40 protein-coding genes (2 of these 40 cut by a window edge) are annotated in these 57671 nt (G+C 45.7%); 9 read left to right on the forward strand and 31 right to left on the reverse strand.

Translation table 11 applies throughout. The features are described 5' to 3' along the window. On the reverse strand, nucleotides 1-891 hold the 5' portion of the coding sequence (gene prmB, locus H5336_RS20110; protein ID WP_185236247.1) for a 50S ribosomal protein L3 N(5)-glutamine methyltransferase. The gene continues 33 nt to the left of window position 1, outside the view; 891 of the gene's 924 nt are visible here — the first part of the coding sequence; the start codon lies at nucleotides 889-891; its stop codon lies off the left edge, out of view. Nucleotides 892-995: 104 nt separating this feature from the next. On the opposite strand from prmB, the gene folE reads away from it, so the two are divergent. Then, nucleotides 996-1571 (forward strand): GTP cyclohydrolase I FolE, encoded by a 576-nt coding sequence (gene folE / locus H5336_RS20115; protein WP_185236248.1) that lies wholly within the window; start codon nucleotides 996-998, stop codon nucleotides 1569-1571. A gap of 93 nt (nucleotides 1572-1664) precedes the next feature. Here the strand turns inward: folE and H5336_RS20120 are convergent, their stop codons facing one another. From H5336_RS20120 to H5336_RS20150, 7 genes are all read right to left on the reverse strand, one after another. Further along, entirely contained in the window at nucleotides 1665-2549 is an 885-nt protein-coding gene (locus tag H5336_RS20120) for a DUF4892 domain-containing protein (protein ID WP_185236249.1), read from the reverse strand. 12 nt (nucleotides 2550-2561) lie between these two features. Next, on the reverse strand, nucleotides 2562-3407 hold the full coding sequence (locus H5336_RS20125; protein WP_185236250.1) for an alpha/beta fold hydrolase: 846 nt from the start codon (nucleotides 3405-3407) through the stop codon (nucleotides 2562-2564). Beyond that, complete coding sequence (locus H5336_RS20130) at nucleotides 3404-3895, reverse strand: SixA phosphatase family protein (RefSeq protein ID WP_185236251.1); 492 nt, start codon at nucleotides 3893-3895, stop codon at nucleotides 3404-3406. Before H5336_RS20130 ends, H5336_RS20125 begins: the two co-directional genes overlap by 4 nt. A gap of 11 nt (nucleotides 3896-3906) precedes the next feature. Next, entirely contained in the window at nucleotides 3907-4362 is a 456-nt protein-coding gene (locus tag H5336_RS20135) for a DUF4389 domain-containing protein (protein WP_185236252.1), read from the reverse strand. Beyond that, complete coding sequence (locus tag H5336_RS20140; RefSeq protein WP_185236253.1) at nucleotides 4347-5381, reverse strand: NAD(P)H-dependent glycerol-3-phosphate dehydrogenase; 1035 nt, start codon at nucleotides 5379-5381, stop codon at nucleotides 4347-4349. Before H5336_RS20140 ends, H5336_RS20135 begins: the two co-directional genes overlap by 16 nt. 135 nt (nucleotides 5382-5516) lie before the next feature. Further along, a complete protein-coding gene (gene htpG / locus H5336_RS20145) occupies nucleotides 5517-7412 on the reverse strand; it encodes a molecular chaperone HtpG (protein WP_376766560.1) in 1896 nt (631 codons plus the stop codon). Between the two features lie 147 nt (nucleotides 7413-7559). Further along, entirely contained in the window at nucleotides 7560-7880 is a 321-nt protein-coding gene (locus tag H5336_RS20150; RefSeq protein ID WP_185236255.1) for a DUF4156 domain-containing protein, read from the reverse strand. A gap of 139 nt (nucleotides 7881-8019) precedes the next feature. On the opposite strand from H5336_RS20150, the gene H5336_RS20155 reads away from it, so the two are divergent. Together H5336_RS20155 and H5336_RS20160 are read left to right on the forward strand one after the other, a co-directional pair. After that, complete coding sequence (locus H5336_RS20155; protein WP_185236256.1) at nucleotides 8020-8820, forward strand: phosphatase; 801 nt, start codon at nucleotides 8020-8022, stop codon at nucleotides 8818-8820. A 464-nt stretch (nucleotides 8821-9284) separates the two neighbouring features. After that, a complete protein-coding gene (locus H5336_RS20160; RefSeq protein ID WP_185236257.1) occupies nucleotides 9285-9791 on the forward strand; it encodes a hypothetical protein in 507 nt (168 codons plus the stop codon). Between the two features lie 353 nt (nucleotides 9792-10144). Here H5336_RS20160 and H5336_RS20165 read toward each other — a convergent pair whose 3' ends face one another. The 3 genes from H5336_RS20165 to H5336_RS20175 are packed head-to-tail and all read right to left on the reverse strand — an operon-like array spanning nucleotide 10145 to nucleotide 12434. Further along, nucleotides 10145-11080 (reverse strand): sensor histidine kinase, encoded by a 936-nt coding sequence (locus H5336_RS20165; protein WP_185236258.1) that lies wholly within the window; start codon nucleotides 11078-11080, stop codon nucleotides 10145-10147. A 42-nt stretch (nucleotides 11081-11122) separates the two neighbouring features. Next, on the reverse strand, nucleotides 11123-12007 hold the full coding sequence (locus H5336_RS20170; protein WP_185236259.1) for a CHASE domain-containing protein: 885 nt from the start codon (nucleotides 12005-12007) through the stop codon (nucleotides 11123-11125). Next, nucleotides 12000-12434 (reverse strand): MASE1 domain-containing protein, encoded by a 435-nt coding sequence (locus H5336_RS20175; protein WP_185236260.1) that lies wholly within the window; start codon nucleotides 12432-12434, stop codon nucleotides 12000-12002. The genes H5336_RS20170 and H5336_RS20175 overlap by 8 nt, the downstream gene beginning before the upstream one ends. A 509-nt stretch (nucleotides 12435-12943) precedes the next feature. On the opposite strand from H5336_RS20175, the gene H5336_RS20180 reads away from it, so the two are divergent. The 5 genes from H5336_RS20180 (at nucleotide 12944) to H5336_RS20200 (ending at nucleotide 18010) form a co-directional block, all read left to right on the forward strand. Next, nucleotides 12944-14281: a tetratricopeptide repeat protein gene (locus H5336_RS20180; RefSeq protein WP_185236261.1), complete on the forward strand. Its 1338-nt coding sequence runs from the start codon at nucleotides 12944-12946 to the stop codon at nucleotides 14279-14281. A gap of 140 nt (nucleotides 14282-14421) precedes the next feature. Next, nucleotides 14422-14997 carry a YqhG/Tai3 family protein gene (locus H5336_RS20185; RefSeq protein ID WP_185236262.1) on the forward strand — a complete coding sequence of 192 codons (576 nt, stop codon included), beginning with the start codon at nucleotides 14422-14424 and terminating at the stop codon, nucleotides 14995-14997. Then, nucleotides 14994-15602 carry a penicillin-binding protein activator LpoB gene (locus tag H5336_RS20190; RefSeq protein WP_185236263.1) on the forward strand — a complete coding sequence of 203 codons (609 nt, stop codon included), beginning with the start codon at nucleotides 14994-14996 and terminating at the stop codon, nucleotides 15600-15602. Before H5336_RS20185 ends, H5336_RS20190 begins: the two co-directional genes overlap by 4 nt. A gap of 84 nt (nucleotides 15603-15686) precedes the next feature. Next, on the forward strand, nucleotides 15687-16979 hold the full coding sequence (locus H5336_RS20195; RefSeq protein ID WP_185236264.1) for a COG3014 family protein: 1293 nt from the start codon (nucleotides 15687-15689) through the stop codon (nucleotides 16977-16979). Between the two features lie 11 nt (nucleotides 16980-16990). After that, the gene (locus H5336_RS20200) at nucleotides 16991-18010 is read left to right on the forward strand and encodes an LPP20 family lipoprotein (RefSeq protein WP_185236265.1); all 1020 of its coding nucleotides are present in this window, start codon (nucleotides 16991-16993) and stop codon (nucleotides 18008-18010) included. 286 nt (nucleotides 18011-18296) lie between these two features. Here the strand turns inward: H5336_RS20200 and H5336_RS20205 are convergent, their stop codons facing one another. From H5336_RS20205 to H5336_RS20260, 12 genes are all read right to left on the reverse strand, one after another. Continuing rightward, nucleotides 18297-20627: a hypothetical protein gene (locus H5336_RS20205; RefSeq protein WP_185236266.1), complete on the reverse strand. Its 2331-nt coding sequence runs from the start codon at nucleotides 20625-20627 to the stop codon at nucleotides 18297-18299. Nucleotides 20628-20639: 12 nt separating this feature from the next. Further along, nucleotides 20640-22250, reverse strand: coding sequence for a vWA domain-containing protein (locus tag H5336_RS20210; protein ID WP_185236267.1), 1611 nt, complete (start codon nucleotides 22248-22250; stop codon nucleotides 20640-20642). 95 nt (nucleotides 22251-22345) lie between these two features. Beyond that, nucleotides 22346-23227, reverse strand: coding sequence for a thrombospondin type 3 repeat-containing protein (locus tag H5336_RS20215; RefSeq protein WP_185236268.1), 882 nt, complete (start codon nucleotides 23225-23227; stop codon nucleotides 22346-22348). A gap of 104 nt (nucleotides 23228-23331) precedes the next feature. Beyond that, nucleotides 23332-24729 carry a hypothetical protein gene (locus H5336_RS20220; protein ID WP_185236269.1) on the reverse strand — a complete coding sequence of 466 codons (1398 nt, stop codon included), beginning with the start codon at nucleotides 24727-24729 and terminating at the stop codon, nucleotides 23332-23334. Beyond that, nucleotides 24716-28195 (reverse strand): tetratricopeptide repeat protein, encoded by a 3480-nt coding sequence (locus H5336_RS20225; RefSeq protein WP_185236270.1) that lies wholly within the window; start codon nucleotides 28193-28195, stop codon nucleotides 24716-24718. Before H5336_RS20225 ends, H5336_RS20220 begins: the two co-directional genes overlap by 14 nt. Continuing rightward, nucleotides 28192-29727: a hypothetical protein gene (locus H5336_RS20230; protein WP_185236271.1), complete on the reverse strand. Its 1536-nt coding sequence runs from the start codon at nucleotides 29725-29727 to the stop codon at nucleotides 28192-28194. The genes H5336_RS20225 and H5336_RS20230 overlap by 4 nt, the downstream gene beginning before the upstream one ends. A 6-nt stretch (nucleotides 29728-29733) precedes the next feature. Further along, complete coding sequence (locus H5336_RS20235) at nucleotides 29734-30441, reverse strand: outer membrane beta-barrel domain-containing protein (RefSeq protein WP_185236272.1); 708 nt, start codon at nucleotides 30439-30441, stop codon at nucleotides 29734-29736. An 11-nt stretch (nucleotides 30442-30452) separates the two neighbouring features. Beyond that, nucleotides 30453-32921, reverse strand: a complete 2469-nt coding sequence (locus H5336_RS20240; protein ID WP_185236273.1) for an AgmX/PglI C-terminal domain-containing protein — start codon at nucleotides 32919-32921, stop codon at nucleotides 30453-30455. A gap of 22 nt (nucleotides 32922-32943) precedes the next feature. Beyond that, nucleotides 32944-33261 carry a hypothetical protein gene (locus tag H5336_RS20245; protein ID WP_185236274.1) on the reverse strand — a complete coding sequence of 106 codons (318 nt, stop codon included), beginning with the start codon at nucleotides 33259-33261 and terminating at the stop codon, nucleotides 32944-32946. Nucleotides 33262-33306: 45 nt separating this feature from the next. Further along, nucleotides 33307-33777, reverse strand: coding sequence for a biopolymer transporter ExbD (locus tag H5336_RS20250; RefSeq protein WP_185236275.1), 471 nt, complete (start codon nucleotides 33775-33777; stop codon nucleotides 33307-33309). Nucleotides 33778-33881: 104 nt separating this feature from the next. After that, nucleotides 33882-34403, reverse strand: a complete 522-nt coding sequence (locus H5336_RS20255) for an ExbD/TolR family protein (RefSeq protein WP_185236276.1) — start codon at nucleotides 34401-34403, stop codon at nucleotides 33882-33884. 5 nt (nucleotides 34404-34408) lie between these two features. Further along, entirely contained in the window at nucleotides 34409-35032 is a 624-nt protein-coding gene (locus tag H5336_RS20260; RefSeq protein ID WP_185236277.1) for a MotA/TolQ/ExbB proton channel family protein, read from the reverse strand. Between the two features lie 1430 nt (nucleotides 35033-36462). Between H5336_RS20260 and H5336_RS20265 the strand changes: the two genes are divergently transcribed. Continuing rightward, nucleotides 36463-37143, forward strand: a complete 681-nt coding sequence (locus tag H5336_RS20265) for a hypothetical protein (protein ID WP_185236278.1) — start codon at nucleotides 36463-36465, stop codon at nucleotides 37141-37143. Between the two features lie 190 nt (nucleotides 37144-37333). Here the strand turns inward: H5336_RS20265 and H5336_RS20270 are convergent, their stop codons facing one another. The 8 genes from H5336_RS20270 to H5336_RS20305 form a co-directional block, all read right to left on the reverse strand. Then, nucleotides 37334-38323, reverse strand: coding sequence for a transposase (locus H5336_RS20270; RefSeq protein WP_185236672.1), 990 nt, complete (start codon nucleotides 38321-38323; stop codon nucleotides 37334-37336). 402 nt (nucleotides 38324-38725) lie between these two features. Then, complete coding sequence (locus H5336_RS20275) at nucleotides 38726-39262, reverse strand: hypothetical protein (protein WP_185236279.1); 537 nt, start codon at nucleotides 39260-39262, stop codon at nucleotides 38726-38728. Between the two features lie 11 nt (nucleotides 39263-39273). Continuing rightward, the gene (locus tag H5336_RS20280) at nucleotides 39274-49173 is read right to left on the reverse strand and encodes a chitinase N-terminal domain-containing protein (protein ID WP_185236280.1); all 9900 of its coding nucleotides are present in this window, start codon (nucleotides 49171-49173) and stop codon (nucleotides 39274-39276) included. Nucleotides 49174-50167: 994 nt separating this feature from the next. Further along, nucleotides 50168-51040: a succinate--CoA ligase subunit alpha gene (sucD, locus tag H5336_RS20285; RefSeq protein ID WP_185236281.1), complete on the reverse strand. Its 873-nt coding sequence runs from the start codon at nucleotides 51038-51040 to the stop codon at nucleotides 50168-50170. Continuing rightward, complete coding sequence (gene sucC / locus H5336_RS20290; RefSeq protein WP_185236282.1) at nucleotides 51040-52206, reverse strand: ADP-forming succinate--CoA ligase subunit beta; 1167 nt, start codon at nucleotides 52204-52206, stop codon at nucleotides 51040-51042. Before sucC ends, sucD begins: the two co-directional genes overlap by 1 nt. Nucleotides 52207-52341: 135 nt before the next feature. Continuing rightward, nucleotides 52342-53796, reverse strand: a complete 1455-nt coding sequence (lpdA, locus tag H5336_RS20295; RefSeq protein ID WP_185236283.1) for a dihydrolipoyl dehydrogenase — start codon at nucleotides 53794-53796, stop codon at nucleotides 52342-52344. Between the two features lie 89 nt (nucleotides 53797-53885). Next, nucleotides 53886-55103 (reverse strand): 2-oxoglutarate dehydrogenase complex dihydrolipoyllysine-residue succinyltransferase, encoded by a 1218-nt coding sequence (gene odhB, locus H5336_RS20300; protein ID WP_185236284.1) that lies wholly within the window; start codon nucleotides 55101-55103, stop codon nucleotides 53886-53888. 60 nt (nucleotides 55104-55163) lie between these two features. Further along, nucleotides 55164-57671: the 3' portion of a 2-oxoglutarate dehydrogenase E1 component gene (locus tag H5336_RS20305; RefSeq protein ID WP_185236285.1), read on the reverse strand. Its footprint extends 330 nt past the window's final position; only the last 2508 of its 2838 coding nucleotides appear in the window; its start codon lies beyond the right edge, outside the window — the gene reads right to left on this strand; it ends in the stop codon at nucleotides 55164-55166.

Consider the following 57671-nt stretch of genomic DNA (forward strand, 5'->3'; position numbering starts at 1 on the left):
TTTCAATTGTTGTTCACTAAGCACAAAAACACCGTGCCCGCCGTTTTCAAATTCAGGCCAAAGAAACTCCACCTGAGGGAAAGCCTGTTCCAACGATTCCCAGCTATTCCCCACTTCCACCACCAACAGACCACCTGGGTTTAAGTGGTCTACCGCTTCGCGCAGCAAGCGTCGCGTAAAATCCAGCCCATCAATACCAGACGCTAGGCCTAGCTCCGGTTCTGCATGGTATTCAGCCGGCATACTGGCGAAATCCTCTGCATCCACATAAGGCGGGTTAGAAACAATCAAATCGTAACGTTGCTGCTCAAAGTGGCTAGCGCAAAACAAGTCCGACTCTATCGCTTGCACGCGATCTTCGAGTTTATGAGCCAGTATATTGTGCTGAGCCACCTTAAGCGCAAGGGCTGAAATATCACTTAAATCGACTGTAGTGTCATCAAACACTTTTGCACACAACAAACCGATGCAACCACTGCCGGTGCACAGATCCAGTATTGTCTGCGGCGATTCCTGTAGCCAAGGCTGAAAGCTGGCCAACGCCAACTCGGCAATAGGTGAGCGCGGAACCAGTACATCGGGTGTAACCTTGAATTTCAACCCGCCAAACCAGCCCTCACCGGTAAGATAAGCAGCAGGTTGCCGCGTTGCAATTCGGCGCTGAAAAAGCTCAACAATACTGGAGCGCTCCTTTAAATCCAGCCTCGCATCCCATAATTGCTCCAACCTTTCCCAAGGCTGGGATGTTGCCCACAACACCAAAACAATGGCCTCATCCCAAGCATTGTCGGTTCCGTGACCAAAAAATATACCTGCGCGCTGAAATTCACTGGCGCCCCAACGAACCCAGTCTTTAACGGTCACTAATTCAATTATGGGATTAGAACTCATATACTTTGGCAAATCGGCAAAAGGCCGTTATTCTAGCGCTTTTTTGCCCCACCGCCTAACGCCATTCGTGCTCGCGTTAGCCATAACAAATGTACGGTAATACCATGAGTGAATCTAACGACAAAGCAAGGCTTGATCAATCTGCTGACTACTTTTCCAAAATTATAGAGTCGACTGGCGAAGACCTAGAGCGACCAGGCTTGGTCGATACGCCTTATCGCGCTGCTGGCGCTTTCGAATTCTTAACAAGTGGTTATAGACAAACGCTCGATGAAGTTGTGAACGATGCGCTATTCCCTTCCGACTCCAATGACATGGTGATCGTTAAAGACATAGAGCTCTTCTCTCTTTGTGAGCACCACATGCTGCCATTCATTGGTAAGGCGCACGTTGGATACATCCCTACAGGGAAAGTACTTGGCTTATCCAAGGTGGCGAGAATAATTGACATGTACGCAAGGCGTCTTCAGATCCAAGAGCAACTCACCACGCAAATCGCCGATACAATACTAAATGTGACCGGCGCTGCAGGTGTAGGTGTAATAATAGAAGCAAAACATTTGTGCATGATGATGCGAGGTGTAGAGAAACAGAATTCAACGATGAAAACCTCGTCGATGCTCGGCACATTTCGCAGTAATCAAAGCACGCGCGGCGAATTTTTGTCGCTGTTAAAATAACACCACAAAGGCGGCTTGGCGTTTATTTGGGGTAAATAAACCCAAAACGATCAACCGCCTAATCTACTTTGCTGCAGTATTAATAGAGCTGCCCTAAAGCTTCACCAATACAACACGTAATGGTTTGCTACTGGCCTCAGGCACCAGTGACCCTACACCCTTTACGAGCATTCTGGATTCCGACACGCCACCGGCTTGTAACGCATCACTTACGCCATTAGCAATTGCCAATGAGGTTGCAATATTACCGTCCAGCGAAGCTTCAACGGCCGCATGCCCTACTACCGCAAACTTCAGCAAAGGCATTCGGTTTAGAGCGGTTACTATCGCCTCAATGTGGGGGTTACCTTCAGGCATACTTATATTACCCGGCACCACGTAATAACCGTTGCTCTGAATAGCAGACAATATTGATTTCGGGGACGCGGCTAAACCGTTTTCAGAAACACGGGTGGGAACAACGAATTCTACCTGCATATAACTACGCCGATTACCACGCTGGGTTAAATAAACGACCGCATAGCGTATTTCGTTCGCCCTCATTAGCTCCCAAACACTGTAATCTTGATTTTGGTCCAAGCCATAGAGCTGCTTAACCTTAAAAACTTCATTTGCCCAAACGTTACTGCTACCGCAATCAAGACCTTCACACGAATACAATTGTCTCGCGCTGAGCGAAAAGAGAGCCTGTTGGGTTCGCTTGCGTATATCCGTAAAACGGTGATCGGCTGAAAATTCAAAAGTTTGGCTTTGCACTTTGGCGCTAACGACCTCAGTCCTATCAAAGGTCCAAACACTGTTTATTTTTTTCGGTACTGACAGATACAAGGCATAGTCTTTCTGCTCTATTTTACTCTCGGAGACAGCTTGCCCCCCGCTCGATAATGCAGAAAAAACATCGTCCTCCGGCGCAGCAAAACTGGACACCGAAAAAACGAGTACAAAAACCCAACCACCACAGACTTTCAAAACAGACATAGAGCCCTTATTTCACAAAAAATCGTTCATTACATTAGCCACTGCTTCTGCATTTTCAGCCATATGCAGGTAGTGATCACCGGGTATTTCAATAACATTTAAACTGTCTACACGCGCCACACAAGCCTCAAAACCCGCAAAGCTTTTTACCATACCGCGAGTTCCTATAATCAACTGTATCGGCGCACTAATACAAGAAAGAAAAGCATAGACCTGCTCTACCGTAAACTTTACCTCAGAGGGCGCCATCACCTTGTAATCGTTGCCCCAGAAATAGCCATTTTTATCCTGCCTTACACCTCTTACCGCCAGCGCCAGCGCATTGTCTGAACTCATGGGTACAATGCCGTTACTACGAGAGTCGACGGCCGCGGAAAAGCTCGGGTAGTAACGCCGGGGCCGGTTGTTTACCACCATCAGGTTAACAATTGAAGATGCTAGCTGTGCAGGCGCCTCACTGGCTTCGATGGGCACAGGCACGAGAGCCTCGATCAACACCGTTTTAGCTATTTTTTCGGGAAAGGTTGCCGTCATTAAGGTCGCTATCATCGCACCTCGGGAATGACCCAGTAGTGAAAATTTTTTCCAACCCAACTTCTCGGCTACACACAGAATTTCGGCTATATCTTGCCAAATATTGTAAGCCCCTAAATGCCTTCGATGAAAACTTAACCCATGGCCAGCCAAATCCAAGGTAACCAAGTCTAGGCCCTTAAGTAACGGCGCCAAAAAACTGAAACTGGCGCAATTATCTAACCAGCCATGAAGCGCTATAACCGGTATCCCTCCTTCTTGCCCCCAGCGTCTGGCGGAGATAACTTCGCCATTTACGCTAAACGTTATATCGGTACTTTTCATTCGGTTACGCAGCACCTATCGGGGTGGAACTGCCACTTAAGCTCGCCACAACCGCGAGCGACAACCTCCATTTCAATACAGGCCACACTGCCCGTGCCCATCACCATGGAGCCACGCGTAAGACCGCATAAAGATTCGATAAAACCTGTAACAAAGGGCAGATGTGTAACCAGAGTAATACTAGCGCAATTTTTAATTAGGAACTCCGCATAGAGAGACTCAATAGCCTCGCTTACCGCGGAAGAAGGTGTAAGCCAGTCAACACTGGTTACTTCGCTGTACTGCAGCCGTGCGTTTATGAGAGCGGCAGTTTGCCGCGCACGGAGGTAAGGGCTATGTAATAGCACGCGGGAACCTGCGATATCGGCCACATTGGCCTCTATCGAGGTGTGAACTTGTTGTTGGCCACGGGCGGTTAACGCTCGAGCTTTGTCATCGCTATAATTTAGCGAGGCTTCACCGTGGCGAAAAACGATGAGTTTTAGCAATAAACTGCACTCTATTTTTCTGCAGGCTCAGTGCCAGCTTGGGCAGGCTTGCTCTCAGGCTCTTGTTTTTTTCGCTGCTCCTCGGTTTCGCCCTCTATAACGGAATCAACTTCAGCGACCTGCGGCTCGTTATTGTCTACCACAACGTGAGGCACAGCCTCATCACCGACTACCGGCTCAACTTCAACCACGGCGGCTTCAGGCCAATCAGAAAACGGAAACGGCTTTTCTTCACTATTGTAGGTAAGAAAACGAATAGCTTGAAAAATATACTGCGAAAGAGAATCACAAAAGGCTCTGAGATTCTTGTTATCGTTCCCAGTAATCAGTGCAAACAAAAATTGCACCGTTACCAGCACCCACATAACGCCTAATGCCAGCTGTAAAAGTAGCGCAAATAGCACCATGTATATTAGTCGTATCCAGTGTTTACTGGAGGTAAGATTTGACTTCAGTTGTTCGTCCATTTAACGCCCCCTTGCATATCAACATCACTGCTCATTTCACCGGTCATCATACCGTCAATTACTTTGGCGATATCCCGATCATTAAATAACACGTCATAAAGCCCTGTTACCAAGGGCATGTAAACACCTAATTTATCAGCTTTTTCTTTAACAATTTTGAGCGTATTAACACCCTCTGCAACTTGGCCAATTTCCGCCAAAATAGCCTCTAACTTTTTGCCTTGCCCCAGCGAGTAGCCCACTCGGTAATTTCGGCTTAAATCGGAGGTACAGGTTAAAATCAAATCGCCTACGCCGGCAAGCCCCAGAAATGTCATTGCGTTAGCGCCTAGCTCAATTGCTAACCTACTCATTTCTGCCAAACTTCGAGTCAACAGCATCGCCATTGTATTACTGCCACAGCCTATTGCCGCAGCCAAACCTGTGACAATGGCATAGATATTCTTTAGCGCACCACCCAGCTCTACACCGTACCTATCGTAATTACTGTAAATCCGAAACGTTTTTGAGGAAAATGTCTGCTGAACACAGCGAATAACATCATCATCATCACTGGCTATAACACTGCCTGTGTATTGGCCCTGTATAATTTCTTTGGCAAAGTTGGGGCCACTTAAAACACCGATTCGAACATCGGTGAGCTCCTGCTCCAAAATTTGGCTCATTAACAAAAAACTGTCGCCTTCAATGCCCTTTGTTGTACTAAGCACCATAGTACGGGGCTTGATGTGGGGGGCCACAAGCCTAGCCACCTCACGAAACGACTTGCTGGGCACAGAGATGGTCACCACGTCACACTGCTCTACGCAATGTAGCAGGTCGGAAGTTACCGTTAAGTTGGGGTCAAGCTTGTATCCCGGTAGGTATTCCGGGTTCTCCCGCTCTTGCTGGCACCTACGAGCCCTTTCTGCATCGCGCATCCATAGATAGGTATTATTCCCATTACCGGCAATGATATTAGCAATAGCAGTTCCAAAACTACCGCCACCTAAGACTGCAACCGTATTTACCTCGGCCATGGGCATTCCTGATTTTTATATTAGCTACCGGCAGAATTCATCTGCGGCAAAAGTTGATTAAGTATACGTGAAGGCAAGACCCCCTTCCCGGTATTTAAACGCAAAGAAAAAATGGCGCCGAAGCGCCATTTTTAATTAGGATAAATCCATCAATAGCTTATTCAACCGCTGTACATAAGCTGCTGGGTCTTGCAGGCTGCCACCTTCAGCAAGGTTTGCTTGGTCAAATAGCACGTGAGCAAAATCGGCGAACCGGTCTTCATCCGTTTCTTTGTCCATTTTTTGCACAAGAGGATGTTCCGGATTAATTTCAATACTCGGCTTACTTTCCGGTACGTCCTGCCCCGCAGACTCCAACAATCGACGCATTTGCGCACCCATGTCGTCTGCACCAACAACCAAACAGGCAGGGGAATCGGTCAAGCGATGGGTTACCCGCACTTCAGCTACATCACCTTCCAACACCTTAGTAACACGCTTCACAAAGTCTTTAAAATCGTTCTCGACTTTTTCCTGCGCTTGCTTATCTTCTTCAGTATCCAGCTTGCCAAGGTCTAGTGCGCCCTTGCCCACATCCTGGAGCTGCAATTCTTTATACTCGGCGAGATGCCCCATCAGCCAATCATCTACGCGATCGCAGAGCAGCAGTACCTCGATACCCTTCTTGCGAAACACTTCCAAATGCGGGCTGTTTTTTGCGGTATTAAAGTTTTCAGCTACTACGTAGTATATTTTGTCTTGGCCCTCGGGCATTCTTTCGATGTAGGCATCAAGCGATTGATCTTGAGTGTCCGTGTCTGTATGCGTCGTGGCAAACTGCATCAGGCTGGCGATTTTTTCTTTATTGGCAAAATCTTCTGCAGGACCTTCTTTTAGTACCTGACCAAACTCTTTCCAAAATTCTGCATATTGCTCCGCGTCGTTTTTACGCAACTTTTCCAGCATATCGAGCACACGTTTTGTCAGTGCTGAACGCATGGTATCAATACTTAGGTCTTTCTGCAGAATCTCGCGAGAAACATTTAATGACAGGTCGTTGGAATCGACAACACCTTTAATAAAGCGCAGATATAGCGGTAAAAACTGCTCCGCATCATCCATAATAAAGGTGCGCTGAACGTAGAGCTTTAACCCACGTGCCGCATCGCGATTATACATATCCATCGGTGCCTTGCCTGGAAGAAACAGCAAGCTGGTATAGTCTAACTTGCCTTCAACACGGTTGTGGCTCCACTTAACGGGGTCGGAAAAGTCGTGTGAAATATGCTTATAAAACTCTTTGTACTCTTCTTCTGTTACTTCACTGCGTGAACGCGTCCACAGTGCCGTTGCGGTATTAACCGTTTCGTCTTCAGGCTCTTGTTTATCCTTATCCTCTCCATAGTGCTCTTTCTGCATAATGATGGGGATTGAAATATGATCTGAATATTTTTTTATGATAGAGCGCAAGCGCCAGCCATCGGCAAACTCTTGCTGATCTTTCTTCAAGTGCAGTGTAATGGTGGTGCCGCGTGAAGGCTTTTCAATCGTTTCGACACTGTACTCGGCTTCGCCAGCACTTTCCCAGCGAACCCCCTCCTCCTTCGCCAAACCTGCGCGACGGGTTTCAACGGTAACCCGGTCGGCAACGATAAACGCCGAGTAGAAACCAACCCCGAACTGACCAATAAGATGAGAATCTTTTTGTTCATCCCCTGTCATGTTGGATAAAAACTGAGCAGTGCCCGATTTGGCGATGGTGCCAAGGTGGTCAACCACATCTTCCCGGCTCATGCCTATACCATTGTCGCTGATAGTGACGGTATTGGCTTCTTTATCAAAGCTAATGTTGATTTTCAGGTCGGAGTCATCTTCGTAGAACTCCCCATGATTAAGTGCTTCAAAGCGCAGCTTATCAGCAGCATCCGACGCGTTTGATACCAGTTCGCGAAGAAAAATCTCTTTATTGGAATACAGCGAGTGGATCATTAGGTGCAGAAGCTGTTTTGCTTCCGTTTCAAACCCACGAGTTTCTTTGGTGGCCTCTGTCATCAATTTTTCTCCTAAAAAACAGTTCTTGCTTCGGCAACTGCCGATTGAGTAAGTTGCTCGCTTATATGGAGTTTTAGACAGAGGATTTCAAGGGGTGGGGTAAGCGGCTGGAGTGCCAGCCGCGACAGAAACTGTATAGGCCGCTGACTAACGGCACTTGTAAAGCGAAAAAGCCTGCTTGCCCTCCTCTGAAACTGTGCCTTCCGCAACAAGGGTGTCTGCTTGCATACTCAGCGCTTCATTGCGTGCCAGGGTAAGCAGCTCTTCCCACACTTTAGTGTCTTTACGGTTGATAAAACCAACCTTGTTTTTTACGCCAACAGTGCTTTTACCCAGCCGTTTACAGTCCTGTACTACTTCGGGCTTAACTAATGCCACGGCCTCCGTACCGGCTTCCGGCTTTACCCATGTGCAGGCTGAAAATAAAAATACGCTCACAAGCACAGGCCCGAGAATGTTGTTGACCATATTATCCCCCTTGGTTTAGTCATAATGTCGTTACAATTAAGCTAATGCTACCAGAACTGCCTGCCTTCATGTGGTCATAGTTCTGAGTTAGGATCACACCCTAGGCAGCAGCCCTACATTTTTAGGTTTTAGACATATTATGCGAACACTTTGTGACACCCACGCCCACACCATAGCTAGCACCCATGCATTCAGTACAGTACACGATTATTTTGCTGCAGCAGAAGCAAAAGGCATTCAACTCTTCGCCATTACCGACCACGCGCCCGCAATGCCCGACTCACCGCACTATTGGCATTTCGGCAACATGAAGATAATCCCCCGTGTTCACAAGGGTATCGCTATGTTGAGGGGCATCGAAGCCAATATATTACCCCAAGGCAAACACTCAGTGGGCGGACACCACAAGATGGAAGGGCTGGATATACCGCCAAATCTAGTACCCTTTTTAGATATCGTTATCGCGAGCTTTCACGAACCAGTGTTTCCTATAGCCGATGAACGCGAACACACCAAAGCCGCCATTCGAGCGTTTGAAACCGGCCTTTGCCAAATTTTTGGTCACCCCGGCAACCCCAACTACCCTGTATTACAAGAAGATATTGTACGCGCAGCGAAAGACAATAATGTTGCCATCGAAATCAACAACAGTTCGTTTACCTATTCACGCAAAGGCAGTGAACGCTACTGCCTAAAACTTATGGAGATGGTGGACAAGCACGACTGGAAAGTGGTTTTTGCCAGCGATGCGCATATTGCATGGCACCTAGGAGATCATCAGCACTGTATTGCCAAAGCTGAAGCCATTGGCTTTCCCGAGCATAGAGTACTGTCCACGTCACCGACGAAACTGCTTTCGTTCTTGAGCGAGCATGAAAAACGCGTAGTTCAAGAGCTTGAGCCCTGGCTAAGCGTAAATTCAGCTCACACCGCCACATAATTTGACCCTATGGTTACCGACCACTCAAAAACTAGGGGTTTTGCTTGCAGACTACACACGTTGCTTTGTAGTAAATGGCGACAGCATTTATGTAAGGGTATCCCCTCTAATGGTTTTTTACCTCTGGCTTTGTGTGCGGTTCATGCGCAAGGCAAAATTTACAGGCTTGCAGCTTTGCCCTAGACAAAAATTTTCACGCTGTGTGTGAATTACACACAAAATGGCTCTGCACACCGGCTAGTTGCCTACAGGGATGCAGGTACGTATCCTGAAAGGCTTATCATCTAGAGCCTAGCGTTCACTTCTGACGCATATGGCTTCTGCGCGGGCAGCCTTGCAGCGCATAGAGGCCCTTAAATTTGACATTAGGCTCGCTAGGCTTATTATTTCTTCCAATAAAAGAAATCCAGATTTTAACAGTGCTACCGCACACCAATTTGAACAACATTATCGAGGACACCATAATGAAAAAAAATATCATCGTCATTGCATTTAGCCTGCTTGCCGTAAGCGCTTACGCGAACAAGCAATATGTTTTCCCAGCAAAAGATCAAACCCCAGACCAACAAACCTTAGATGAAAAAGCATGCGACGGTTGGGCTAAAGACCAAGTTGGCACCTCTCCAGCTGAGATTGATACACAAATAAACGCGGCCAAATCTGCCCCTCAAGCCCCCGCTGACGCCCAAGCATCCGCCGGAGCGGGTGGCTCAGGTGCCGTAAGGGGAGCAATAGTAGGCTCAGCCATTGCTGGAGGAACCGACAACAACCGAACAGAAGCAGCAGCGGTTGGCGCTGTTCTTGGTGCGGCTAGAGCCAATAGAAGAAGTGGCCAAGCTAACGCCCAAGCTCAAACACAAGCTCAAACGGCTACTACTCAAGCCCAAGTCGACACTCTAGAAGCAAAGAAAGGCGAATTTTACAAAGCTCGAGGAATCTGTTTAACAGGGAAAGGTTACACCGTAAACTAAACGGCACAGCCATTAAAAATCGTGCGGCAAAGGCTTTTTTCACTAAAAACAGCCTTTGCTTACTTCCTGTATTTTTCACAATCCGCTTTATTGGCAACAACATTGGCAATAATAGCTTTTCTTAACGCCATGTTGAAAAACGCTAAAAACATCGAGCAAATAAAATCAAGCAGATAAAAAAGAAAGCATACGCTTTCCCTTATCACAAGAACTCCACTGCTAGTCCAAACTTTCGGTTAGCGTAAAGTTTTTCGGTAACCACTCAGCCTCGATAAAAACCATTAGAACAAGCCAGCAACATAGAACAACAATAAGCCATCAATATTCGCACAAGCATAATAATTAACACGCATTCACAAGGGTAACCAGCAGGTAAACCGGGAGCCCTTGCCATACTCACTACGAACCGAAAGCTCTCCATCGTGCAAGCTCACCAGCTCCTCGGCCAAGGCAAGGCCAAGCCCTGTTCCCACTTCTCCAGCATGGAACGGGTCATCCAGTCTCTCGTAACGATGGAACACCCGCGGAAGGTCATCCGGCTTTATACCCACACCGGTATCCGACACTACAATGGCTAAACCACGAATTTTGTGCCGGCTTTCGAGTAACGTGTAAACGCATACCTGCCCTTGAGAAGTATATTTTATTGCGTTTGATACTAGATTAATCATGACTTGTAGCAAGCGCTGTTTATCAACCTCAATGGTTTCAACACAAGTACCGCCCGTAATCAACTGCAGATTTTTGCTTTCAGCTAATGGCCCCATAATGCCATTCACTTCTTCCATTAATGCCAACACATTAACCGACTCCCGCGTAATACTCATTTTACCCGCTTCTACCTTGGATAAATCGAGGATGTCATTTATAAGATTGAGTAAATGCTTGCCATTGCGCTCGATAACACCCAAAGCGTTTATCAATTTTGCGTCGCCATCGCCAGCATACGTTTTATTTAAGCGAACACTAAACCCAATAATAGAATTTAGTGGTGTACGTAGTTCATGTGACATGCTCGCCAAAAAAGAAGATTTAACCGAATTAGCCTGCTCAGCAGCTATAAGCGCGCTATTAAGCTCCTTGGTTTTTGCTTTCACTTCATTCTCGACCAGTTCACTACGACTAAGGCTAAATAAAATAAACAAGCCAAACATTGTTACTACGGCAAAACCGCCAATTAGCACCACCCACACGTCGAGAGTCTGGTGGCGGCGCACGTATTCAACTGAAGGCGAAAATTCCACTTTCCAGATGCGGTGCGCAAAAGGCACTATAAGGTTGCGAGTCAATCCGGTTGGCTTCACATGCTGCTGATAAAATATCTCAGGTTCTTAGGGGTTAGTGATATCACTTAACGTTACCGCAACAAATTTACTTGTAGACTGACCCAGTGTGGCCGCCAGCAAATCGTGCACGCGATACACCGAGGAAACAAGACTAGTAACTTCACCGCGCCCATCCAAAACGGGAGCCAAAATCAAAAAGGCCGACTGCTCTTCTTTTTCCTGTACCAATGTTATAGGTGCTGTTTCTCCGGTACTCTTTTTAGATAACACCAGCTCAATCGTCTTCAGTCGATCAACCTGTGAACCCAAGTCAAACCCCAATGCAGCCTCGTTTCCTAGCATAGGTTCAATATAGGTAACGGGGAAATAGCGCGACCGACTTTCGGCCGTCACCAACCGACCTGAAGCATCGCGCTCGGAAATAGAGAATTCGCGCGCCAACTGCAGAGAAGTATGCTGTTCAAACTGCTTGCGTTCACCTTTAGAAATAATGGGCACCCAAGAAAGAGCATGAGTACCCGTAGTAAACAGTGAAACATTACGGGCATAGTTTTCGAAATGTCGATAATCAACTTCACCAAAAACAGAGAATACCGAACTCAATGCGCCAGAAGTATGAATAATATTTTGCAGCTGTTTAACCAAGCTGGTGTGCATTCCTGCAACTTTTTCAGAAAACAGCTGCTCTATTTTTTGCTCTTGAGAGTTTCGCGCTGAAACAAAAATAGTCGTCGCTATAAGAATTGAGCACAGATAAACTACAAAAAATGTTAACAACGTAGTTTTCTTCGCCCACTCCAAACTCAAACATAACGCTAATATGATAGGGCAAAAAATAAGCACCCCTATAGAATCACCAACCCACCAGTGCAGCCAGTTTATGCCAGCATCAACCGGCGCAATTACCCCAGAATAAACCAGACTAAACACGCCCACACCCGATGACACCCGATGACACCAGGCAAGCCAGGGGCCCACCGAAAAGACCCAGTAGAACCGCATCATTTGGGCGCTGAACGATATTTGGAAAACGTGTAAAACGGCGGACAAACCACCATGCAGTAAGGCTCTGACAACTAGCCCCAACCGCTATAATCATCGCAGGCACCCACTCGGAAGACGGCTCAAATACTGACCCGCCGCCAAACCCGACATTCAACACGAACGAGCCTAAACCCACGCCCAGTACAGTACGCCGGCCCACCATGAGCACCATAAGGAACGCAAAACCCGCCGCAGGCCAGATGGGGCTCGCGAACCCTGGCGGAATCGCAAAAAAACCGGCCAATGCACCCATTGCCCAGTAACCAAGGGCGGTAATTAATGGATACTGAATGTGAGTAAACAAACGATTCATCGTATATTACACGAACTATAAATGGCGCTATGTGTAGCATAGCTGTATATGGCTAATACTGACTGGCAGAATTCGAACCGCATTTGGCCCACTTTTCTCAGCCAAACATGCCTAATGAAAGGATCGACACTAGCGGTATAGTGGATTCTTAGCGGGTAATAATTAGGGCACCTTTATTAATTGCTTTCGACCTCTAGCTTTGTATGCGGATCGAGCGCAAAGCAAAATTTACAGCCATACTGGTGCCCTAGCAAAAATTTTTACCGCCGTGTATGAATCGCACACAAAACCCCCAAAACGCGCGGTCTGGCAAGCAGCGCTGGCCTGATTGGAAAGGCAGCCAACCTTCCGCTACGCGGTACGCTTTACATTACGGATCACCAAGTCGCGAAAAGGCTAAAATCAATAAATAGAGGTGTCTTTTACCCTATAAAACCAACTGATCATTCTGCTGTCAATATCTCAAATGTTCTTTATAATTGATGAGCCATTCACAAACCTTGAATCATATGAAAAAAATCATTCTCTTGCTGCTTATAACGTCGTTAACCGCATGCAGTAGCTTGGTAGATAAGGGCGATAAACTGTATGAGTCGGGTTTATATAACGAAGCCGCTGACTTTTACCAGCGAGCGATTGAGCGAGACCCGGACAATATCGAGGCTAGACTGGGGCTGAATCAAACCCGCTATAAAATCATTGATAGAGGCCTTATAGAAGTGCGCATGATGCGGCTATCATCCAATCATACGGCCGCAGCCGAAAAACTCGAACAAATTTTACGCGATGAATCCAATTGGAATATTGTATTGGATGGCCCCATAACATCAACACAGGCAGAGGAAACCCGATACGCCAGTTATTGGCTATTAAGGCAAGCAGAGGTACTCGCCAATTCGAGCAACCCAGACACATTCCGATGGTTTTTGTACACCTACCGCCAATTGATCGCCAATGGCCAACTAGTCGGCAAACTCACAACTTACCACGACGCCGTTTGGGCAAAAGGGAAACAGCAGTGCCAAGCATTAGTAAAAGATGTTAAAGGACAACGCTTCTTTCTAAAAGAATTCACCGAAAAATATTGCGGTGCCTGGAACCAAAGCACTAACCTAAAAGTTGACCCACAAGACAACAGTCGATTCAAACAACTGTTACCGGACATACAGTTAACGCAAAATTTAAACCGCAATCAAAATCAATTCCACACAATAAATGCTGGCGCTGACTCATTAAATGAACAATTTCGCAATAGCTTGTGGTACTCCCCTATGGGTTCATCGGCATTAAAATTAAGCATTGACGGCAATGTAAACTACCGACACCGCCAATCACGCGAAACGCGCCAGGCCAATTACACTACCGACAGTAAAATCGTTAGAAAAGGCGAAGATGGCAAAGACATATCCGAGACCGTATCGGTTAACCACACCCACCCTTACATTGCCTTTGTACACAGAGAGACGCTAGCATTAAACTTAAAATACACTAGCTTCATTAATAGAAACGCCATCTCACGAAGCATAAATAAGCCCACAAAAAAAACATCCGTGGCTCACAACGAAGAACTCCCAGCGGCCAACTTACACCCCAAAAAAGCGAAATTAATGAACATTACGACCGTCGTAGCTGAGCAAATAAACCAGTTAAATACTGGCTACCTTGGCGCATTGGAGCAGTTTTGGATAAGAACCTATTGTGATCAAACCAATCACACGAGCCCCTCGGGAGAGCAGATAATGCGTTGTGGCGCCGCCAAACCCGATGACACCTATATCAACAACTGGTTCGTTCAGAAATGGGGGATCGATTACCAGCAAATGACAGAGCTTTATGGCCTAGAATAGGCCGTAAACCAAGAAGCCTCTGAATAAGCGAATATTCAGGATCTATTCAGAATAGAACCTGTACGCTCTGCACCATTAAAGCTAAACTTGCCAAGAGGCATTCACCCCTCCCTTACAACCGAACAACTAAAGGAAACTCCATGGACAAGCTACCCAGTCGCACATTTAAGCTGGCTCTTACCAGTATGTTTAGCCTACTCCTGTTTGCCTGCTCATCAAACACCGTTGTAGAAAGTGACCTAGGCATTAAGGGCGCTCCAGACTGGGTAAATGAAGGCAAGCAGGCCTTCAAAGACGGCAAAAATCGCTTTTTTAGAGGAATAGGTTCTGCGCCATCGATGAATGACGCATCACTACAGAAAAACACCGCAGACAATCGCGCCCGAGCAGAACTCGCACAAATTTTTAGCTCCTATATGGACGTAGTCGCCAGTGACTACAGTGCTGCCGTAGCCAGCAGTGATGATATTGTTAATGAACAAGCTGTTTCACGTAATATAAAAAACATTACCAAACTCAACCTCACTGGCGCAGAGATTATCGCTCACTGGCAAGATAAAAAATCGGGTGTTATATACAGCCTCGCAGAAATCGATATGAATAAGTTCAAAACGGTCGCTACCGCTGCAGAAAATATGGACCCAAAGCTTAAACAATTCATTGAAAACAAAGCAGACAATATATTTGATGCGATGAATGAAGGGACGCAACAATGAAGCGGACTTTTTCCTTTATATGCTTAGCTTTTCTTACAGTTTTATTAGGCGCCTGTGGCAATCAAGCCGTAAAAGTCGAACGCATAGGCGTGGACGAAGTAAACGACTTGAGCGGCAAATGGAACGACACCGACTCAAAGTTGGTCTCCAATGAAATGGTAGACGACATGCTCTCCAGACCTTGGCTCGAAACGCATGTTCTTCAAACAAACAAAATGCCTAACATAATTGTTGGCGGCATTCGCAACCTTAGCCATGAACATGTAAATGTAACTACGTTTGTTAACGACATCGAACGGGAAATCATTAATTCGGGAAGCGCAAGCTTTGTCGCTAATAGCGGCGAACGCGGCCAAATTAGAGATGAGCGCTTCGACCAAGATTTGAATGCCTCTGAAGAATCGCGAAAAGCTATGGGTCAAGAGTTGGGCGCTGACTATATGATGATAGGCAGCATCAATACCATTATTGACGCTGCAGGAAAAACTCAAATCACTTACTATCAAATTGACTTAAAGCTTGTGAGCCTTACTGACAACCGTACAGTATGGATAGGCCAGAAAAAAATTAAGAAATTAATTACCGGCCGTTCTGTTCGTTACTAACAATCGCTCTTAAATGCTGCTTGTTGGCGAACAAGCAGCAACACCTCTCCACCTAATACTCTTACAAAAATGAACTATGAGGCCATGTCGAAAAACGCAATGCCGCTACGCATTAGACTTTTTCCGGTAGCCATTCTATGCTTTGCCGTATTCATTAGCGCCTGCGCTCAAACACAACATCAAACGCATCAACTAGTGGAATCACAACTTCGCGCCAACAACACAGAGGCCGCACTACAAATTTTAGATGGCCAAAGTAATTCCACAAAAACAACCGCCTTGCATTCTTTAAACAAAGCCATGGTACTACGACAAATGGAACGTTACGAAGAAAGTATTGCCGAATTTGAAAAAGCAAAGAATCAAGTTGGACGGTTAAGCCCAACAAGTATCTCTGAAAGCTTAATGGCCTATACGCTAACGGAGCAATTCAGTATCTACAAGCCCACCATCTACGAACACTTATTCGTGAATAGCTTTCAAATAATGAATTTTTTGGCGCTAGACCAACTAGACTCCGCCCGCGTGGAAGCGCTGCAAATTGATCTAGCCTTAACTCGATTAACGAAGGAAGGGCATTTTAAAGAAGCAGCATTTGCCAGGTACATAACCGGATTAGTTTTCGAGGCTAATTTAGAGCTAGACAATGCACTAATTGCTTACCAAAGCGCGTACAGAAACTACGAAAGTGCACTACTCCCAATCCCCGATGATCTACAGCAGCGAATCCAATATCTTATACCATCCCCAGGGCTTGAGCTGGATACCCCTCGCGCCGACAAAGAAAGACCACTACCATTACTACCGCAGGGCCAACTCCTTATTCTTTCCCATATAGATTTCGCCCCCATCAAAACATCCTATGACACCACGCTAGTGGACCCAGAAACAGGCCATATTTATCGCGTTTCACTACCCAAACACTTAACCCGAGACCTTGACGGCATTCATTTTGAATTCACTCTTAACCAACGTTCTTTTCACGGCCAGCAAATCGCCGATATTGAATCTATAGCAATGGACGACCTCAACAGAAAAATGCCTCGTTTGAAAGCTCGTGCACTATCTCGCAACATCAGTAAATATGCACTTGCTGAAGAAGCAAACCAAGAGCATGAAATACTTGGCCAGATGGTCAACTTTCTTGGTGCAATGCTAGAACAATCGGACAATCGACACTGGCTTACGCTTCCAAACAAAATCCACATTGCCAGGCAGCCGCTAGACCAAGGCGCCTACTCACTCGAAATTAAAGTATTGGACCGATACAACAATATAATTGAACGCAGAAATATAGAAAATATTGAGATAACCGCCAATCAATTCACTTTTGTAAATTTTACGTGGCAGCGTATGCCTGAGCACAGCATCCACTAGAGAATGACAACATGAAAAAAAACCTGATAATCACCGCATTACTGATTTTATTCGTAAGTGCCTGCGCGCACGAAGGTTCAAAAACGCATAATGCACAGCCAGAATGGGTTATGTCCGAAAGCCAACAATACCCGCGCTCACAATTTTTAACTGGCGTTGGCGAAGCTGACACAATGGAAGACGCTAGAACTCGCGCCAGAGCAGAATTAGCTAAAATATTTAGTGTCAACATACAGTCGACTTCCAGCGACATTACGGCCTACGAACAAAGCCGTGTAGCAGGCATATCATATACCACTGACTCTTTGGCTGTTTCACGGGATATACGAAGCTCCACGGAACAACGTCTTGAAGGCGTTAAAGTCCCCGAATTATGGAAAAACCCATTAGAGCAGCGTTACTACGCGCTGGCTATTTTACCTAGACAAACCACCACCCTGAATTTGCGCACCGATATAACTCTACTAGACGTAGCCACCAGCACACTCATAACGCGTACTCAACAGTCAAAATCGCTTATAGAAAAAATTCGTTTATCCAACGAAACCATTCCTTTACAACAAAAGCGTCGGGTACTAAACAAGCAATTACAGGTCGTGTCATTAACAGGCCAATCGGTTCCCTCGCAATGGCCTGTCGAAAAGCTCCAACTCGATCATGCTGCACTTATCGCAAGAATAACAATTACCGTAAAGGCATCTGGCTTAAACAATGAAAAACTACAAACGAGCGTAGAAGACGCGTTGGCGAGCCAGGGCTTTACCGTAATACCCGAAGGCGCCTACCAATTAAACGTTAACTTAGACTCAACAGCCTTACCGCCCCAAGGGCAATGGTATTATGAAAAAGCCAACCTCAGCATATCGCTAGTTGGTGATAACAAAAAAAGCCTAGGCGGTCATGCATGGGATTTTAAAGTATCGTCCTCAGACCCCACCCTCACCGAATTACGCGTACTTGAGCAAGCAAAGAAGCGGTTACAAACAGAGCTACAAAACGTACTGTTTAACATGTTGGGGAGTAACTCTTAAGAATAGTCTTTTGAACACCTCTATTAATGCGCTTGGCGCTTAACCGCAGTAAGCGTCAGTCCGTCAAATCCGATAAAGGTTGATATGAAAATCAAATGCGGATGCGGCTAGAAAAGCGAATCTTTTATCAATTCACCTCAAAGAACCGCAACTGCACAATTTAAGCGCTAGCCGAATGTTCAGAGAGGTTACAAAAAAGACACGCTTCACAGCGTTATGAATACTAAAACGGCCACGAGAAAACGTTCTATGTGGCCGATGAACACCTCATTTTCGGAGTGGTAGATTAGGGCTGCGTACTATTCGAATGGTAAATCAATTTCACTCGGACAAAGTAAGGCGCATCGTAACCCCAATCATTGTCTGCTACATTTGTCGATTTATTAAGAATATCCGCAACTGTCAAATAAAAGGCATCGGCGGCTGTTTCGTGGTTGACCCACATAGGCCCGGTGGCATCTGCCGCAGGAGTAATTAAATCTACGGCTGTAACTGTAGCATTTACATCGCCATTGCTGGCGAAAAGCCCGTCGTCGCCCTGCCAATCTTCGAGTGTACCGTTGTTACTGCTATCCCGGTATAGGCCCCACGCATATTCAACTATCGACCCCGGCGCTGGAGAGTACAATTCAACTTGAATTTCACTGTACCATGTTTCGGCTATTCCACCTGCCGCAATGTAATTTTTCGCAATATCAAGCTGGTACCAGTCCCGATCGGAGTAGTAGTCAATAAAACCTGACTGCCATGGAAATGTTACTTCTATGATGTCTGTCTCAGGGTTAGTAATTAAACTGCTCGATAGATCACTTGCCAATGAAAAAGCAGTAGCATTGTAACTAAAGTCCCTGCTCTCGTTAGCATCAACGATGAGTTTCAGCACATTTCGGTTTACTGTTAATGCACTCTGTTCGCTAGATTCATCGTAAAAGCTTGCATTCGATACGCGCGCATCGCCTGTCGCAGGTGCCTGTGTTGTGATAGGCACAATATTCGAGCGTACTGAATAACTGTTGTCAATATCAGATTCATCAGATTGCATGTCGACTATTTTAACGAAATAATCGGAGTTAGTGTTGCCAGGAGATTGCGGAACAAAATAGCTGGATTTAAAAGATACGGGATATTCAGCACTTTCCCAGCCGGTAAAGGCATCAAGAATATCATCGGCCCTAAAAATAGTAATGTTGTATTCCAACGGTGTTACGCTTTCTGATTCGATAAACACCTCGAGTACACGATCCTGGCTGTGGTCCGCAGCTACGGTAATTTTATACCAGTCCACATCACCAACATAAGACAATTTCGCCTGGGTTTCAGTACTACCGCTTTCATCCAACTCAATAGCGGTATTAATAGTATTGTTGCCCCCACCCATTTCTGCATCGTCTGACACATCAACTGAGTCTACAGTTACTTCGTAACGCATTCCAATTTCGTTAGCTACATTACATACCTGATTATCAATGGCGCTTACGCTAATAAAGTGTTCGCCGATTGTTTCAACTTTTATTTCGGCTTTTCGCGCGTTTGTCTCGGTAGAATATTCTTTGGAAAATAGAACAATATCACTGGAGTCCTTTATCTCAAGCAGGAACCAAGAGTTACATCCGTTACTTTCGCTAGGATCGAAGGTTACTTGTAGAACCTGTATTGATGTAGGTGCTGGACCCGACTGTATACTACTCCAATCTTGATCGTCAGCGTAATCCAGCGAACCACTTATGACATAGTGACCGTCACCGGTGATGGTAGCGGCTGTTTCTTGGGTGTCGTTAGTGGACACTTCGGAAGTAGTAACACTAGTCAAACAAGTAGTATAGGGTGAGGATGTATCAAAACTGTCCTTCCCTTGATCGCTCACCAGAACGTAGTAGCTTCCCGCTGGCAAGCTTTCAACCATTCTGTAATTGCTATCAACGGTTTTTGTTATGCTTCTAATTAATTCTCCATCACTGGCAAATAAACTTACCTTTAGATCAACTGAAGTGCCCCCGGCAAATGCCGTAAACTCAGTCGCTATATCGTAAACACCGCTATCCAAAAGGGTAAACTGCATAACGTCGGTATCACCCACGGTACCAATACTATCGGTATGGCAGCGGCTGTCTAGCAACACATCAACGGCCGTATCAAAAGTACCGTTGTTGTCTTCAGGTGCGGCTACATCGTAAGAAATAGTGTAAATTTCTGTTGCCGAGTAGTCATTGTCATCTAGATCACGGATCGAAATAGCTAATTTTTGAGGCTGGGTAATATTGACATTTATGTTTATGGTGGAGCTAGAAGCGCTTTCCTCCGGAAAGTGATCGGCAGCGATTCGAAAGCGATTACCGTTGGTATCTTCTTCGTAAATTGTTGCTAGTATGTCGACGTCGTAGCGCATTGTATTGTTATTAACTTTTAAAGCGACAATACCCGGCTCATTGATATTGATAGTGTACCAATCAACATCGGCGACAGTATCTATTTTACCGTCAAGGCTAGTTTTTTGCTCCAATAGTCGAGTACTGTTTTCAACATCTCCACCCGAGTCGCCTTTTCCTGATCCACCGCATCCGGCTAATACAAGTATCGTAAAGAGAGATACACTTAGTTGTGGTATTGAATTTTTCATAAGATTCACCAATTATGGAACTAGTTCAAAATTGTCTGGTGTAATTTCGATTACTTTATCGCTATCACGGATATTCACGGTCACGGTTGCACGCCGAAACAAAGGTGTTGTATCGGGTTGGTCACTCGGGACCTGAGCTACGTACAGCTGTATGACATTGTCCCCAGGCAGCTGATCGGTCATATCGCTACGATAACCAGGGTCTAGTAAGTGGATATTGGAAATGGTAAATTCGAATTCACGTACAAAAGATTCAGAATCTGTTCCTTGATTCATTTGCACTAATCCTGTATCAACTATTTCGTACTGATAGGAGTAGCGTTCGCGAACAATAGGGTCCGCTGACTTTACATTGGTGTGGTGATGAACTTCTAGCCAATCAACGCTACCGTCAAAATCGGTATCGTCAGTATCTTGTACTTCAATAGGGCTAGTGCCCGCTAGGTGTTCAATATAATCGGGAATACCATCGTAATCGGTGTCAGCAATTTTTCTTTTTGTACCCTGTATATATTCTTCACAATCAGTCAAACCGTCGGTGTCAGTATCGGGCCATGTGTCTTCCGCACCCAAATCACAGGGGCTATCAAAAACCAATGGATCGCGTTCGTTACCCGGTGAACTCACTAACTTCTCGAAGTAATCACTCATGCCATCGTTATCGGTGTCGTGGTTACCGGGGTCAGAACCGTAGAGTAACTCCTCTTCGTCGGATAGGCCGTCGCCATCGGTATCGACCATTAAGCTATCAACACCTGGTATAACATTGTAATTGTAAGCAACAATATACTTAACGATGTATTCAACCGTTAACCGTAGGTCAACAATATTGAAGTCGATAGAGTCGGCATTTTCAAAATGTTGATATTGGCCCTGCCCTGCATCGGCCATCGCTTCTAGTATTTGTCCAGCCTGGGCAAGATCATCGTCGTCCAGTGCTGGATCTTCTAGCAAAAAGGTGTGGAAGTTAAATGAACCCACGCCCCAATTTTCGACCATATCGACAATATCTTCTACGCTATCAGTTATTTTTTTCTCGGAGTCTATTCCGGTACCAGAATCTGGCTGACCATCGCTAAGAAATATTACGATATATTTAGTACGAGACAAATTATCCTGATTTTCTGTATCGGTAATATCCCGCTGAATATCAGCGTATATAGTACTGAGTGTTCCCAAATAGTTAGTCGTCGTGTCATTTGCATTGAAGCTAAGAATATCGTTGAGTTCGTCTGGGTCTTTGGTGTAGTCGTTTTGGCCATCGCCATTTTGGGTAACGGCGGTAACGGCAGAATTCCAAATCATCACCTCAAACGAAACATCGTCGAACTCGCTGTTGTAACGATTAATGAATTCTCTGGCCGCGTCTAGTCGTAGACCGTGAGGGTCTGCCCCGGCCCCACTGCCGTCGGGCATAACAAACCCCATACTGGCAGACGCATCAATCGCAAATAGCACTTTTACCGGAAAGCCAATCTCGTCTGGATTTTCGGTACGAAAAGAACCTTTTAATACGGCTATGCTACTTTCGGTAGTACGTTCCAGTGGTGCGTGATCTTTACACCCCACAAGCACCGCAACCAAGCATCCAAGTAGTAAAATAATTGTGGAAACCCGCTTCATACGAATATCCTCCCGGAATCTGTTGTGTCGTTTAACTGATATAGGCACAAAAAATACGGCACTAAATTCAGCTATATAGTCAATGATAATTTTCACTAAACTGAACAAATATCGCCGCGACCATCACCATCACTATCAACCTGATCGGCATTCGCCGTTGATGGGCAATTATCACAAACATTACCAATACCATCTTCATCTGAATCCAAGTTTTGATCCGAGCGAGCGTTGGGGCACAAATCTACATTAATATTGAATCCATCATTGTCGTAGTCGTTATCGCAGGCATCTCCCTGCACGTCGCCTACCAGATAGAAATCCGCATTGGCTTGGCCTGTATTGGCTACAGCAGGACAATTGTCGATAGCATCCGGAATAGTGTCGCCATCATCGTCGTCATCACATAAATCGCCCATGCCGTCTTCATCTCGATCGGTTTGATCGCTATTGGCAATGTACGCACAATTATCTCTTTGCCCGAGTAGCTCAACTTCATCGCCATCGATATCGTTATCGCAAACGTCTCCAATACCATCGTTATCTATGTCTTCTTGATAATAATTGGCGAGCGAAGGGCAGTTATCGCAGGCATCGCCGTGTCGATCACCGTCGGAATTATCCTGGTCGAAGTTTGCATCGTGCGTGCAGTTATCTTGTGGGTCATTCCAGCCGTCATCGTCGAAATCGTCATCGGCTTGCTGGATTGGTCCGACCGTAAGTGCAACCAAAACCAGCGCTCCGCCACCTCCTCCACCCACGCCACCAGTAGGAGGAGCACCACAATCCGCTCCACACTCCAATATGCGACCGTCTTCATCACGAAAAAATACGTTCCCGTTTTGATCGACGTAGCGTACCCAAAGAACTCCACTATCATCGAGGTAGCCTTCGTCGGTATAAACGCCCGCGAGAGCCGAAAGAGATAGCATGACTAATGCAAATCCAACCAATAATGTTGACAAGATAAGGGTTTTCACGTGAACCTCCACAACCGAAGAAAAATAGTTTTGCGCAGCACCAAATACACCGCACAAAGGCTTAATCTATTTCTAGTGCAATAGATGTTTATAGACTTCACTGGTTATTCATTATTTTCTGTAAACAAATAAACTGTATTATCTGTATTGGAAAAACTACTAATGTAAATATTGTTCTCTATATCAAACCAAAGTGAATTAAACAGACCGATATCACCGGCTTCATCCACTCGCTGTTTAAACCAACTCATATTCGTTAAATCAAGACGAGCTAGCTTCAAATTAAAAAGGTCACGCTGCCCGCCTATACCATAAGATTCTGTTTCATAGTAGGCAATCGCGGGGCTACCTAAATTATCGAACGCCAATTCAGTATGACCCCCAATCTTTGTTGCTTCATCAACCGTATGGACCGTCCATTCACCTTCCGAATAGACGGCATAACGCAGTGCGTACCCGTCGTCTTCGGTATAACTTAAATGCTCAGTACACTCTCCTATAGAATAGGCAACGCCCAATTCGCCTTCTGGAGAGATGGCGGCGGATATATCAGTAATAAAACAGCCTTTGTCGACCCACTCACTTTGCCACAGTCCATTAACTGTACGCGCGACGCGCAGGCCATGTTCGTTGTAATTAATTTCTCTTGCACCGTAAAAAATAACAGGGCTATCATCCATGTCTACAACCAAACTGTTATGGTAACCCACCGCATTTTGGTAATTTGTTGTCGCATAGTCATTGCCTTCTACATGCTCTTCGCTGGCAATATCAAAACTATCCAGCGCCCCAGCAGGTTTTTGCACATAAAGCACATCAGGATGTAGGGCGTTATTAGAATCACAGCCCTCCCAAAAAAATTGAAATGCGATATGCACATTGCCATTGCTATCGATAGCTAGGCTTGGGTAATCGCCCGCATCGCCATCAGTATATGCGGGGTTTCTCGACCCAGAATAGCCAATAGCACCTACGTATTCTTGCCACGCGCTATCACCAGTGGCCTTCACTGCAAGCATGGTGTCGGATTGCTGTGTATTACAGTGCGCAACATTGCCACCCCTATAGGCCGTATATAAAGTATTATTGTTATCGATTGCCACCTCAAACTCGAGGGTATTATCTAAGGTCACAATGTCGCTAGTGGATACAAGGCTCTCGCCCTCCGGGGCTTCCGTATCCCAGACCAAATGCCTTAGGGTATATTCAACAGGAAGATTAGGTTGCTCCTCTGAGACTTCATGCGCATCCACAAAATAGACAAAATGAAGCAAACTCTCCGATAGTTTGTCTGCAACTGCGATAACATTTGTACTGAGCAAACCACCTTTGGTTACCGCAATAATTTTGGTTTTTACCCACGGTGATTTTACCAACTCCGGTTCAACTTCCTTTTTATCTCTATTTGACCGGCCTCCACATCCTGCAGTTACAATTACGACTGAAAGCAGTACCAAAGCTAGCGTGCTTATTTTACTAAAACTGTGGTTAATCCGGCGCATTGAAAAACCTCTCTGCACGAGAAATTATAAGGACGGTATCTTCTTTTTTCTTTAACCCAATACGCTTACTGTATAGCCCGTTGGCGTAATCTTTATAACCGTAGTGATAGTAAAGACCCGCAAGATTAACAGCGGCCGAATAATTAGATTTATCTATGTCTAAAGATTTCTGCAGAGAATCCCGCGCAAGCCTATCGTGCCCCATGTCCATATACACAGCGCCCATCACTGAGTAAACCTCTGAACGACGTTTACTGCCAAGCTTTCGTGTATCTTCAAGTAGGGTTTTGGCAATAACTAATGTTTGCCCTAGATCCCCGCGCTGCCTATATTTATTCGCCAATGCCAAAAGCAAGTCGACATCACCAGGGTCTCTATACAGGGAGTCAAATATCGCTCTAAATTCCGTATCCTTTAATGTTTCAAGACCAATTTGAGTTTGCTTTTGACGTTGAGAGAACGACGCGTTCCGAACAAAAGAGCGCTCCGCTTCAATGTCGTATGTGGATATTTGTCTATCTAATGGCTTAGTGCGCCTTGCAATATCTTCGCCCGTTTTAAGGTACTGAGCGGCTTCATTTCTGTATTCAAGCGCCTTTTCCGCTATTATCTGCTTGTATTGAGATATTTCATCCGATGTAAAACCTTCAGGCTGGGGCGCGCCCTCCAAGAAACGTGCATATTCCAAATTTATTTCATAAATTCGGTAGCAGGCCAAAACTGACCAGCGCGGTGACTTAAAATTAATTGCCGTTATAAAGTCATCCTGGAGCTGCTCTTGTAGTTGGGTTTTTGATTCTACAATACGGTTATCTATTTGAGCTCCTAGCTTTACTTTCATATAGCGATCGTAAGATCGAAAAGCCAATGCATAAGCGGTTCTACCTAAAGGCTCATAATATTCAGATGGAACCTTACCCTGAGCTGACATTTTTCTGGCGTTTTTGAGATACTGCAACGTCGGCCCGCTTCTGCCAGTGTAGTACGATAACTCTGCACCCAGTGCAGCAAGGGTACCCGTATTCAAAGCGCGTTTATTTTTTGCCAATACACGATAAGCTTGTTCTCTCTCACCTAGCTCATCATGTGATGCTATTAGCGCGAGCACTATTTGTTCACGAAATTTGTTATCTATCTTGTAATTATTCAATACCTTGTTGTAATTACTTATTGCGAGAGAGTTTTGTTTCAAATTCCCTCTAATCTGTGCAGCTTGGAATAGAAAATCCTTTGAATTTACAGATTTTGGGAATTGTAAAACATACTGCTCTAGGTAGTCTGCAAGTACACGATAGTTAGCTGTCGTTAACGATAAATCGATAAGTGCTCTTAATGCGTTTTCTGCATGTTCTGTTCCGCTAAAACGACTAGCGATACTCTGACCAGCGACGTGCATACTTTCTATATCACCATGCTCTTCGCTGGAGACAAACAAGGCATTAAGCGCTTGTATACCCAAACCTGCCGTTTTGTTGCTATCCGCAAAATTAATCAGCTTTTCTTTCCCTGAATCCCAATCGTTAATCGAACCGACGACCATTTCCTGAATTATTTTCGACTGAGCGGCTTTACTTACTTTCGCAATATTCTGTTTTACACCGCTATCAAGGCCAGGGATCTCGGCTATATCCTGCTCGAGATCCATCAACGCGTCATAGTTTTCCGTTGTGTTCAATGAATCCATTATGAGTTCAACTGCAGCTTTGGCATTGCTTCCCTTCGGATATTTTTTTACGAAAGCTGAAAACTCCTCTACAGCCGCTTGAAACTCCCCTTTGTCGTACTGAATACGAGCAATGTTAAATAGGATATCCTCAGATTTACTCGAACTAGGGTAAAGGCCAACGTATGTTTGACCAACATCGCGTAATCCATCTTGAGAGAAAGCTATCTCGTAATGATTTAAATCTCCTATATTGTTTAGTGCAGTGTAATAAGCGGCAGCAGCGCTATACAAAGGATCGTGCCTTACCTTTGGGTCCGATATAGTTGATGCAATCGTTTCGTAAACTTTCCCCGCACGAGTGTGATCACCTGATGAAAATAAACTTTCTGCATAGTTGATCTGTATTTCTGCGTATTTTGGGCTTTCATCAAAAAAGTCCAAATACTTCTTATACACAGAAGCAGCAACTCTGTAGTCGTCAACTTCATTGGTTTTCTTTGCATTGTTATGCAAGCGAGTAGCGACATCACGGGCATAGAGTTCGTACACTGTCATTAACTCCACTTTTTTGGATTCATCCATATGTACCGAATACCGAACTTGATCCAATGCCTTCACAATTAATACAATATCGTTTTCTGAACCTCCAAAGTTTTTTGACTCCAATAAACAAGTGTACAAATTTTCCAAATAATGAAGAAGTTTAGTGCCATCAGACTGCATGGCGGATAGCTCACGATAAATGTATGATGCGTTGTCCCACTTGTGCTTAATCATGTAGCGATTGGCAAGCTTTTCTAAAACCAAAATATATGATTGTCGTGACCAAGCAATCTTTTTAAAATAAGCAGAATCATCGCCTGGTTTAGTATCCTTATAAACTTGACTGTAGGTAAATGCCATGTCAGCGAGCGCCTCTAGACGAATATCCACACGATTATAGGTGTCTACATCTACTGTCGAAGGTGCGTCTTTGTTGGCCACTGATTTTTCAAAAAGACTTAATGCTTGTGCATAATTTCGCTTGTTTATATGTACCCACGCAAGCTTATACCGAGCAATCACTATGGCGGAACTCTTAGGGTATTGAAGAACACGTTGGTAATAACCAAGTGCTTGATCGATATTTTTGTCCTGGTAGGCGTGGTCTCCCAACAGTAAGAGTGATTCTGGAACAAACTCGCTTAGGGGGTACGTCTTTAGAATTTCCTCATACTGCTCGACCATATCAGTATACTTCCCTAGCTCACGAAACTCGTGAGCTAGGAAGAAATGAACTTTGTCAAGATATTCAAAATCTGGAAAATGACTAATGATTTGCAAGTAGGTTTCAACGGCCTTTTCTTTCAAACCCGCAGCTTCAATACTGCTTATTTCCCGTACCTTTCCACGCTCCCCCATCTCTAGTCTACGAAGAAAGAAAACAACACGAGATTTTTCTGCATAGAGCTCCGCTAACCGAATATATAACTCTGGCAGAAATGGCTTACCGTGAGATTTCGATATTAGGTCCTTAGTGTTTGTTATTGCATGGTCCAAGTTGCTTTTATCAAGCTCAAAACGTCGAATAAGAATATCGTCTTCAACAGTCTTGGCCTCGCGCTTGAATCCATATTTGCTCGATTCACTTTCTTCTTCCTGCAATGACTCAAAGATTGGCTCTACTTCTGATGGGTTAGCTTTACCTATAAACGGCAGGAAAGAACATGATGTAATGCCAAATGCGAAACCCGCTATCATCATAGCTTTTACTAAAGGCTGAAAACGGTTAACGATGGAGGTTTCAAGTATATATTTCATTTGAAAAAAACCTCCCACTCTTGTTCATTGTTACACTCGTCCGATAAATGAACTTTGTAGTCATCAAACTCGTCGCTCCAAAATTCACCTTGAAACTGATAGACAACCTTACCCTTATAGGAACTGCTCGCCGATTTTTCTGGTTTAGCTTCTCGATACCTTAGGTCGCTGGCGCTCTGATACTGATCGACACCTGACTCATAGCGAACCAAATTTATGTTTTCTTCGTATTCCAACAAAAGGTTCGCTAAGCGTTCGTACTCGCGATCTACATTAAGCCTGAGACGCTTTGCTGACTGTTCAAGCTTTAGTGTATATGTCGCGCTCAAGTGGTTGTGCAGCGCTTGATCATCTAATGTCTGTAGTAATACAGTTTCGGTTTCGAGTAAGCGAACAAATGCCCACTGACGTTTAATCGATTCATCGTTAAGAATTAGATATAAGATGGTTTTCGTTTCTGGATCGGCTGCAAGCTTGCGATCGTATACTGCGTCCAATGCTTTTTGATAGCGCGCATAGAAAGCGTCAACTGTAGACAACGTTGACTCATATTTACACAAGCTTTTGTAAATTAGCGATTTCAATATGAACATTTCTGGAGTGAAAAATCGCCTGAAGTCCGGTGCTTCAAACGCATAGAGCAACCCCATAGCACGCTGAGGTTTATTTAGCTTATATTGGTTCCACGCTCGCTCTAATAAAAAGGAGGCCTGCTCGCTTACCGGCGTTTTTATCGCCTTGTAATGCTCAATTGCCTTTTGATGTTCGGACCTTTCAAAAAGCAATCTTGCGCTAGTCCAATGCGCTGTGTCCACTAGCGTTGCATCAACATTCGGTAGCGCCAATAGAGATTCCAAGAGCGTTAACGCTGAATCTATTTCATTTTTTCGCGTTTGCTCTACAGCATGTTGATATAGATAGCTAGCATAATAAATTGAGTCACGCGGGATACTACCAAAATGTCCTTCAGCCCATTCAGCATGCCCATTGCGAGTATCGTATATACCCTGGTGGTAATGAACCATTGCGGCGAGATCGTCATCAACAAATCCGTAGTCTGTGCTATTTAGCGCTTGGGCTATTAGCATCTCCTGATCAAATGGTTGATTTCTTGAGAGATTATCGAAATAACTCAATATATAGACTACGATTTTGGTGTTTGGTTTACTTGTAACTATTTTGGTGAAAGTATCTACCGCTGCGTGTGAAAATCCTAGTTTTTCCAGGGAAACGCCGTAGAAAAAATTTGCCCATTCATAATTCTCATCTCCTGCATTTGCAACAGACATGTAGTGATAAAATCCACCAAGAGATTCTTTATAGTTCTTTCTATTAAAACTGTCATAACCGACTTTAAAAAGAGCCTTCTTTTCTTCGTCGAGTTTTTCCTGCTCATCAATAGTAAGTTCCATCACCTGTTCTGGCTGTTGATATTCTGTCTCAACAAGCGTCTCTTGGCTATGCGCAGATGACGCCACCAAAAAGCTTAGCGCTAACAGAAAACAAATACTTAAATCATTACTTTTACACATGACTCTTTACTTCAGATAGTTGTAAATAGAGCTATCTTCACCTTCGGTTTTATTGAAAGAACCAAAGCCATCGAATCGATAATTGAATCCAACACCAAGATAAATTGAACTTTCTACCGAACTCTCTTTAAATATAAAAATATCTTTAAGATCCAAGCTAATGTTAAATGACTTGTTTATAAAGTACTTTCTACCAACTCCGGCACTTAAGGTAAGCGCCGACTCCTGCTCATTATCACCGTAACTGAGCATTTTTTTGTAAGTAGCTATTCCTGTTCCAAACGAAACATACGTTTCATTATTGACAACATGTTTATTCCAAACAGAGTCTTTACCATAGCTCGGCTTTATCATAAAACTTGTTTCAAAATGGCTAGTAATTTCGTCGAATGTAGAAGGTGTTACGCCAAAGTTTTCTTCCAAATCTCGCTTAATATCGCGCTCATTATTCAGCATATAGCTTGCGCGTATAACCTCCCATGCATAGTTTTCACTAAAATGATGAATATAGTTAAACGACACCGGAAAAACTTCATAAAAGTTGTCATCAGGTAAATGTCCTATCGAAAACCCTATTTCGTTTTTTCGGTCAAACAGTCGCTCCTGGACAATCGTAACTTCGGGCTTCGCTGAATCGGCAACATCCACACAATAAGCCGTGTTACTGATACTGAATACGACGGTTGCTAATAATAAACACCTGGAAAATAACATCTATCGATTCCTTAGAATGACACTGAATCAAAAATGAATGGGAACGATACAAATACAGAACCCCCTGATGGTTTAGGGAACTCCCAACTTTTTACCGCTGCTTTAATACAGGAATGAATATCGTTGGAGCGAAGAGATGACGTTTTAATGTTGACCTCGCCCACACGTCCAGACGAAAGTACTTTCCACTCAAATACTGCCTTCCCCGCTAAACCCGGGTTGCTCATTAATGTTTTTTCGTAACAGTAAACAACTTCATCCATGTGAGCATCGATAACACCTTTCACTTCGTCTCGACTTAAACCACCTTTAATTTTTACGGTGCGTGTCAGTGTTGCAGAAACTCGACCACGAATATCGCGATTCCCAGTGATACCTGTTTCGAGTGCGCCAACATTACCTTCACCTGCCACTCCACCACTGCGTAAAACTTTGTTTGATCCACTGGTATTAATAAGCTCTCCAGAGGCCACTTCAATGCGAGCACCCTGCACTTTTGCTGAAAGTCCAGAGACTTTCAGTACCGCAGAGCTTTGATCTAAAGACGATACCGCATCTATGCTACTAATCTCGGCTAAAGCTTGCTTTTTTCCTTCCTGTTTATCGCTTCTAGTACCCAATGCGGCTAATAAACCTGATGATTTGACATCTCGTTTTTTAATGTTTCCACCCTTTTTACTTCCGCCGCCAGCGTTTTTTGGTTTGGGTTTCGCTGATGTTGGTTTTTTAGTTACCTTTATTTTTTTAACAGTATCCATTTTTTTTACTTTTGGTATTTTTTTGACCTCAGCAGGAGGCTTTGGTGGTGGAGTTGGTATTACTAAAGGCTGTAATTCAACTTGCGCGAACCTAGGCTCTTCTATTTTTTCCGTTTTATGGTGTGTTAGTGTATAGATAAGACTTCCCAATATTATTATTGCAATGTGGAATACAGCAGAATATTGTAAAAAATGCTTAAAATTCCTACCTTGCTCTTGAGGTATATCCGGTACCTTGCAAGCAACTCGAGCAGGAACGACACGTAAACGGTACTCATCATTTCCTGCTTTTAGGAAAATAACTTTGTCTGGCGGTAGCGTATACCGTAATGATTTCTTTGGGCTATTAACCTGTAGTGCTTTAACGCTTTCATTTTCACTCGTATTACTGCTGTATTCGCCAATGCCAGCGGCAAAATAACGTCGCATATAGAATATTTGACACTGGTTGTTTTTTCGATTACTTGCTATTTTTATTTTCCGCGTACCGACATGAACCGAATAACTGTCTCCAAGGTTGACATGCTCCAAGTTCCTTACCTCACCTCGATGAAATCGAGTCACCTCAATCAGTAATGGCGCATTATGGTCAATGACACCCTGTTTCCGATTGCCATTAAGCTTATCGGTAAGGGAATAAAGCGTTTCATTATCCAGTGTTGTATCGATGTCATATTCATCATCCTCGTCCTCTTCATCAAATACAGCACCACTGATAGGCCATACTACCGGTGCGTCTTTTCGATTACGTGTTTTGGTTGATTTCGCTCTTACATCGACTTGTGGAGCATTACCAGAGGCCTCCAAACTAGCAACAACCGAACGCGACTCAGTTTTCTTCCGCGATTTAACAGTATTAACTTGTTTTTTAGCTGGATCTTCGTTATCAGGAATAGTACTTTTTTTGTCTTCTAACGGTAATATAGTCCGAGTACATGGAGAATTTGGCGCTCTTGATACTCTCTTATTTTTGGTTAATCCAGTTCGGCCTGTTGTTGTGCTATCGTTTATTTTTACGTTTAGTATTCTATCTTGCTCGTACTGCGGATGAGTTGCTTTATGATTTTCTGTCTTTTTCGATATAGACGTTATATCAGTTGATTTTTCCGAATTTAATTTTTTTGTATCCGAGTGTGTTTTACTCTTCTTTGTGCTCTTTTGATCACGAAAATGTTGTGGGTATTTTTGGCTAAACTCATCGATCAACTCTTGTCGCAAATCGTCCTTTATCTGTAAAAGTAATTCAGCTTTAATTTTTTCCTCAATTTCTTTTCTTTGCTCGAGCGAAAAAGTACTTGTATGTTTAATTTCCGCAGGCTCGAAGGAACCACCTGAACGCTGTAAAACCCGTTTCACCGAGGAATCATTATCAATTTTAATGTTTACATTACGCTCTTTACCCAGTATGTAATCGCCAAGCCGCCTAATAATATTGTATTTACTTTTCGATTCTATGCTTTTATGGACAGTATCTTTTTTGGCTAGAGTTGAAGATCCACCTACCTGCTGAATATCCCACTGATTCTGTGGATGTAATTTTTCGTTAAGGTTTACGATTACTTTTTGCTGTTTTTTAACATGTGTTACTAAGTCGCTAATGATTTGATCTTTATCATTAGCTATAGATGTGTCAATCACCCCGTGACCTTTACGCTCTAATTCTTCCAGTATTTGGTCGGTTATAGCGGGGATATTCGAAGCCGTATTGTCTCTTGATGGCATCACTCAAATCCTATACGACAAATCATTTAGATAGCTTTAGGTCTGGAAGCGGTTTTGGTTCGGCCGCCTGATCTTCAAGTTCCATTTCGTGGCCATAAAAGTCGTTAACAATTTCTTGCCGATAGCTTTTCCTTGTTTTTAACAAGGTTTTTAGCGGTGTTTTCCTTCTGTTCGTTAGATACACTGCACCCGATTTTATAGACTGCCCTTGAATATACGTATTACCAAAATCTATACGGCTTTCTTTCTGGTCATCCCCCTCTTCCGCAACAACGACGGCAGAGTATGCTGATATAAAAAACCATAATAAAGTCAAGCATAATAGAATATGCTGTTTCATGATCCGAGCCTCCGAAATACCGCGATATTTGAATATTTGGGGCAATTACTCACCCGTAACTGCAAATTGCATATTGGGATAACCGACCATCCCTATAGTTTTCATAACAGAATTGATTACCTTAAATGGAACTGACTTATCACAAAAAAATAACACTTGTGGTTTGTTTTTATTGACACTACTTACTAGGCCAGCCCCTCCTTTCTGGGTATCGGTTTCCTGCAAGTTCATTTTTTCCTGTAATTCCAGCCGATCTTTTCGTATTTTTTCTAGTGTTTTGTAAAGCCTACTATTACGGGGGTTATTAGGGTCAAAATCCATAATTTTTCCTTGGCGTATATTGGCAACGGTCTGATCTTCAATCTTTAGCGTGTCTGGCGATAAAAACACTTTAATTGTATTCTCATAATCGCTTTGGCTACTGGACGAAGGTAAATCGATATTGCTGTTTAACTGCACCTCGTCGGGCTTTTCGGCGTATGAAAACAACAAGAAGAATACGATAATGGTAAACATATCCATCATTGCTGTTATTTGTAGCTTTGGTGCTATAAACGGTTCTCTATTTCGAAAATTATTGCCAAGCGACATCCCAAATACCTCAAAATCGTCATCAATACTTAACTAGAAGAAACTTCACCGGACACGACCACAATGGGAAAAAGCGTTGTTTCACCGCTTTTTCTTGCAACATCCATAACAGTTACAATATCTTTATAAATCACATCGTCGGCTGGCGACAAAATTAACGTATTGCTTTTAGGATATTTGTTTTTTATTCCCCTTAGATAGATAACCAACTCTTCTAACATTTCAGTCTCTTTGTCTTTTGTCCATTCAATACGAGTATCGAGCGACTTTAACTGATCTTCGGTTAGTTCAGGTGACGTAACCGACAGACGAACACCCGTATACGTAAGCTTGACCACAGCGGTAACCACAACCTCCTTTTTTTTGCTGTCTTCACTACTTAGGGATGTTTCTGCTCTAACAGGCACGGACGTGTCAATTGCTTTCAAATGTAAAAAGCTCGCTGACATAAGTAGGAATGGAATGAGCACCAGAAACATATTCATGATGGGCACCATATTAATTTCTACGTCTGGCTCAGGTCGTTTTCGCCTGGTACCTAAAGCAGCCATGACAATCAACTACTCCTTTTCATATTTGACAGAATATTAAACAACCCTAGTGCTTTTTCATCGAGCTTATCGATTAGGTAGTCACCTCTATTACTGAGCAAGTAGAAACCGACAAGACATGGAATAGATACAATCAAGCCAAAAGCGGTAGTAAACATAGCAATAGAAATACCCGAGGCTAAAATCTGCTGTTTTTCTGCTGCAGCTGCCTCACTAACACCAGAAAACGCTGCAATAAGACCAACAATGGTTCCGAGCAAACCAAGAAGTGTTGCAACATTCGCGAACATACTTAAGTAATTGATACGAGCCTTTATTTTGGGGATTTCTCGAAGAATGCTTTCTTGCAGTGCCTGCTCAATTTCTTTATCTCGCTTACCGGCTTTTAGTAAGCCCGTCTTTAATGTTCGACCCAAAGGGTGATTGGAAAACCTATTTACCTCTTCAAATGCCTGTTGATAGTTTTCTTTTTCCAGTCGAATTTCTACACGCCTAAAGGCTTTGTCGACATTTAAACCCAAACGAAGATACAGATAGAAGGCTCGTTCACAAAAAAGCGCCAAAGCACCAATAGACGTAAAGAGAATGACGTACATAAAAACACCGCCATCTGTGAAGAACGTAAACATTGTGTACCCCTTAGCCAAATTTAGTTTCACCCAAAAAACAGAACACTTCTCTACAAGCCAAACAGACGAGTCGGAGACCGCAATAAAATGCTCAATAAGTTACATCCGATGTGCGTTTAAACCAGAACTGTAATATTCATTCTTTTCAATTATTTACCCGTTTTTAATGGGCCATATGGACTAAAAACCATCCCAACTAGTAGACCTAAAAACCTGCATTAATCCTAGTATTTCTTCTATCTAGCTGAAGAACATGTCTTGCGTTTTTCATGTGGACGGAAAATCGATTTCAGACTATATAGTGGTTAATTTACCCAAAACATCACCTCAGCTTCGCAAACAGCCTCTTCTTCATTATTGGTACAGGCTCTACTTTCACCGCTGATTACATTTTCATCATTCATTTGGTCCAGCAGCCACAACTATATTTTGTGATCTACTGAAATGAATTACGCTTAAACGTTTTTCAATTCCGCCAGCAATCGTTACTGAAACTTCAAATTATGCAAAAGAAATTATGTTTTTGTTTTACCGCGGAACCCACAAAACCTCGAAGAAGTTTAGAATAAAATATAGTCTTATGATGTTGTGTGAGGAGATGTAAAAGCGTGATTCATGCACTGCTGACACTTGATCGCAATCAAATAAATGGAGCTGATAGCGGTATTTTTATGTCCAACTAGCTTACTAATCGAATAAATATGATTCAGAACTGTCCTATCATTATAAGAATATATTTTTCTTTATCCGGAAATATAATTTTTTTATCTATACACAAAAACCGCGACACCCACATTAAGTTAGTAATGTGTAGCACCCCAAAAAAAATCAAATATTTTTATCGTAATTACAACCCTATTTGAATTTATGGCGTTGTTCATTTTCATAAAATACACAACAAAAATAACAACCAGTGATCTAGATAAGCTTAAACAATTCGATATATTTACAATTTTTATATTGAAATTTTGTAATAGAGGATGTTTTATGTCAGCCTGCTGATTAGACTTAACAAAAGAAAGTACTAGTTAAGTGACTTGATACCCTTTTCGCTAACGCTATAAACAAAGAACCGATAGCCCTAACTTTAATTTATGAGTCCGGAATCCCACTATATTTGCGATGAATGAACCTCTTGCTTTTCATCACATACACATATCATTCAGACCTTCTGTATTCCTAAATGGCCTTTGGATTCATTTCAAGTTATTGGAAATTTCAGAGTGGCAGGCATACTGCTGAACTGGCTAAATTTCTATTTTTTAAATGATACGTGTATGCGGCCGCGCCGAGCTAAATTCATCCATTAGAAGCGTCCCTTTGATTATTTCAATATTTTTTCACCCGGTGCATGTAGAATGCTTCTAGCCAGGTTTTAGTGCCATCGATTTTCTGGTGCAACTCAAACTTCAATGAAAAGAGGGGTAAGGATGAGCATTGTAGACAAGCTAGAGATCTCGCTCTGCGGCACGGGTGATATGCGCCTAGGTAAAACGGTAGGTATGCCGGGTTGGGAAATTCGTCTGCTAAAGGAGTTTTGTGATAGAGAATCGCTAATGCTCATAATCAGAGCTTGTAACCCCGATAACCGTCAATACATGTACAAACAAGGATATGCGCCGAAACCGGTGGGGATGAACTCCAAAACCAGCACCCTCGAAAGCGGCCCAAAGGGAATTGTTGCTGCCGATCGACTTACAGAGAAAGACCAGCAATCGATCGACAATAGCGACCTGCGGAACTACCTACAGGGTAAAAGTTTTTACAGTGATTACGATCTAATGTCGGCGTGGCGCCGACTCAGTGCGAGCCGATGCAAAAAAATCGACACCAATAGTAATGCGTTTTTACACAGCTTGAACGCCATTGTGGGCTTGCGTTTTATGCACGGTGGCAACGACGATTACTATAACCGTAAAACCGGTGAGTTTTTGGGTACTGACAATGTTAAACCAAACGAACAATTTGTAGTGATTGGTGCCTACGACAAACCCTTCGACATAGCCGGCTTAGATGACCTAAAACGCTACTATAAGCAATGTGGATGCGATTCAGACCTTACCTTTAACATCAGCGCTAAAAAGATACCTGTGCCCATTTGGCCATACTAATGCGTGATACACGGCTTATTCTAACCCTGAATATGAAAGTCGTGTTTGCCAGAACATGCACAATAGTCAGGGAAGTCAACCATCACCTACCTCGACAACATTAGGTAGAAGAAACCGAATGATCGGACACCCACACTAACACGCCCCCCTTATTCAAATTTTCTTAACGTGACTGTGCGACTATTTCGCGCTAACCCGTATTTAAATATAGTGCCTGCGAACACGCTACACCCTTGCCGCAATTACGCTCAAACACCTGGGCATAATCGGCCATGCGCGCCACCGAACCGGCACTGGAACCATAACGGCGGCCAAAATTCTGAACGTGGTCGATCCATTTATTTGGATTAATACCCAACCTCGACACAATAGCCGGAAGTTCGCTGGCGATAGCCCCGCGTTTATCGTCTCGTAGAATACGGCCAGTAGTTTCCACAAGCTCAAAATAGTCTTCACGGGTAAAGGGTAAGGCATGGTGAGTATCGGTATGGGAGGAACCATCAAAAGGCATTAACGGCGCTTCGGGTAAAGTATCCAAACCCATTTCAGCTTTAATTTCACGCTGCTTTTGAATACGAGCATTCAATTTCTGCTCGTCTTTAGATTTGGTATTTTTGTATTTTACGTAATCGAATAAACGCTGCTGAATGGAGGTGAAATCACTTTCCATAAGATCTGTTTCCATCGCCGCCCGAATGGGGTTGAGGTCGACATAGGCCATACAGCTCAGTAACGCGGCTTCATCCAATAGAGCCTGACTTTTAAAACGCCCCTCCCAAAACCGGCCTTTACAACCCTCTTCGCTGTTTGCCATGCGGGCTATGGTTTCATTAACGCCGCGCATGAACCAGCTGATATCGTATAAGCGTTTACGCCACTTTTCGATAATCTCATCCACTGCGGCTTGCGTAGCCGCATCAATAGCCTCCGGGTTCTCCAGCCAGTGATCAACCAGCATATGGCCGCTATACAACTGCATCCAGCGCTCGGCCACTTCTTTATTACTCCATGCCTGCGCCCTAGCCTTATCCGCATGCAGCACAACATGGTAGTGGTTGCTCATCACCGCATAAGCACACACATCTACCGCATACACATACGACAAAAACCGCAAGCGCGATACGATCCACTGCTTGCGGTGATCGTAATTCTCACCCGTCGAATGATCGTCTCCACACAAATATGCACGCCGAACACAGCGTACATAACAATGGTAAAACGGTGTTGAATCTAGAGAGATTAATGTTTCGCGGCTTTGGGTCATGGTTGCATAAATTACTAGAGCCTGGAAGACTTGTCAAGTTTTTGGATGTCCTTTTTATTGTCACGGCTTTGGGTCATGGTTGCACAAATTACCGGAACCAGGAAGGCTTGTCAAGTTTTTGGATGTCCTTTTATTTGTTTGAAGCTGGCGAGCCTGGAAGACTTGTCAAGTTTTTGGATGTCCTTTTGTTTGTCAGAAACTAAAAAGTAGTTAACTTGTGCTGCCGGTGCACTTTAATCTTGAAGCTGGCGAACCAGGAAGGCTTGTCAAGTTTTTGGATGTCCTTTTGTTTTTATCGAACTTATCGAGGCATTTAGGTTAAGGCAGATCCTTTTTTATTTTTAACAGGTATTCCAATCTCTCCGATTCCACAATTTTCTTATCGTAAAGCAGCTCGCAAACATTTAGCCTGTTTTTAATTGCTCTCAAATCTAACATCAGCTCTCTTGAAATACCTTTTTCATGCCAGGGCAAATAAGACTCTAATTTTGACTCGCCAACTTTATCAGCCGCACAAAATAACCAATCCAGTATCACATTAGCATCTAGTATTTTATGACCCGCCTGTTGACCCATTGACAGGATTAAACAAGCACGTAAATTCATTTGGGATAATTCAGTGGCTCCTCTCTCTGATTCAGGGAGCCTTCGCTCAGACTCACTATAAGCTCGATTAGATAACTCAGCCCAAAGAAGCCTTTCCTCACAAGGTAACTCTTCATCCCTTGCGTTATTTGCAGCACAAAAACCTAAACCATCAAAGTTCACATCACTACTAAAGCCATTTTTTTCTTTTGCATCAAACCATTGGATTGCTAGAACTGCAGACTTTTTTGCAACCTCATCTATTTCCATAAACTGCCCCTCTAAAAGCCTATTCCAATTTTTCTAAATGCATCTACGCCAACCTGCATAGCTCGAGCATTCTGAGCGGCCGATGTTCCTCGCATAAAATGCCCACTATGAGTAGTTATTCTCATACCGATAAATTGACCGTTACTTGCTGCAATCTCAGCTTGTCCAGCAGCCATAACTGGACGCCCACCTGATAGTACAGCATGAGAAATCTCCTGCCCCCGGACAGTATGGGAAGAGACAATTAACTGACCTCGTGAATTAACAACCCACTTAATAGTTCCCTGGTTAACGAGGCCCTCCATTTGGGTTCCTCTCGCCGCAACCATTGGATTAGCACCGACATTTTTTGCGGCTTGCATTTCCTGACTAAGGCTACCTGGAACCTGGTTTCTGAATAACCCGCCTTTATTGTTTGGGTCATCCCCCCCAGGCCAACCTCCTGGCGAAGTAGTCTCTCCCCCATAAGAAACCGGCATTCCAGTCGCCGTATTAATTTCGACCCCATTGACCATACAGGAGAGCATGTCATAACAACGATCATAACCGGTATTTCCCGGCACAAACATACCAGCAACAAAAAGCGTAGCCGGATGCGTTACAAACCGTGCAGCCGCCACACGGAGCGAGTTCCTCATATAATGGCTAATTGCATTGCCAGCCCTTCGCGTTCCCTCAACAATCATCTCCTCCAAAGCGGGGGCCGCAGTGGCTGCCGGGGCGGCCACCGCAGCAACACCTGATGTCACCTGAGTATCAGCCATAGAATTCTGCTCAACCTGAGACTCCTCCCCACCTCCAGACTCAGGATCAAACGTAACCCCCGAAGCCTTATTATTATTACTCTGCGATGAGGTACCCTTTGACTTCTGTTCCTTACCTGCATCGGTATTTTCCTTATTTTTTGATGTCGAACCAATACTACTGCCAACAAAACCATGAGCATATTCAGTGTTGTAGTACCTTACCTTTGTCTCTGCCTCAAACCCACTAGGATCCACAGCATTCAACGGATTATTCCAAACATAAGAATACCGATTCAAACTCTGTACCCGCAACGGATCTTGAATAATCGGGTCCGCCTGCACAAATCGCGCTATCTTCGCATCGTAGATGCGCCCATTCATATGAACAAGCTCTACCTCATCCAGCATTTCGTGGTCGGTATAACCCCGGCTGGTAATCGGCTTACTGGCTTTCAAGAACGGCTGGGTATCTTCCCAGGTATCCGTTTCCCGGTTCGCCTTGCGGCTATCGCCCCAGGGGTCGAAGTAGTGCTCTTCTACATCGCCACCAATCTCGTCGGTAATTAAGCTGAGAGAACCCAGGTGATCGTAATGTAGAAAGTGCAGTTCCCGCGTTTGTTGGCTAACGTGTTCGGTTTCGATAGCAACACCGGCTACTTTGCGCTTCCAGACAATTTTGTTATCGGGGTATTTGATTTTCTCCACGCCACCAATGTAGAGGGTGCTGGTGGTCCCCTCTGCTCCAACATCTACCCGCTTGAAGCGCGCACGGCTGGGGCCGTATTGGAAACTGGTGGTGTGACTGCCTTTTTGGATAGTGAGCGGCTTATCAAACACACTGTAGGTGAGCGTTCGACCGCTACCGTCGGACAATAAGTTGCCGTTGTGATCGTAGTAGTACAGGGTTTGCGTGTTGTTGTCATCGGTAATGCGACACACCGCATGGGGGCCTGCGTTTTGACTGCTGCTACAGTCGCTGCCGTAATCGTAAGTTCCTATACCGGTTTTGCTTTCGATATTATCAATATTGCTGTAGGTAACTTCTGCAAACTCTGTGATATCGCCGGTGGAGGTCCAGGTGTTTAGGCGGTTAAGGGCATCATAGGTATAGCTTTCTTCTATATCGCGCCCGCTCTGGTAATTATCCCAGAAGCTTCCGCTACCCTTTTCGCTGCGGCTTTGCAGGTTGCCCACCATGTCCCACTGGTATTCAGCGAACTGACCACTGCCCACCAACTGGCCACCCCAGGCTTTGATGATTTTAGCCAACCCGCTGTCGGCGTAGTATTCGTTTTCCTGGGTAACACCGTTGCCGTATTCGGCGTTGGTGATATTGCCCCGCTGGTCCATGTTCACCACGGTGTAGTAAGGCATGCGGTAGCCGTTAAAGCTTTCCACATCTACCACGGCACTCAGGTAGCCCTGATTGTTGTACACATGCTGGATGCCGTTGTGACTAAAATCAGCCGAGGTACGGGCACCATCGAAGGTTTGGAATACGCGACCGTACTGGTCGTAGGTGGCTTTTTCGTAATGGCCGGTAATGGCGCCACTATGGTCAGGGAAGCTGGTGGTGGTGGTGCCGATTCGGCCAAAGTTGTCGTAGCTGTGGCTTTGGGTGTAGCGGGCACTGCCCCCTACGGTGCCGGAATCCCACATTTGCTCCAATTGCCCCAAGCCATTGCTGGCGGTGTCGTATTGCCATTGGCTATAGGTTTGCACACCACCCGTTGGGCTCTCACACGCACTGCCACTGGCGGCTACCCGATCGGTGCGGCTATACAGGCGGCCACGAATATCGTACACCTGCTGAATAACCTGACCGTTAGCGTCTTGCTGACAGGTGATTTCGCCAAAGGTGTTGTACACGTAGCGCCACTCGCCCTTATCGGGGTCGTTCATCCAGGTTTTACGGTTTAGGGCATCGAAGGTGATTTGCGTTTGGTTAACCTGTGACGGGTCAGTCATTAAGCGCAGGTTACCCCGCGCATCGTAGGCAAAGGCGGTAATGCCGTCGGCCGGGTCGGTCACCTGAATAATTTTGCCCAAGCCGTCGGTGATTTCGGTGCGCACAAGGGTACTGGGGCCCTCCGCGCTGTTGTTGTGGGCGGTGGTGGTTTTGCGGTTATTAACATAGCTGATCTGGGTGCGCGGGCGGCCGCCATCTTCGCGTACCGGGCCAACCATATCGGTGACACGGCCAAGAATATCCATGCCGGAGTTTTCGGTCCATTTACTGGCACCTGCGTTGGCGAAGTAGGGTTCGCTTTTACGCAATACACGGCCGAGTATGTCGTACTCGGTGTCTACCACTACCCAGTCGCTGCCGTCATAGGACAACGTGGCTTGGCGAATAGGACGGCTTTGTACATCAAAACAACCCAGGGTTTGGTTTCCCGTTGCGGTGGTCTCCAGTTGCCAATAAACGTTATGGCTTTGGCTACAGACTCCGTAGGTGCCACTGCCCATGGTAGTCGCTGCCGAGGCACCCTCACTGCTGGCGGTAAAATACGGGGTACCAAAGGCGGTAGTGGCTGCGGTTTGGGTGGTGTAGGCGCCCGTGTTGGTGCGGTCCATGTAGGCACGGGTTTCGGTGGGTGTGCCGTATTTATCGCGGCTAACAACGTCACTTACTTTAATGCGGGTACCCGCCGCCGGATTATCGCCACTGGTAAAGCGGTCGTAGACGGCATCAACAAAACGGCCGCGGTCGTCGTAGTCACTTTCTGGGCTGTAACGGGTTTGACCATCGGCGGCAATGGTGGAGTATTGCCTGTTACCAAAGCTATCGTAGCTGTGGGTGGTCGCTTGGCTATAGCCTGTCGCGTCCGGTGAGACGGTCAGGGTTTCAGTTTGAACCATGCCCTCTTCGGTGTAGGTAAAGGCTTTGCTTTGCGTGACGGTATCGTAAGCGGGATTATTACTGGATGCTTCGCGGCTGGTGGTCACTTCCGCGGTTTCAAGCCGACCCAACTGTTGGCTCCAGCTTTCGCCCTCGCCTTTAAACACGTAACCGTAGTCTGATGTTTTATCGAGCACCTTTATTAAGGCTTCGGTATTGCTGCTTTCGTCCATGCCATGCACAACAACGGTTTCTTCTTCCATGTTGCCTTTATTATCCAACACCCTATTGGTGACACTTTCGCTAACCAAATCCCCTTGAGCCGTACCATTAGCCGCTAGCGCGTATGATTTGGCTACCACTTCGTGGGTGTAGATTTGCAGGGGGCCTAGTTCGGCCGTTCCGCTATTGGCGGCCGTTTCCGCCAACGGGTCGGCACAACCGGCTATGGGGCCGGTCTCGTCTACACAGGTCACAAAGCCATCGTAGAAACGGGTTTGTGACAGTACAAAGCCCTCTTCACTTAATACGGTTTTGGAGCGCGGGCGGCCGTTAAAGGGCCAATCCTGGCGAGACTTGGTAACTGTTTTAAGCCCGGAGTGTTCATTCACGACACTCATTGACTCAAACCCAAGATAACCGCGACCACCAGCCTGAATTTTGGCATTAGCATAGTAATAGCTGTGCGTGTTTTTGACATTGCTGTCGATTTGCCCTGCCTGACCTACACTATCATTTGCTGCCGTTGCAGAGGTTTCAACACGCGTAACCACCGAGCTAGACCCAAATGCCTCCAATACAGGCGTGGCAGGCGTGAGAGATTGCTCTTTTTCATGCAAGGCGTGCCAGGGGGTATTGATGTTCCTATAAAACTCTTGCTCATCAGCAACCACAACGTTGCCACAAACTTCCATTACATCATCGTCTTCGTCGTCAACGATTTCGATCCAGCAGTGCTCCTCTTCCGCGGTACCAATACCGCCAATGCGTGAGTAATGATCACTCTGTGCAATTGGTTCATAAGCAATATCAATTTGATGCCCGTGCCCTTTTGCCACACCAACAATTTTATTTTTTGATGTGGTTACAACAGACTGGAGGTTTTTCTTAATGCGAATCTGGTTGCCATCATCTGCGGGCAGCCAGACCATATCCGGGTAGCCATCACTGTCTAAATCCCGCATTTGATTGCGCGTTGTAGGCTGCCCTTCTCGATAGGCATAAAGGTCAACAGAGTCGTTATGATAAGTGAGGTACTTGTAGTAAATATAGGTCAGGCTTTCAGTCGACAAGTCAATTGGGTTGACTTCAAAACTGTTAGTCGCCGGGTCCCAAAGGTTGACTTTTCGCGTAAGGGTGTGAGTTGAAAGTTCCCCTGGCGCATGGCCACCGTCGTCCAGCCAGACGATGTCTGGATGACCGTCAAAATTCATATCCAAGAGGGTTGGGTGCTGCCCCCATGCGTGAGGCAACGAGATACTCTTCTCCTCCGCAAACCCTAATCCGGTGCTTAAGCGGTATTTGTAGCTACTAGCAACCCGACGGAATAAATCGGACAGGCCATCTCCATTCAAATCTGGCGTGGATGTTGAAAAGTTGAAGCCTTGAACACCATAAACAACGCTGAATCCGTTAACTATTTCTGACGCATATTGCTCAAACTTAAGCCCTTCATTGCCATTTGCTGTTACCACATAAGGGTAGATCGTGGTATCCATTACATTACAGGCTTCAGCGCCCAGGCCATCTTGATCTTCTTCGGAGCAATCTATCTGATAAATACCGGACGCCATAAAATCCACGCGCCCGTCGCCATTAAAGTCGGGGCCAACCTGGTTTAACCGAACAGGTACTTTTACTGAACTCAACTGAAAGTCACAGTCATATTCATCGTCACCAGAAGTACATTCAACCGAGTAGTTGTTTTCGAGCAACTGGCCTTCAGAATAAGCATAATAATTTGGCGAGGTTGCGGGCTCACCAGGGTTTATTGATAAATAATTAACGACTAATTCTGATTGATAATTCCAGAGGTCACCCACTTTTTCGTCAACCAATCGCATCCTTAAGAAATCTGCCAGGCCATCCCCGTTAACATCAGCAAACTGGGTAGTGTAGATGGTGTTTTGACCGGGCTCTGTATCGCCATATTTTGGTATTGAAACAGGCGTGGCGGAGAGCACCCAACGCCCATCTGCAAGCGGTGTAGAAACCCATAAAGAATCTTTGTAGGCGATATCGGTACGGCCATCGCCGTTTGCATCGATAGCCGCAAGCTTTTTCGCCCACTGCCCATCTGCTGGCCCCGCAGTAACCGCACCGTTCGTGAAGGTTGCGCTAGAAAATACAAAGCTGCCGCTGTCAGTCACTGAACCAAACGCATAACGCAAAGCTGAATTAGTGTCCATCCAGGCAACATCTGTAACACCGTCGCCATTGATGTCACCCATTGCTATAGGCGCACCACCAGCCCCTTCTATCCCGGCACCACCCGGGAGCGTGTAACTGTAGTTTGCAGAAGCGTATGAATTCTCCGGAATACTCCACTCAAACACCGTAGGCTGCGAACAGGTACTGCCCACGCACTCTTGTATTTCACTAATACGACTGAGTTTGTCGTTATCCGTTGCCGCTGTGCCGGTATCGTAGCTGAGCTTGTATTCCCTTAACAATTGTTCGTTGCTATAGGATTTAATATTTTTTAAGCGTTTGGCCGTGCGTTTTTCATAGCCTGCTACATAGCCGCTGATAATGTCGTCGCGCGGGTCGTACTCAAACGCAATCTGCGCACCTGGGCTGCTTCCATTACCGTAGGCGAAATTGATTTCTTCTAATCGCTGGCCATCGGCATCATTGTAGTAGTTAAATTCGATACGGTTGTTAAGCGCATCAAAACGTTCGTTAATGGCCCAGGTAAGCACGGTTTTACTGTCGCTGCTGTTAAGCTGAAGTTTCGAATCGGTTGTTGCGCCGTAGTTTTCAACCAGGCCATTTTTGTGTTCTACGGTAAAGGCATTGGGGTAGCCGGTGGTGCCGCCCACGGCTGTAATACGCGCGTAACTGTCAATTTCGGTTTTATAGGTTGAACCGGGGGCACCGTAAACAGCACCGTCTTGCACCAAGAGACGTTGACCATTTAAACAAAATCGGTCGGTTTGCCCCCAGGCGATAGCCAGGGCATTTCTATCTTGCCCTTCGGTTTGACGACAGCGGGATATCTGGCTGCCGGCGCTCAAACTCCAACCCAAACCAGCCAAGCCATTTCCGCCACCACTGGCATAACCCAGGCTTACCCGTGGTGCTAAACCGGCAGTACCGCGTGCGGTTAGTACGTCGATGTTGTAGCTGGCCTGACCGCCGGGCGTAACATTAAATTCGCCTGCCAGGGTTTTGGATTGGTCGATACTGGTACTTGGCGCAGGCGCTGTGGCCAATGCAGGAACCTGGGGTGTATCGATGGTGGATGCAATATTTACACTGACCGTTTTTTCGCTGGAGTAGCCACCACAACCCAGTTTGTTGCAGGCACGAACCCGGTACTTGTAAGTGGCGTTTTGGGTTTTTGATAAGGTAGCACTGGTTCCGCTGGTTGTTTGTTCATTGCTCCAGCTACTGCCAGTGCCTTCTTGCCAACGGTAGGAGGTAGCAAGGCTTACGCCGCCCCAACTAACACTGTAATTGCCACTGGTATTACTCGTGGGCCCACTCAGCTCGGGCGCGCTGCTAGGAGCTGTTGCGGTGGACGAGGAGGATGTTGCTTTCCAACCGGAACAACTGACGTTGCCGCCCACCGTTTTACATGCTCTTACACGGTAATCATAACTGCCCGCACTCGCAACCGAAATCGGTTGGCTTGTCGCTGTGCCTGTATAGATATTGGTGTAGTCACCATTATTAAAACGCTGCTCCAGTTCGTATTGGGTAATCGAGCCGCTTCCAGTATCCCAGCTAACGGTAAAGTCTCCCCCCTGTAAAATGGGGGCGTTGATATTACTGGGCATGCCCGGCGTTAGGGCAACATCAATACGTTTTTCGGCGGAGTAGGCTGTACAGCCTATGTTGTTACAGGCACGTATACGGTACCCGTAGGTGTTGCTGCCTTTTCCACTAATGCTGCGACTGGTGGCGCTGATATCTTGAAGCGTAGCCCAACTGCCGGTTCCAGAGCGCTCTTGCAGGGTATATTTGCGACTATTGGTCACGCCACCCCAACTAACACTGTAACTGCCACTGGCGTTACTGGTGGGGCCGCTCAGGCTAGGCACACTGCCAGGGACCGCTGCGATGGACGCGGAGGATGTTGTTTGCCAGCCGGAACAGCTGACGTTGCTGCCCACGGCTTTACACCCTCGCACACGGTAATAGTAACTGCCCGCACCGGCAACCAAAATCGATTGGCTTGTCGCTGTGCCAGTGTAAACATTGGTGTAGTCACCACCGTTAACGCGCTGCTCCAGCTCGTATTGGGTAATAGAACCGCTTGCTATACCCCAGCTAACGGTGAAGTCTCCATCGTGTGGTGTGGGTGCACTGATGCTACTGGGCGTGCCCGGCGTTAGGGCAACATTAATACGTTTTTCGGCGGAGTAGGCTGTACAGCCTATGTTGTTACAGGCACGTATACGGTAACCATAGGTATTGTTACCTTTACCGCTAATGGTGCGACTGGTAGCACTGGTGTTTTGAAGGGTAGCCCAGCTGCCGGTTCCAGTGCGCTCTTGCAGGGTATAGTTGCGGCTATTGGTAACGCTGCCCCAGCTTACGCTGTAGCTACCATTATTGTCGTCAGCGGGTACCGTTAAAGATGGAACGCTGCCGGGTGCGGCCACGGTAACGGCAGAGGAGGAGTATCGCCAGCCCGAACAGTTGGTAAATGAGCCGCGCACATTACAAGCCCGCACACGGAAAACGTAACTGCCCGCACCGTAGTTAACATTGGTGCTGGTGAAAGAGCCGTCGTAGCTATTCACGTAGCTACCACCGTTTTTACTGTATTCCAAATCGTAAGTAGTGGCGTAGCTGGAACTGCCCCAGGAAATACTGATGGCCCCATCACCCAAATTGGGTGAACCGGAGGGCACCCCTGGGGTGGCCGGTTTACGGGCCACATTGATTTGAAGAGCATTACTGTAACCGCAGCCAATAGCATTGCATTCTTTAATTCGATAACGGTAATAACCATCAGCCTGGTTTCTTACTGTAACTAAATACCATGTATCCACTTCATCTTCGTCCTCACTGTAGGGAATTTCTACATAAGAACCACCATTTACGCTACGCTCAATTTTTGTCGTATAGGTGTATTCAAACTCATTCCACCGCAGTGTGTAGGAACCAGAGGAACTGTTTACGCCACCTTCAACCAGAAAAGGTGCATCCACTCCCGAGGGTACCGTTTGAATAACACCGTTAGCCGTTTTCCACCCTGAGCAGGCCGTTACACCGTAATAGGTATTACACGCCTTAACCCGGTAATTCCAGTTTCCTACGGATAGCCCGCTCAAGGTTTTGCTTCGCGAAGCACCATCGTAGCCATTACTCCAACTGCTGGTGGTGCTTTTTTTGTAATCAAAATTATACTGGGTGACGGTACCGGAAGAGGCTCCCCAGCTCACTACAACTGTTGGGTCGCTAGGCGTTCGGTCTTGCCCAAGCGAGGGGGGAGTGCCCGGCGCGCGCGATACCGTCACTGTGCGTTCGGCAGAATATCCCGAACAGCCCGCCGAGTTACAAGCACGTACTTGATAACCATAGCGGCCCGTTCCTTTGCCACTAACACTGAAAGAGGTCGATGTACGGGAGGCATCACCACTCCAACCACCACCATTGGTGCGTGTGCGCCATCTGTAGTTCGTAGTGCCCGAAACACTATTCCAAGAAACGGTATATGAACCAGAAGTGCTGGAGGTAGTACCGGTCATGGAGGGTTTTGAGGGCGGTGTGGAGGGAACGGTAACTTCAATTGTTGTTGGGTTCTTCCTGCATACTTCCCAGTTATCGTCCTCATCATATTCATCTTCTTCGATGTAGCATGCGTACACTGTGTACACATATTTATACGGCGATAACCCTGACTGAGCATAGCTTAGGGAGCTAGATGAATTCAGCGTCCACCCGCCCAGCTTTAGTCGATAATATTCAGTTCCAGACAAAGAAGACCATGTAAGTTTAAAAGTTCCATCACTGTCTGTGTAGCGAGCAGTACCAACTCCAGAACTAAAACTCCCAAAACTATAGGTTTCTGCCGCTATTGAGGCCGCAAAAAAACATCCAAGCACGACAAGCAAGTAACTCACAATATTTTTTCGCATATTCTTCTTCATTAATCCACTAGCTGTAATCACAGTGCGACCTCAAAACAATTAAGATTCAATAGCCATTCAGCGTAAAACCATCAGACGCGCAAGTGCCCTCATCAATATATGAGCAACAATAAAAACAGGCGTACTGAACAGGAAACGTTTACGAGTAAATTTTGCTGATAGACATATGAGCTGTTTCTTCCATGATAATTCGACTGTTCACTGAACATATAAAACAATCGTTCGATTTTCCATAAAATGCGCGTTGATTATAGCGCCTTTGACCAAGAATAAAATAGTCCGTTTGGGCTATTCCTTGTTAAATCTTGTAATACTTTTTTACTTATTGCATTCAGAACCCGCCACCCAACAAAAAGTCGAATCGACTACAACGTCACGATTGCAAGCACAGACGCTAGATTCGCTACGCACAAATACAATTTACGTAAAAAAACCACGGTGCAATTTTCTCAAAACGGCGCAGTTGAATAAATTTAAAAAGGAACAGAGGAAACCCGATATAAATCAAGCTTTGAGGTTTTATAATGACTTAGAAACGGAGCGCCATGAATTAACCAGAAGCAGAAGCAGAAGCATCACTACTAACTCCAACCCCTGCACTCGTACGTATTTAAACCGTACGGAACACACGAAATAATTTTTTGCGCCAACAAATAACGCTGCACGCCACACCCTACTATACAGGCTCATCTTGCTAGGCCGACAGTTCTGCTATGTGTAATGCAGATTCGTTAACAGAGTAAGGTTAGGAGGATCACCGTAAGATAGTAACTGATAACAACGAAAATGAAGTTAACATATAAATTGACAAGTACGGGATAGCAATAGAAGCATAATCAGAGCCGGCCATTTACAATAAATGCCAATAAAACCACATATAAAAGCACCGCCCACGCGGCAACAAACACACAATCAATTTCCTTATCTTTACAAAACACAAAAAAAACCCCCGAACAGGTCGAGGGTTTTCCATACAAACAACTTTAACCAAAAACTACCAACCGGTAATTTCCTTCAAGCCATCACCAATTTGCGCAAGACTACGAACAGTCTTCACACCCGCATCTTCCAATGCAGCAAACTTCTCGTCTGCGGTACCCTTACCACCCGAAATAATCGCACCGGCATGACCCATGCGCTTTCCAGGAGGTGCAGTAACACCGGCAATATAAGAAACAACTGGCTTGGTTACATTTTCTTTAATGTAAGCGGCTGCTTCTTCTTCTGCGGTTCCACCGATTTCGCCGATCATTACAATGGCTTCGGTTTGCGGGTCGTTTTGGAACAACTCAAGAATATCGATAAAGTTTGAACCGGGAATGGGGTCGCCACCAATACCAACACAGGTAGACTGGCCAAAACCGTAATCCGTAGTTTGCTTCACGGCTTCGTAGGTAAGCGTACCAGAGCGGGAAACAATACCCACTTTACCCGGCAGGTGAATGTGGCCGGGCATAATGCCGATTTTACATTCGCCTGGGGTGATAACACCTGGGCAGTTAGGGCCGATTAAGCGCACGCCTAATTCGTCGCACTTAACTTTACACTCGAGCATATCCAACGTTGGGATGCCTTCGGTAATACAAACCACTAACTTAACGCCGCTGTGAGCAGCCTCAAGAATGGAATCTTTACAGAAAGGTGCGGGCACGTATATAACGGAAGCATCGGCGCCGGTTTTGGCAACGGCTTCAGCCATGGTGTTAAATACCGGTAAGCCAAGGTGGGTTTGACCGCCCTTGCCTGGGGTAACACCACCGACCATATTGGTACCGTATTCAATCGCTTGCTCTGAGTGGAATGTACCCTGTGAACCGGTAAAACCCTGGCAAAGAACTTTTGTATCTTTATTAATTAAAACACTCATTATTTGCCCTCCGCAGCTTTAACAACTTGCTCTGCAGCATCGGTAAGGCTGGTGGCGGCGATAATATTTAAGCCGCTGTCTGCCAATACTTTTGCACCCAACTCGGCGTTATTACCTTCCAAGCGACACACCACTGGAATTTTAACGCCAACCTCTTCTACTGCACCAATTACGCCTTCGGCGATGAGGTCACAGCGAACGATACCACCGAAGATGTTAATGAATACGGCCGATACGTTTTCGTCGGAGAGAATAATTTTGAACGCTTCAACTACACGCTCTTTGGTTGCACCACCGCCTACGTCGAGGAAGTTGGCTGGCTTTCCGCCGTGCAGCTTTACGATGTCCATGGTACCCATGGCTAAACCAGCACCGTTTACCATGCAGCCAATATTGCCGTCGAGTGCTACGTAGTTCAGCTCCCACTTGGCCGCATGCGCTTCGCGTTCGTCTTCCTGCGAAGGGTCGTGCATTTCTTTCAATGCGGGCTGACGGTACATGGCATTGCTGTCGATAGTTACCTTGGCGTCTAGGCAGTGAAGGTTGCCTTCTTCGGTAATAACCAGTGGGTTAATTTCCAGCAGCGCCAAATCTTTTTCTTGAAACATTTTTGCCAAGCCAAGGAATATCTGCGTGAATTGCTTCACTTGCTTACCTTCGAGGCCTAGCTGAAAAGCAAGATCGCGACCCTGATAAGGCTGAGCGCCCGTCATGGGATCTACTATTGCTTTAAGAATTTTTTCAGGTGTTTCTTCGGCAACTTTTTCAATTTCAACTCCACCTTCGGTAGAGGCCATAAAAATGATGCGACGGGTTGAGCGGTCTACAACCGCGCCCAGATAAAGCTCTTCGGCAATATCGGTACAGGTTTCAACCAAAATACGACTAACAGGCTGACCGTTTTCATCTGTTTGGTAGGTGACTAGGTTCTTACCCAGCCACTTTTTAGAAAATTCTTCAATTTCGGCTTTTGAGCTAACGAGTTTTACACCACCAGCCTTTCCGCGACCACCGGCGTGAACCTGAGCTTTTACGACCCATTTGTCACCACCAATGATATCCGCAGCGCCTGCAGCTTCTGCCGGCGTTTCGGCCGCTACACCACTGGAGACAGGCAATCCGTACTCGGCGAAGAGTTGCTTGCCCTGATATTCATGTAAGTTCATTTCTACTTCCCATTCTTTTCTTTTCGCATACAGTTGTGCCGTAATTGATAAAGAAATCTATGATGAATATTGATTCCGGCTCGGTGTAGTACGACCGAGCCAGGGTTTAACTGGGGAACGCTATCCCAAAATTTATTATTTGCGCTTCTTACGATTAGGCATGTGAATGGCATGACCATTCACAGCCAAAGCCGCTTCCTTAACAGCTTCAGAATAGGTGGGATGGCCAAATACGGTCATGCCAATATCTTCTGCACTTGAGCCAAATTCCATGGCAATGGCCACTTGCTGCACCAAGTCTGGAGCACAAGGGCCAACGATGTGGGCACCCAATACACGGTCTGTTTCAGCATGGGCAATAATTTTTACCATACCGTCAGATTCGTCTGCCGCTACTGCGCGACCAATTGCCAGGAACGGGAAGGTACCTACGTTGTAGGGCTCTCCGTCTGCTTTAATTTGTTCTTCGGTTTGACCTACCGCCGCAATTTCTGGGTGGGTATAAATTACATTTGGAATAATATCGTAGTTCATAACGGTTTTTTGACCGGCTATGCGCTCTGCAACCATTACACCTTCTTCAGAACCTTTGTGCGCCAACATTGGGCCGCGTACAACGTCGCCCACCGCCCAAACACCTGGGGCACTGGTAGAGCATAAATCGTTAACGTAAATGGAGCCACGCTCGTCTAATTTAACGCCGCAATCTTCAGCCAGTAGGCCGTCGGTGAATGGACGACGACCAACACAAACAATTAATTTGTCGAATGTTTCTTTTGCCTCATTACCGTCTTTGCCAATGTAGGTAACAACAACTTCTTTTTTACCTTTGGTTTCTATAACTTCGGTGCCATTAACGCGACAACCTAGGCGAATATCTAGGTGCTGTTTCTTGTAAATTTTTTGTGCTTCTTTGGCAATTTGCTGGTCCATCATAGCCAGAAAAGTGTCCATAGCTTCGAGCAACACAACCTTTGAGCCCAAACGACCCCATACACTGCCGAGCTCCAAGCCAATAACGCCTGCACCGATCACACCCAAACGCTCAGGCACTTCCTGAAATTCCAAAGCGCCGGTTGAATCGACAATAACATCTTCGTCTATTGGGGCAACGGGAATAGCGACAGGAATGGAACCAGAAGCCAAAATGATATTTTCAGCTTCAAAAACTTCTTCTTTACCTTCGAAATCGGTTAACTGTACTTTGCGATTGCCCAGCAATTTACCCATACCGTACAAGGAGGTAACTTTGTTCGCTTTAAACAAGCCGGTAACGCCGCTAGCCATTTGCTTCACAATGCGGTCTTTACGCTCGATCATGGATGGAACATCGATAGACACATCGCCAGTACCAATGCCATGGCCACTAAAAGCGACTTTAGCTTCGTGATATTTATGAGAGCTGTCGAGCAATGCTTTAGAAGGAATACAACCTACATTCAGACAAGTACCGCCGTTAACGCCCTTTCCATCCTTACCTTTCCACTTTTCGATACAGGCGACTTTCAGGCCGAGTTGAGCCGCACGAATGGCAGCAACATAGCCAGCTGGACCGGAACCGATAACGATAACGTCATATTTGTTGGACATAGGAATAACCCCAAAAGATTTAAAGATATGCAATCGAATATTAAATTCTGTGAAATTTGAGCCGGGCTAACCGGCTCAATGGTGAAGTATTAAAGCTCCAAGAGGATACGCGCTGGGTCTTCAATCATGTCTTTGATCGCCACCAAAAACTGTACAGCTTCTTTACCGTCGATAATACGGTGATCGTAGGACAGAGCAAGATACATCATAGGTAGGATTTTCACTTCTCCATTAACCGCCATTGGCCGTTCCTGAATTTTGTGCATACCCAAAATGGCAGCCTGCGGTGGATTCAAGATTGGAGTAGACAGCAGTGAACCAAATACACCACCGTTAGTAATAGTAAACGTACCGCCCTGCATTTCGTCGATACTGATTTTTCCATCACGCCCGCGTAAACCAAAGTCGCGTACACCGTTTTCAATTTCGGCAATACTCATGTTTTCTACGTTACGCAGCACAGGAACAACAAGACCTTTAGCGGTTGAAACCGCCACGCCAATATCTTGATAACCGTGATAGACAATGTCGTTCGCATCTATTGAAGCATTCACCGCAGGAATACGACGCAGGGCTTCTACGGCGGCTTTAACAAAAAAGCCCATAAAACCTAAGCGCGTGCCATTATGGGTTTTTTCGAACTGATCTTTATACTGTTTACGCAGAGCCATTACCGGCCCCATGTTCACTTCGTTAAACGTTGTGAGCATGGCAGTAGATTGCGTTGCCGATAGTAACCGTTCGGCAATTATCGCGCGAAGACGCGTCATAGGTACGCGTTTTTCAACTCTCTCGCCGGTCATTTCTGCAACCGGAGCGCTGGGAGCCGCAATTTTGGCAGCCGGTGCCGGAGCAGCTGCTGGAGCTGGCGCAGCAGGCTGCGTGAAGTTTGCGACATCTTCTTTGGTTATACGGCCCGCTTTGCCGGTACCCGTTACAAGCGCTAAATTGATACCGCGCTCTTCAGCCAACTTTTTGGCTGCTGGAGCCGCGATAATGTCGTTACCACTGGTAGCGGCTGATGCGCTATCACCAGCACTTGCTGTAGGCGCCCCAGCAGCGGCGGCGTCGCCTTCTTCAAAGATAGCGATAACTTCGTTACTCACAACGATATCGCCCTCTTCTTTCAGAATTTGTTTCAGTACACCGGCGGCGGGCGCGGGCACTTCCTGAACGACCTTGTCGGTTTCGATATCGACAATGACTTCGTCTCGTGCGAATGCCTCGCCAGGCTGCTTGTGCCAGGTTGCGATTGTGCCTTCCTGAACAGATTCAGGAAACGTTGGGACTTTGATCTCGTTACTCATTTTCAAATGTGTCCTTTTCGCTTTTTGCGTAAAAACATTTTCTATTTAACACGTCAATAATTAAACACTGGTATCCAGTGCTGCACTAACAAACTTATTAAGCTCATCGAGATGCGTAGACATATAACCCGCTGCTGGAGCAGAAGAAGACGATCGACCTACATAGCGCAGGTAAGAGTCTTCATTAACTCGCTCGACAACACGACGCATGCGATGCTGACTTGCATACCAAGCGCCTTGGTTCATCGGTTCTTCCTGGCACCAAACCACATCGTTAATATGTGCAAATGCCTTAAGTGCTACGCGGATATCTTCTTCGGGGAACGGATACAGCTGTTCAATGCGAATAAGCGCTACATCTTTTTCTTCACGCTCTTCACGCGCTTCGTATAAGTGGTAATAAACCTTACCGCTACAGAGTACGACGCGTTTGGTTTCTTTTGGATCAACGGCATCATCACCAATGACCGACAAGAAAGTACCGTTAGCCAGCTCCTCTAATGAAGACGTAGCCAACTTGTGACGCAGAATCCATTTGGGGCTCATAACAACCAAGGGTCGACGCATAAGGCGAATAGCCTGACGGCGTAGCAAGTGATACACCTGCGCCGGCGTAGTAGGAATACACACTTGGATATTATGCTCGGCACATAACTGCATAAAACGCTCAAGCCGGGCGGATGAGTGCTCTGGCCCTTGGCCTTCGTAGCCGTGCGGCAATAACATTGTTAAACCACAAAGGCGCTGCCATTTGTGTTCGCCACTGGTAATAAACTGATCAATAACCACCTGCGCACCGTTAGCAAAATCACCGAACTGCGCCTCCCAAATAACCATGCCACTCGGGGTGGTGGTTGCATAGCCGTACTCAAATGCTAACACGGCTTCTTCAGACAAAAACGAATCGTAAATATCAAAAGCTGGCTGATCTTCCTTTACATTCTGGAGAGGAACATAAAGTTCGCCATCTTTTTGGTTGTGAACAACCGCATGGCGATGGGAGAACGTGCCGCGACCAACATCCTGGCCGGTTAAACGCACAGCATAATCTTGCTTTAACAAGGTTGCGTAGGCTAGCGTTTCGGCCATACCCCAGTTTATAGGCAGTGCACCACCGGCCATTTTGCGGCGGTCGTCATAAATTTTAGCCACTTGGCGCTGTACCTGAACGCCATCGGGAATAGACGTTACCTGCTCGGCTAACGCCTGCAAATCTTTCAGTGGATAAGTGCTGTCGTAGGGCGTCTGCCAATCGTGGCCGATATAGGGGCTCCAATCTACAAACAAGGATGAATCGGGTTCACTCACCAAACCATGGGCAACATGTTCACCGCGATCCAATGCCGCGCGGTAATCATTTGACATAGTTTCCGCGTCTTCTGCACTTATAACGCCTTCGTTCACCAACTGCTCGGCGTACAAAGTACGTGTGGTTTTATGCGCACGGATGGCTTTGTACATAACCGGCTGAGTGGCTGATGGTTCGTCGGTCTCGTTATGGCCGCGTCGGCGATAGCAGACTAAGTCGAGTACTACATCTTTACCAAACTCGTTGCGATAATCGGCAGCAAGGTTTGTTAAGTAGGCAACAGCTTCTGGGTCATCACCGTTAACATGAAAGATGGGTGCTTCGATCATTTTGGCTACATCAGTAGCATAATCGGTAGAGCGAGCGTCTTCGGCCCGACTGGTGGTAAAGCCAACTTGATTATTGATAACAATATGGACGGTTCCACCGGTTTTATAGGCACGTGTTTGAGACATTTGGAATGTCTCCATAACCACACCCTGCCCTGCAAACGCAGCGTCGCCGTGGATAACCACCGGTACAACTTTATTGCCCCGCGTATCGTCACGGCGGTCTTGGCGAGCCCTTACAGACCCTTCGACCACGGGCGATACAATTTCCAAATGCGAAGGGTTGAAGGCCAGTGCCAAGTGCATTTCACCGCCGGGGGTCATCACGTTTGATGAGAAGCCCTGGTGATATTTTACGTCACCGGAGGTATCGACAAGCTTTTTGCCCTCAAACTCACTGAACAGAGCCGTGGGGTTTTTGCCTAGTATATTCACCAAGGTATTCAAGCGACCACGGTGCGCCATACCAATAACCATTTCCTTGGCACCATAGCCACCGCAACGGTTAATGAGCGTATCCATGAGTGGGATAAAGCTCTCGCCACCCTCCAGGCCAAACCGTTTAGTACCGGGGTACTTACTGTCCAAATGGCGTTCAAGGCCTTCGGCAGCGGTTAAACGACTGAGAATATGGCGTTTAAACTTGGCACCATAATCCGGTGTTGAGCGGCTGCTTTCTAGGCGTTGCAACAACCAACGACGCTCTTCGTAGTTGGTAATATGCATAACCTCGGCGCCGATATTTTGGCAAAAGGTCTTTTCGAGATCAGCAATAAGACCCTTGAGCGAGGATTCTTTGTAACCGAATGATAGGTCACCGGTTTGGAATACGGAGTCGAGGTCGGCGGCGTTTAAACCGTGGAAGGCGAGGTCCAGATCCTGCGGCGCTTTTTTTGTTCGCAGGTTCAATGGATCGACATTGGCTTTCTG

The organism is Teredinibacter franksiae (genome assembly GCF_014218805.1).
GTDB classification, from domain to species: domain Bacteria; phylum Pseudomonadota; class Gammaproteobacteria; order Pseudomonadales; family Cellvibrionaceae; genus Teredinibacter; species Teredinibacter franksiae.

Bases quoted from the DNA above. Each gene is read 5' to 3' on its own strand.
- H5336_RS20220 (WP_185236269.1), bottom strand. From the start codon at position 24,729: ATGCGCCGGATTAACCACAGTTTTAGTAAAATAAGCACGCTAGCTTTG.
- sucD (WP_185236281.1), bottom strand. From the start codon at position 51,040: ATGAGTGTTTTAATTAATAAAGATACAAAAGTTCTTTGCCAGGGTTTT.
- H5336_RS20245 (WP_185236274.1), bottom strand. From the start codon at position 33,261: ATGAAACAGCATATTCTATTATGCTTGACTTTATTATGGTTTTTTATA.
- H5336_RS20200 (WP_185236265.1), top strand. From the start codon at position 16,991: ATGAAAAAAAACCTGATAATCACCGCATTACTGATTTTATTCGTAAGT.
- odhB (WP_185236284.1), bottom strand. From the start codon at position 55,103: ATGAGTAACGAGATCAAAGTCCCAACGTTTCCTGAATCTGTTCAGGAA.
- H5336_RS20265 (WP_185236278.1), top strand. From the start codon at position 36,463: ATGAGCATTGTAGACAAGCTAGAGATCTCGCTCTGCGGCACGGGTGAT.
- folE (WP_185236248.1), top strand. From the start codon at position 996: ATGAGTGAATCTAACGACAAAGCAAGGCTTGATCAATCTGCTGACTAC.
- H5336_RS20135 (WP_185236252.1), bottom strand. From the start codon at position 4,362: ATGGACGAACAACTGAAGTCAAATCTTACCTCCAGTAAACACTGGATA.
- H5336_RS20210 (WP_185236267.1), bottom strand. From the start codon at position 22,250: ATGAAGCGGGTTTCCACAATTATTTTACTACTTGGATGCTTGGTTGCG.
- H5336_RS20150 (WP_185236255.1), bottom strand. From the start codon at position 7,880: ATGGTCAACAACATTCTCGGGCCTGTGCTTGTGAGCGTATTTTTATTT.
- H5336_RS20175 (WP_185236260.1), bottom strand. From the start codon at position 12,434: ATGAATCGTTTGTTTACTCACATTCAGTATCCATTAATTACCGCCCTT.
- H5336_RS20280 (WP_185236280.1), bottom strand. From the start codon at position 49,173: ATGAAGAAGAATATGCGAAAAAATATTGTGAGTTACTTGCTTGTCGTG.
- H5336_RS20120 (WP_185236249.1), bottom strand. From the start codon at position 2,549: ATGTCTGTTTTGAAAGTCTGTGGTGGTTGGGTTTTTGTACTCGTTTTT.
- H5336_RS20255 (WP_185236276.1), bottom strand. From the start codon at position 34,403: ATGGCTGCTTTAGGTACCAGGCGAAAACGACCTGAGCCAGACGTAGAA.
- H5336_RS20195 (WP_185236264.1), top strand. From the start codon at position 15,687: ATGTCGAAAAACGCAATGCCGCTACGCATTAGACTTTTTCCGGTAGCC.
- H5336_RS20240 (WP_185236273.1), bottom strand. From the start codon at position 32,921: ATGCCATCAAGAGACAATACGGCTTCGAATATCCCCGCTATAACCGAC.
- H5336_RS20185 (WP_185236262.1), top strand. From the start codon at position 14,422: ATGGACAAGCTACCCAGTCGCACATTTAAGCTGGCTCTTACCAGTATG.
- H5336_RS20160 (WP_185236257.1), top strand. From the start codon at position 9,285: ATGAAAAAAAATATCATCGTCATTGCATTTAGCCTGCTTGCCGTAAGC.
- H5336_RS20140 (WP_185236253.1), bottom strand. From the start codon at position 5,381: ATGGCCGAGGTAAATACGGTTGCAGTCTTAGGTGGCGGTAGTTTTGGA.
- H5336_RS20125 (WP_185236250.1), bottom strand. From the start codon at position 3,407: ATGAAAAGTACCGATATAACGTTTAGCGTAAATGGCGAAGTTATCTCC.
- H5336_RS20275 (WP_185236279.1), bottom strand. From the start codon at position 39,262: ATGGAAATAGATGAGGTTGCAAAAAAGTCTGCAGTTCTAGCAATCCAA.
- H5336_RS20180 (WP_185236261.1), top strand. From the start codon at position 12,944: ATGAAAAAAATCATTCTCTTGCTGCTTATAACGTCGTTAACCGCATGC.
- H5336_RS20190 (WP_185236263.1), top strand. From the start codon at position 14,994: ATGAAGCGGACTTTTTCCTTTATATGCTTAGCTTTTCTTACAGTTTTA.
- H5336_RS20235 (WP_185236272.1), bottom strand. From the start codon at position 30,441: ATGTTATTTTCCAGGTGTTTATTATTAGCAACCGTCGTATTCAGTATC.
- H5336_RS20260 (WP_185236277.1), bottom strand. From the start codon at position 35,032: ATGTTTACGTTCTTCACAGATGGCGGTGTTTTTATGTACGTCATTCTC.
- H5336_RS20225 (WP_185236270.1), bottom strand. From the start codon at position 28,195: ATGAAATATATACTTGAAACCTCCATCGTTAACCGTTTTCAGCCTTTA.
- H5336_RS20155 (WP_185236256.1), top strand. From the start codon at position 8,020: ATGCGAACACTTTGTGACACCCACGCCCACACCATAGCTAGCACCCAT.
- htpG (WP_376766560.1), bottom strand. From the start codon at position 7,412: ATGACAGAGGCCACCAAAGAAACTCGTGGGTTTGAAACGGAAGCAAAA.
- sucC (WP_185236282.1), bottom strand. From the start codon at position 52,206: ATGAACTTACATGAATATCAGGGCAAGCAACTCTTCGCCGAGTACGGA.
- H5336_RS20250 (WP_185236275.1), bottom strand. From the start codon at position 33,777: ATGTTTACCATTATCGTATTCTTCTTGTTGTTTTCATACGCCGAAAAG.
- H5336_RS20205 (WP_185236266.1), bottom strand. From the start codon at position 20,627: ATGAAAAATTCAATACCACAACTAAGTGTATCTCTCTTTACGATACTT.
- lpdA (WP_185236283.1), bottom strand. From the start codon at position 53,796: ATGTCCAACAAATATGACGTTATCGTTATCGGTTCCGGTCCAGCTGGC.
- H5336_RS20230 (WP_185236271.1), bottom strand. From the start codon at position 29,727: ATGTGTAAAAGTAATGATTTAAGTATTTGTTTTCTGTTAGCGCTAAGC.